Annotated in this window: 46 protein-coding genes and 3 pseudogenes (1 of these 49 running past the window's edge); 23 read left to right on the plus strand and 26 right to left on the minus strand. The window is 36.6% G+C overall.

Going from position 1 to position 57,671, the window contains the following annotated elements; all coding sequences use genetic code 11:
* A partial coding sequence (locus tag GGR08_RS08040; protein WP_210273929.1) for a hypothetical protein occupies positions 1-205 on the plus strand: 205 nt, incomplete at its 5' end.
* Between the two features lie 1,090 nt (positions 206-1,295).
* Here GGR08_RS08040 and GGR08_RS01460 read toward each other — a convergent pair.
* The 3 genes from GGR08_RS01460 to carB all read right to left on the minus strand — a co-directional run bounded on the left by GGR08_RS01460 (position 1,296) and on the right by carB (position 6,744).
* A complete protein-coding gene (locus tag GGR08_RS01460) occupies positions 1,296-2,498 on the minus strand; it encodes a pyridoxal phosphate-dependent aminotransferase (RefSeq protein ID WP_183193648.1) in 1,203 nt (400 codons plus the stop codon).
* Positions 2,499-2,804: 306 nt separating this feature from the next.
* Complete coding sequence (locus GGR08_RS01465; protein ID WP_019221439.1) at positions 2,805-3,014, minus strand: cold-shock protein; 210 nt, start codon at positions 3,012-3,014, stop codon at positions 2,805-2,807.
* A 244-nt stretch (positions 3,015-3,258) separates the two neighbouring features.
* Positions 3,259-6,744, minus strand: coding sequence for a carbamoyl-phosphate synthase large subunit (carB, locus tag GGR08_RS01470; RefSeq protein ID WP_183193649.1), 3,486 nt, complete (start codon positions 6,742-6,744; stop codon positions 3,259-3,261).
* Positions 6,745-7,382: 638 nt separating this feature from the next.
* Between carB and GGR08_RS01475 the strand changes: the two genes are divergently transcribed.
* The gene (locus tag GGR08_RS01475) at positions 7,383-7,928 is read left to right on the plus strand and encodes a methylated-DNA--[protein]-cysteine S-methyltransferase (protein ID WP_183193650.1); all 546 of its coding nucleotides are present in this window, start codon (positions 7,383-7,385) and stop codon (positions 7,926-7,928) included.
* Here the strand turns inward: GGR08_RS01475 and GGR08_RS01480 are convergent.
* The 9 genes from GGR08_RS01480 to thiC all read right to left on the minus strand — a co-directional run bounded on the left by GGR08_RS01480 (position 7,915) and on the right by thiC (position 19,553).
* Positions 7,915-10,236 carry a PAS domain-containing sensor histidine kinase gene (locus GGR08_RS01480; RefSeq protein ID WP_183193651.1) on the minus strand — a complete coding sequence of 774 codons (2,322 nt, stop codon included), beginning with the start codon at positions 10,234-10,236 and terminating at the stop codon, positions 7,915-7,917. The genes GGR08_RS01475 and GGR08_RS01480 overlap by 14 nt on opposite strands.
* Before the next feature lie 256 nt (positions 10,237-10,492).
* Complete coding sequence (pepN, locus tag GGR08_RS01485; RefSeq protein WP_183193652.1) at positions 10,493-13,120, minus strand: aminopeptidase N; 2,628 nt, start codon at positions 13,118-13,120, stop codon at positions 10,493-10,495.
* 73 nt (positions 13,121-13,193) lie between these two features.
* Positions 13,194-14,033: a uracil-DNA glycosylase gene (locus GGR08_RS01490; RefSeq protein ID WP_183193653.1), complete on the minus strand. Its 840-nt coding sequence runs from the start codon at positions 14,031-14,033 to the stop codon at positions 13,194-13,196.
* A gap of 428 nt (positions 14,034-14,461) precedes the next feature.
* Positions 14,462-15,220 (minus strand): hydroxymethylpyrimidine/phosphomethylpyrimidine kinase, encoded by a 759-nt coding sequence (locus tag GGR08_RS01495; protein WP_183193776.1) that lies wholly within the window; start codon positions 15,218-15,220, stop codon positions 14,462-14,464.
* Complete coding sequence (locus tag GGR08_RS01500; RefSeq protein WP_183193654.1) at positions 15,211-15,816, minus strand: thiamine phosphate synthase; 606 nt, start codon at positions 15,814-15,816, stop codon at positions 15,211-15,213. The genes GGR08_RS01495 and GGR08_RS01500 overlap by 10 nt, the downstream gene beginning before the upstream one ends.
* Positions 15,816-16,586, minus strand: a complete 771-nt coding sequence (locus GGR08_RS01505) for a thiazole synthase (RefSeq protein WP_183193655.1) — start codon at positions 16,584-16,586, stop codon at positions 15,816-15,818. The genes GGR08_RS01500 and GGR08_RS01505 overlap by 1 nt, the downstream gene beginning before the upstream one ends.
* A gap of 4 nt (positions 16,587-16,590) precedes the next feature.
* The gene (gene thiS, locus GGR08_RS01510) at positions 16,591-16,788 is read right to left on the minus strand and encodes a sulfur carrier protein ThiS (protein WP_183193656.1); all 198 of its coding nucleotides are present in this window, start codon (positions 16,786-16,788) and stop codon (positions 16,591-16,593) included.
* Positions 16,789-16,791: 3 nt separating this feature from the next.
* The gene (locus GGR08_RS01515) at positions 16,792-17,742 is read right to left on the minus strand and encodes an FAD-dependent oxidoreductase (protein ID WP_183193657.1); all 951 of its coding nucleotides are present in this window, start codon (positions 17,740-17,742) and stop codon (positions 16,792-16,794) included.
* On the minus strand, positions 17,739-19,553 hold the full coding sequence (thiC, locus tag GGR08_RS01520; protein ID WP_183193658.1) for a phosphomethylpyrimidine synthase ThiC: 1,815 nt from the start codon (positions 19,551-19,553) through the stop codon (positions 17,739-17,741). Before thiC ends, GGR08_RS01515 begins: the two co-directional genes overlap by 4 nt.
* A 1,502-nt stretch (positions 19,554-21,055) precedes the next feature.
* Between thiC and GGR08_RS01525 the strand changes: the two genes are divergently transcribed.
* Complete coding sequence (locus GGR08_RS01525; RefSeq protein ID WP_183193659.1) at positions 21,056-22,030, plus strand: phage tail protein; 975 nt, start codon at positions 21,056-21,058, stop codon at positions 22,028-22,030.
* A 946-nt stretch (positions 22,031-22,976) separates the two neighbouring features.
* Here the strand turns inward: GGR08_RS01525 and GGR08_RS01530 are convergent.
* The 5 genes from GGR08_RS01530 to GGR08_RS01550 all read right to left on the minus strand — a co-directional run bounded on the left by GGR08_RS01530 (position 22,977) and on the right by GGR08_RS01550 (position 29,255).
* Positions 22,977-23,783 carry a heme ABC transporter ATP-binding protein gene (locus GGR08_RS01530; RefSeq protein ID WP_183193660.1) on the minus strand — a complete coding sequence of 269 codons (807 nt, stop codon included), beginning with the start codon at positions 23,781-23,783 and terminating at the stop codon, positions 22,977-22,979.
* Positions 23,780-24,880 carry a FecCD family ABC transporter permease gene (locus GGR08_RS01535; protein WP_183193661.1) on the minus strand — a complete coding sequence of 367 codons (1,101 nt, stop codon included), beginning with the start codon at positions 24,878-24,880 and terminating at the stop codon, positions 23,780-23,782. The genes GGR08_RS01530 and GGR08_RS01535 overlap by 4 nt, the downstream gene beginning before the upstream one ends.
* A gap of 1 nt (position 24,881) precedes the next feature.
* On the minus strand, positions 24,882-25,769 hold the full coding sequence (locus GGR08_RS01540; protein ID WP_183193662.1) for a heme/hemin ABC transporter substrate-binding protein: 888 nt from the start codon (positions 25,767-25,769) through the stop codon (positions 24,882-24,884).
* 11 nt (positions 25,770-25,780) lie between these two features.
* Positions 25,781-26,824, minus strand: a complete 1,044-nt coding sequence (locus tag GGR08_RS01545; protein WP_183193663.1) for a hemin-degrading factor — start codon at positions 26,822-26,824, stop codon at positions 25,781-25,783.
* Positions 26,825-27,080: 256 nt separating this feature from the next.
* Complete coding sequence (locus tag GGR08_RS01550) at positions 27,081-29,255, minus strand: TonB-dependent hemoglobin/transferrin/lactoferrin family receptor (protein WP_183193664.1); 2,175 nt, start codon at positions 29,253-29,255, stop codon at positions 27,081-27,083.
* Between the two features lie 249 nt (positions 29,256-29,504).
* Between GGR08_RS01550 and GGR08_RS01555 the strand changes: the two genes are divergently transcribed.
* On the plus strand, positions 29,505-30,308 hold the full coding sequence (locus GGR08_RS01555; protein WP_183193665.1) for an energy transducer TonB family protein: 804 nt from the start codon (positions 29,505-29,507) through the stop codon (positions 30,306-30,308).
* A 684-nt stretch (positions 30,309-30,992) separates the two neighbouring features.
* Here GGR08_RS01555 and GGR08_RS01560 read toward each other — a convergent pair.
* Positions 30,993-33,080 carry a lytic transglycosylase domain-containing protein gene (locus GGR08_RS01560; RefSeq protein WP_183193666.1) on the minus strand — a complete coding sequence of 696 codons (2,088 nt, stop codon included), beginning with the start codon at positions 33,078-33,080 and terminating at the stop codon, positions 30,993-30,995.
* Between the two features lie 257 nt (positions 33,081-33,337).
* On the opposite strand from GGR08_RS01560, the gene dapA reads away from it, so the two are divergent.
* Positions 33,338-34,222, plus strand: coding sequence for a 4-hydroxy-tetrahydrodipicolinate synthase (gene dapA / locus GGR08_RS01565; protein ID WP_183193667.1), 885 nt, complete (start codon positions 33,338-33,340; stop codon positions 34,220-34,222).
* An 18-nt stretch (positions 34,223-34,240) separates the two neighbouring features.
* On the plus strand, positions 34,241-34,717 hold the full coding sequence (gene smpB, locus GGR08_RS01570) for an SsrA-binding protein SmpB (RefSeq protein ID WP_183193668.1): 477 nt from the start codon (positions 34,241-34,243) through the stop codon (positions 34,715-34,717).
* A gap of 48 nt (positions 34,718-34,765) precedes the next feature.
* Here the strand turns inward: smpB and GGR08_RS01575 are convergent, their stop codons facing one another.
* On the minus strand, positions 34,766-35,434 hold the full coding sequence (locus tag GGR08_RS01575) for a uracil-DNA glycosylase (RefSeq protein WP_183193777.1): 669 nt from the start codon (positions 35,432-35,434) through the stop codon (positions 34,766-34,768).
* A 568-nt stretch (positions 35,435-36,002) separates the two neighbouring features.
* Between GGR08_RS01575 and rpoZ the strand changes: the two genes are divergently transcribed.
* The 11 genes from rpoZ (at position 36,003) to panB (ending at position 45,414) form a co-directional block, all read left to right on the plus strand.
* Positions 36,003-36,401 carry a DNA-directed RNA polymerase subunit omega gene (gene rpoZ / locus GGR08_RS01580; RefSeq protein ID WP_183193669.1) on the plus strand — a complete coding sequence of 133 codons (399 nt, stop codon included), beginning with the start codon at positions 36,003-36,005 and terminating at the stop codon, positions 36,399-36,401.
* Positions 36,402-36,533: 132 nt separating this feature from the next.
* Positions 36,534-38,759: a RelA/SpoT family protein gene (locus GGR08_RS01585; RefSeq protein WP_183193670.1), complete on the plus strand. Its 2,226-nt coding sequence runs from the start codon at positions 36,534-36,536 to the stop codon at positions 38,757-38,759.
* Between the two features lie 17 nt (positions 38,760-38,776).
* Positions 38,777-39,355, plus strand: coding sequence for an orotate phosphoribosyltransferase (gene pyrE / locus GGR08_RS01590; RefSeq protein WP_183193671.1), 579 nt, complete (start codon positions 38,777-38,779; stop codon positions 39,353-39,355).
* Positions 39,356-39,449: 94 nt separating this feature from the next.
* The gene (locus tag GGR08_RS01595; RefSeq protein WP_183193672.1) at positions 39,450-40,022 is read left to right on the plus strand and encodes a DUF2062 domain-containing protein; all 573 of its coding nucleotides are present in this window, start codon (positions 39,450-39,452) and stop codon (positions 40,020-40,022) included.
* Between the two features lie 37 nt (positions 40,023-40,059).
* Positions 40,060-40,470, plus strand: a complete 411-nt coding sequence (gene acpS, locus GGR08_RS01600; RefSeq protein WP_183193673.1) for a holo-ACP synthase — start codon at positions 40,060-40,062, stop codon at positions 40,468-40,470.
* Between the two features lie 71 nt (positions 40,471-40,541).
* Positions 40,542-41,354: a signal peptidase I gene (lepB, locus tag GGR08_RS01605; protein WP_183193674.1), complete on the plus strand. Its 813-nt coding sequence runs from the start codon at positions 40,542-40,544 to the stop codon at positions 41,352-41,354.
* Complete coding sequence (rnc, locus tag GGR08_RS01610; protein WP_183193675.1) at positions 41,335-42,042, plus strand: ribonuclease III; 708 nt, start codon at positions 41,335-41,337, stop codon at positions 42,040-42,042. Before lepB ends, rnc begins: the two co-directional genes overlap by 20 nt.
* A complete protein-coding gene (gene era, locus GGR08_RS01615; RefSeq protein ID WP_183193676.1) occupies positions 42,035-42,940 on the plus strand; it encodes a GTPase Era in 906 nt (301 codons plus the stop codon). The genes rnc and era overlap by 8 nt, the downstream gene beginning before the upstream one ends.
* A gap of 25 nt (positions 42,941-42,965) precedes the next feature.
* Positions 42,966-43,697, plus strand: a complete 732-nt coding sequence (gene recO, locus GGR08_RS01620; protein ID WP_183193677.1) for a DNA repair protein RecO — start codon at positions 42,966-42,968, stop codon at positions 43,695-43,697.
* Positions 43,698-43,741: 44 nt separating this feature from the next.
* On the plus strand, positions 43,742-44,602 hold the full coding sequence (gene panC / locus GGR08_RS01625) for a pantoate--beta-alanine ligase (protein WP_183193678.1): 861 nt from the start codon (positions 43,742-43,744) through the stop codon (positions 44,600-44,602).
* Positions 44,599-45,414: a 3-methyl-2-oxobutanoate hydroxymethyltransferase gene (panB, locus tag GGR08_RS01630; protein ID WP_183193679.1), complete on the plus strand. Its 816-nt coding sequence runs from the start codon at positions 44,599-44,601 to the stop codon at positions 45,412-45,414. The genes panC and panB overlap by 4 nt, the downstream gene beginning before the upstream one ends.
* Before the next feature lie 361 nt (positions 45,415-45,775).
* On the opposite strand, the gene GGR08_RS01635 is transcribed toward panB, so the two are convergent.
* Positions 45,776-46,396, minus strand: a complete 621-nt coding sequence (locus GGR08_RS01635) for a YfbR-like 5'-deoxynucleotidase (protein WP_183193680.1) — start codon at positions 46,394-46,396, stop codon at positions 45,776-45,778.
* Complete coding sequence (ygfZ, locus tag GGR08_RS01640; RefSeq protein ID WP_183193681.1) at positions 46,389-47,261, minus strand: CAF17-like 4Fe-4S cluster assembly/insertion protein YgfZ; 873 nt, start codon at positions 47,259-47,261, stop codon at positions 46,389-46,391. The genes GGR08_RS01635 and ygfZ overlap by 8 nt, the downstream gene beginning before the upstream one ends.
* 64 nt (positions 47,262-47,325) lie before the next feature.
* On the opposite strand from ygfZ, the gene GGR08_RS01645 reads away from it, so the two are divergent.
* The gene (locus tag GGR08_RS01645; RefSeq protein ID WP_183193682.1) at positions 47,326-48,654 is read left to right on the plus strand and encodes a dihydroorotase; all 1,329 of its coding nucleotides are present in this window, start codon (positions 47,326-47,328) and stop codon (positions 48,652-48,654) included.
* A 412-nt stretch (positions 48,655-49,066) separates the two neighbouring features.
* On the opposite strand, the gene GGR08_RS01650 is transcribed toward GGR08_RS01645, so the two are convergent.
* A complete protein-coding gene (locus tag GGR08_RS01650) occupies positions 49,067-49,435 on the minus strand; it encodes a TIGR02301 family protein (protein ID WP_183193683.1) in 369 nt (122 codons plus the stop codon).
* A gap of 488 nt (positions 49,436-49,923) precedes the next feature.
* On the opposite strand from GGR08_RS01650, the gene cysS reads away from it, so the two are divergent.
* Complete coding sequence (gene cysS / locus GGR08_RS01655; RefSeq protein WP_183193684.1) at positions 49,924-51,426, plus strand: cysteine--tRNA ligase; 1,503 nt, start codon at positions 49,924-49,926, stop codon at positions 51,424-51,426.
* 40 nt (positions 51,427-51,466) lie between these two features.
* Here the strand turns inward: cysS and GGR08_RS08110 are convergent.
* Both GGR08_RS08110 and GGR08_RS01660 read right to left on the minus strand, forming a co-directional pair.
* Positions 51,467-51,748, minus strand: a pseudogene (locus tag GGR08_RS08110) (DUF421 domain-containing protein); the annotation flags it as partial.
* A pseudogene (locus tag GGR08_RS01660) lies at positions 51,742-52,061 on the minus strand (Arm DNA-binding domain-containing protein); the annotation flags it as partial. The pseudogenes GGR08_RS08110 and GGR08_RS01660, both read right to left, overlap by 7 nt.
* Before the next feature lie 161 nt (positions 52,062-52,222).
* Between GGR08_RS01660 and GGR08_RS01665 the strand changes: the two are divergent.
* The 4 genes and pseudogenes from GGR08_RS01665 to pssA form a co-directional block, all read left to right on the plus strand.
* Positions 52,223-52,589, plus strand: a pseudogene (locus GGR08_RS01665) (YetF domain-containing protein); the annotation flags it as partial.
* A 102-nt stretch (positions 52,590-52,691) separates the two neighbouring features.
* Positions 52,692-54,575, plus strand: coding sequence for an ABCB family ABC transporter ATP-binding protein/permease (locus tag GGR08_RS01670; protein WP_183193685.1), 1,884 nt, complete (start codon positions 52,692-52,694; stop codon positions 54,573-54,575).
* A 115-nt stretch (positions 54,576-54,690) separates the two neighbouring features.
* Positions 54,691-55,389, plus strand: coding sequence for a phosphatidylserine decarboxylase (locus tag GGR08_RS01675; protein WP_183193686.1), 699 nt, complete (start codon positions 54,691-54,693; stop codon positions 55,387-55,389).
* Positions 55,390-55,397: 8 nt separating this feature from the next.
* Complete coding sequence (gene pssA / locus GGR08_RS01680; RefSeq protein WP_183193687.1) at positions 55,398-56,237, plus strand: CDP-diacylglycerol--serine O-phosphatidyltransferase; 840 nt, start codon at positions 55,398-55,400, stop codon at positions 56,235-56,237.
* Between the two features lie 72 nt (positions 56,238-56,309).
* Here the strand turns inward: pssA and GGR08_RS01685 are convergent, their stop codons facing one another.
* Positions 56,310-57,059, minus strand: coding sequence for an SDR family NAD(P)-dependent oxidoreductase (locus tag GGR08_RS01685; protein ID WP_183193778.1), 750 nt, complete (start codon positions 57,057-57,059; stop codon positions 56,310-56,312).
* A 2-nt stretch (positions 57,060-57,061) separates the two neighbouring features.
* On the minus strand, positions 57,062-57,671 hold the end of the coding sequence (gene purF / locus GGR08_RS01690; RefSeq protein WP_183193779.1) for an amidophosphoribosyltransferase. 881 nt of this gene lie beyond the right edge of the window; the window shows 610 of its 1,491 coding nt (coding positions 882-1,491); the start codon falls outside the window, past its right edge; its stop codon occupies positions 57,062-57,064.

Consider the following 57,671-nt stretch of genomic DNA (forward strand, 5'->3'; position numbering starts at 1 on the left):
CTCGAGGCCATTTCTTGTAGCGACAGGAAAAAAACAACTTACGTTTAAACAAGGAACGCATATCTCTTTGAAAAAGGGAAATGAGCTGATTGTGAAATGGTTCGAGAGATCTTTAAGGATTTTGATTTTTTATAAATTGAGACTCTTTGGACAGCAGGTAGAGCAAAAAACACGCCCAAAAGAGCTATTGATTCGCAATAATTAAGAGGCATGTTTAAAATCCCATTCCCTTAATTTTATTTACGTATCCCTCACAGTGAAAAAGCTGTATAAATACAGTAAGTTTATTTGTACATAAAATTACCTGTTATCCATGAAGAATATATGATTTATTGTACACAGTTTTTTACATTTCTGAAGAAGCAAGGTTAGATATTATCATTGTTTGTCAGCTTTCAATAGTTACGTAGTTCTTCTATTTAGGAGAGAGGGTATTTTTCTCTTTTTTTGAATATTTTTGTTCACACATCAATTTTGCATATGATGTGTAAGAAAATGATCTTGATTAGTTTTAGATAAATAGATTTGAAATAAGGGAATCTTACGAGAAGAGGTAATTTAAGTCCAAAATCAAGGTTTCTCTTATATCATTTATTACGTGATATAAAATACGATATGATTTGTATTGTATTTTGAGAAAATAAAGAAATGCGAAATTTCAATTATTTCATTTCCGTAGGAGGATGAAAGATTTCAAAAAATTTTGGAGAAAATGTTTATATGATATAAATTCTGTTCGAGATGTTTTGGTTGATATTTCATATGATACAAGTGTTTCAAAACTGTAAAAAACAAGTAAATTTTTTATATATAAAGATATCGCTTTTCTATAAATCTTTTGTATTTGGAAAAACATTGATTATGCTTTAATTCAATTCACTGGGAGAATGTTTTTTCCTATAAATTGAAATAGAATATAAGTATAGTATTTGAATCTCATCTAAAATCTGTTTTTATCATACGTTTATAACAACATAGTGTAATTCTCCGTGCTTGTTTAATGAAGAGAGTAAACAAAAAAATTCTTAAATTCAGATTTTTTCTAGTAAAATTAAAATTTTTGTTTTCAGTATAGAAAACCAAAAAGGTTTTTCATCTCGCCTGAGAATAAAGCGATGCATTTTTTTGGTAGCTGAATTTATTTGATCTTTATCTGCGGCCTTTATTTTTATGTTGTGTCTATTGATGGCTATTTTTTTTGAGTCGATTGACTCGGTCCATGATACGGTTTCCGAATTTTCTCGGATGTACTGATATTAGATAAAAAACGATCACAAGCGATGATATTAAAACTTTTAGATTAAACTGTTACAAAAGCGCTGGATACGAAAGCAAGCTTCTTCAAGTAACTTTTCTGATGTTGCATAAGAGATACGAAAAGTTAATCCAAGTCCAAAAGAAGATCCTTGGACGACAGCAACAGATTCCGTTTCAAGAAGCGCTATGACAAAATCTTCATCATTTTTAATACATTGGCCGTTAGGTGTTTTTTTGCCAATAAGTCCTGTGCAAGAAGGATAAACATAAAAAGCACCTTCAGGCGTTGGACAGTGGATGCCAGGAGCTTGGTTTAGCATGGAAACAACAAGATCACGGCGTGCTTGAAAAATATTTTTATTTTTAGCGATAAAGTCTTGTGGCCCGTTGAGTGCTTCAACAGCAGCCCATTGTGAAATAACACTCGTGCCGGATGTTTGCTGACCTTGAATGGTATCCATAGCTTTAATTAGTTCTTGTGGGCCTCCTGCATAACCGATCCTCCAACCTGTCATCGCATAGGCTTTTGAAACACCATTCATTGTGAGTGTACGCTCATAAAGCGCTGGTTCTACTTGAGCTGGAGTAACAAAGGTAAAATCCTCATACGTAAGATGTTCATATATATCATCGGTGAGGATATATACATGAGGATATTTTACTAAAACATTGGTTAGTTTTTTTAGTTCATTATATGTATAAGCAGCACCTGATGGATTTGAAGGAGAGTTAAAGATAAACCATTTGGTTTTGGAGGTAATGGCAGCTTCGAGCTCTTGTGGTTGGAGTTTATAAGAAAATTCCGCTTTTGTTTCTAAAAAGACAGGTGTACCATCATTAAGTGCGACCATTTCTGGATAACTAACCCAGTAAGGAGATGGGATAATGACTTCATCTCCTTTATTCAAAGTTGCCATAAATGCATTAAAGAGAATTTGTTTTCCGCCAGTGCCAACAATAATTTGCTCTGGTTGATAAAGAAGGTTATTTTCTCTTTTAAATTTTGCAGAAATTGCTTGGCGTAATTCTGGAATTCCCGATATGGGTGGGTATTTTGTTTCTCCCCTTCGAATGGCTTCAATCGCTGCGTTTTTGATGTTATCTGGAGTATCAAAATCTGGTTCTCCAGCACTTAAAGCAATGACATTGCGTCCGAGTGCTTTTAAATGACGAGCTTTTTGGGAGACAGCAATTGTTGCAGAAGGTTTGATACGAGACAACTTGTTGGCAATAAAAGCCATAATTTTAAATCCTTATATTATATCGACAAATGATTATTTGCTTTAAAGATATTCTATAAGAGATTATATTGTATGCAATAAAAAAACTTCTAAAATACCTTTACTCAGTTTTTTTTGACATTTGTGCAATATAGTTTCCTCTTAGATTTTATGAAAGTTTTAGAAGAAAGATAGGGAGTGATAAATTGTGCAAAGGAAATAAGCAGTCTGTTGTTTTTACAAGGTAAATTATGATTTACACAAAATAAAAAAACCTTCGCCGTTACAGACGAAGATTTTTAAATAACATATTGCGGAATTTAAATTTTAAAGGGCTGCAAGGTTGCCAGCGGCAAATTTTCCTGAACGACGATCTTGAAGAACATCATAAGAAATTTTTTGCCCTTCATTAAGACTGCTTAGACCAGAACGTTCAACGGCGGAAATATGTACAAATACATCTGCACTACCATCACTAGGTTGAATGAATCCAAAACCTTTTGTTGTATTAAACCACTTAACTGTTCCTGTAGACATAGGAAACTCCTTAGAATATATAATTATATTGAGTATTGAATCCTTTATTCTTCAATACGGTTATAGATCGAAATCAGGTGGGGAAGTTTCGCCAAAAGTGCAGACCGCACAGGAAAGAAAGTCACGTAACCGAAAATTCGACAAGGCCCTTATAAAAGTTTTTAGCACAAAAAGCAAGCCTTAATCATTTTTTATATAAAGAAAAAATCAGAAAACAGTCTATATTTTTCTGAATAGAAAAAATTCAATTGAAATAACTTTGTAGTGAACGTACTTCAAGGCGCTTTTTTTTGAGTGCTTTAATTGCTTTTACGACGGCTTCAGCTCCAGCTATCGTTGTATAATAGGGGACATTTTGCATGAGAGCTGCATAACGTAATGATTTGGAGTCTGAGATGGCACTGGCAGTGCTGGTTGTATTAAAAATCAATTGAATTTGGCGATTACGAATAGCATCTTCAATATGAGGGTGCCCCTCCAAAACTTTGTTGATTTTTTTTGCTTCGATGTGATGGTCTATGAGAAATTTTTGTGTTCCACTTGTGGCGACAACAGAAAAGCCAAGCTCAGTTAAACGTTTTACAGAATTTAAGATGCGTTTTTTGTCTTCATCTCTTACAGAAACGAATAAAGTTCCCTCCTTAGGAAGTTTTACACCAGCTCCAAGTTGTGCTTTAGCAAAAGCAAGCGAAAATTCATAATCAAGACCCATAACCTCACCAGTAGAGCGCATTTCTGGACCAAGAAGTGTATCAACACCTGAAAAACGAGCAAAAGGAAACACTGCTTCCTTAACGGCAATATGTTGTTTTCCCGGCGAAGAAGGTAAGCCACCATAAGCTTGAAGCGCATCGTGAAGTGTTTCTCCTGCCATAATGCGTGCAGCCATTTTAGCAATAGGGCGACCTATCGTTTTTGCAACAAGTGGAACAGTACGTGAAGCACGGGGATTGACTTCTAAGACATAAATGGTGCCATCTTTAATGGCATATTGTACATTTATTAAGCCGCGAACATAAAGTGCTTGTGCTAATGCTTTGGTTTGGCGCTCTAATTCAGTGATTATTTTATTTGAGAGCGTATGGACTGGTAAAGAACATGCTGAATCACCAGAATGGATACCAGCTTCTTCGATATGTTCCATAATGCCAACAATTAGTGTTTCTTTTCCGTCTGATAAACAATCAACATCTACTTCAATTGCTTCTGTTAGGTAGGTGTCAAAGAGAAGCGGATTTTTATGAAGTAATATATTGATTTGTTCTATTTTGTCGTTGGGATAACGGGCTTTGATATCTTCTGAAATTAATTCAGGGACACTCTCAAGTAAATAATTTTGTAAGCTACGTTCATCACGAATAATTTGCATAGCACGTCCTCCTAAAACATAAGAGGGACGCACAACTAATGGGAAGCCTAGTTTAGATGCAATGAGACGTGCTTGTTCGATTGAGTGGGCAATACCATTTTGAGGTTGTGTTAAGTTAAGCTTAAATAGCAGTTTCTGAAAGCGATTTCTATCTTCTGCTAAATCGATGGCGTCAGGTGAAGTGCCTAGGATAGGGATATTGTGTTTTTCTAGAGTGTTTGCCAATTTTAATGGCGTTTGTCCACCAAATTGTACGATGGTTCCGACTAGTTCGCCCTTTTTTTGTTCTTCTTCTAAAATAGCGATAACATCTTCAGTTGTTAAAGATTCAAAGTAAAGGCGATCAGAGATATCATAGTCGGTTGAAACTGTTTCAGGATTGCAATTAATCATAATAGTTTCAAATCCTGCATCATGCAGTGCAAAAGCAGCGTGGCAGCAACAATAATCAAATTCAATACCTTGCCCAATGCGATTTGGTCCACCGCCTAAAATAGCAATTTTTTTACGGTTAGAAACGTATGCTTCCGAGTGTTCTACACCTGCAAAAGGAACTTCATATGTTGAATACATATAGGCTGTAGGAGAAGAAAATTCAGCAGCACAAGTGTCAATCCGCTTAAAGACGTGTTTAACATTCAGGGACTTGCGCAAAGCTGCAATGTCATCGGGATCTTGTCCGGTAAGGGTGGCTAATCGCGCATCTGAAAAGCCCATAGCTTTTAGCAGACGCAAGTTATCTGCGTCTTGGGGTAATCCATGGATGCAGATGCGTTGTTCCATTTCAATGATGGAGGCTATTTGTTCCAAAAACCACGGATCAATTTTGCTGATTTGGTGAATTTCAGTTAAAGGTAAGCCTGCACGCATGGCTTGAGCAATGTAGCGCAGACGATCAGGGCTTGGTATTGCAATTGCTGAGCGTATAGAATTTTTTTCATCACCTTCCGCATGTTCAGGAATTGCAATTTCATCAAGGCCAGTAAGCCCTGTTTCAAGTCCACGTAGTGCTTTTTGCAACGATTCTTGAAAAGTGCGTCCAATTGCCATAACTTCTCCTACAGATTTCATTGCGGTTGTGAGGATAGGTGATGAACCGGGAAATTTTTCGAAAGCAAAACGAGGAATTTTTGTCACAATATAATCAATAGAAGGCTCAAATGATGCAGGTGTTGCACCACCTGTGATTTCATTTTTTAATTCATCAAGTGTGTAACCAACAGCTAATTTAGCTGCTACTTTGGCAATGGGAAAACCTGTTGCTTTTGAGGCAAGTGCTGAAGAGCGAGAAACGCGCGGATTCATTTCAATAACAATGAGGCGTCCATTTTCAGGATTGACAGCAAATTGTACATTGGCCCCTCCCGTTTCGACACCAATTTCACGCAAAACAGCAATTGCAGCATTGCGCATACATTGATATTCTTTATCGGTTAAAGTAAGAGCAGGTGCTACGGTGATCGAATCACCCGTGTGAATCCCCATTGGATCAATATTTTCAATAGAACAAACAATGATACAGTTGTCGTTCTTATCACGAACAACTTCCATTTCATACTCTTTCCATCCTAAAACACTTTCTTCAATCAATACTTCTGTTGTAGGAGAAGCTTCAAGTCCGCGTTCAATAATTTCATAGAACTCAGAACGATTGTAAGCAATTCCACCACCAGTTCCACCAAGGGTGAATGAAGGGCGAATAATAGCTGGAAGCTTAACAACATCAAGAGCTTGAACTGCTTTTGCTGTTGCATGGGCGATATAATGTTGTTTTCGATCAGCTTCGGTATGTCGCCAGTTGCTCTCAAGTTCTTCGAGTGCTTTGTCAAGTGCAGCACCAGAAAGTTTTGCTTTAAGTTCAGCACGCATTTTCGCATGTTGTCGGCGATTTTCTTCTTTCAGTTCTGTTGCATTGGCTAACAGAGAGCGTGGCGTTTCCAACCCGATTTTTGCCATTGCTTTGCGGAATAAAGCACGGTCTTCTGCTTTGTCAATAGCATCGGCATTGGCTCCTATCATTTCAACGTTATAGCGGTCTAAAATACCCATACGTTTTAATGATAAAGCGGTGTTGAGAGCTGTTTGTCCTCCCATAGTAGGTAAAAGGGCATCGGGACGTTCATGTGCAATAATTTTAGCAACGATCTCAGGAGTAATGGGCTCTATATAAGTTGCATCAGCTAGATTTGGATCTGTCATAATCGTAGCAGGATTAGAGTTTATTAAAATAATTCGGTAACCTTCTTCTTTCAAGGCTTTACAGGCTTGTGTGCCTGAATAGTCAAATTCACATGCCTGACCAATGATAATAGGTCCTGCTCCGATAATAAGAATAGATTTTATATCTGTGCGTTTGGGCATGGTTTTTTCCTATGACAAATATCTGTATGCGATTGTGGTAGGCAAAATCTTTAAGGTTTTAGTTTACAGTTATTTTATAAGTTAAGTGATAAAGAAAGTAAGCATTAAAATACTTTTTCCATGCTTTTTTTCATAGAATTGAAGATAAATTTCTTTTTTGAGTTGAGCCATCTTATCAGTGTATCAAAAGTATGACATTTGATAAAAAATAATAGTGCTCTGAAAACTAGAATCTTCAAACGTGTTGTGGGGAATAAAGCATAAGCCATTATTTATGGTTTGATGGAGTGACGTCAAATAAAATAGGAAGTCTAGTTTTTTGTTCCGTAAAATACTGTTGTTTAGAGCAGCGATATAGGGCATGGAAATTTCACATTAGGACTTGTCGGTAAAGAGTTTATGAAATGAATGGGCAAGGGGGCATATTTGGCTCTGGTTGAAGTATTGGTTCTTTTGGCGAGAAAACAGTTAATCTATGTATGATCTCATTTTGTAAAATGGTGATAAGAGTATGTTTTATTACAATGCCTAAAGAGATAGTTTAAAATGATCTTGTTTGGTTACAAAATAGGGGTAAAATACTCTCTTTTTATTTATGTACGATGTTCAAAAATTTTTAAAGTATAAAGAAAGTTTAAATGCTGAACACTTCTCAAACAAGAATATTCTGTCTGAAAGATGTATCAATAGGAAAGCTTTTGGTGGCTAAGTCTCAAAAAGGGATTTGTCACATAGCATTAGGAGATACTACAGAGCAATTATTGCAGGAGTTCATGGTACGTTTTGGTGAGGCGCAACAAGTTGTGGGCGACAATATCTTTAAGCGAGAAGTCTCTCATATTATAGCCATGATAGAAACTCCTAAGTTGATAAAAAGATATAATTTTTCCTTAGATATAAATGGTACAGTTTTTCAACAACAAGTATGGACAGCATTATGTAATATAGCATGTGGTGAAACAATTTCATATGAGAGATTAGCATGCCGTATTGGTCTGCCAAATGCTTTTCGTGCCGTTGCTAATGCGTGTGCACGTAATGAATTAGCAGTTATTATTCCTTGTCATCGTGTTGTGTGTAAAAATGGTTTTATTTCAGGGTATCGTTGGGGAGCCAAACGGAAACAGGTTTTGCTACAACGAGAACAAGATGGAGAAATTAAAAACAAAGTTAACTTTGTGTAATAGGCATTATAATCGTTACTATTGTTCCTTTCATTTCTTTTGAAGTAATTTCAAGTTTCCCTTTGTGTAGTTCTAACAGAGAGCGTGAAATGGCTAATCCAAGACCTGAGCCCGTATGAGACTTAGTAAATTGATTTTCAACTTGTTCAAAAGGTTGACCAAGTTTTTTAATTGCTGATTGAGGAATACCAACACCTGTATCTGTAATTTTAAAAATAAGGTTATTTTTTTTCTTGAAAGCGCAGACATCAATATTCCCGCCAGAAGGGGTAAATTTAACTGCATTAGAGATGAGATTAAGAAAAATTTGTTTTATGGCACGACTATCAACTTCAGCATGAAGTTCTGGAGTAATGTTTGTTGTAACAGCAATATTTTTTTCTTGAGCTTGAGGCGTTAGTATGCGTACTGCTTCACTAATGATGGGCTCAAGATTGGTATGTTTACAATCAAGCGTAAATCTTCCAGCTTCGATTTTTGACATATCGAGGATATCATTGATAAGAGTTAAAAGATGGGTTCCTGAATTATAAATATCATGCATATATTCTTTATAGCGTTGTGAACCAAGAGGACCAAAAGTTGATTGCAACATAATATCTGAAAAGCCGAGAATAGCATTTAGTGGAGTGCGCAATTCATGGGACATATTAGCTAAAAATTCTGATTTAGCTTTATTAGCACTTTCAGCGCGTTCTTTTTCTGCTTTCAGACTTTTATTAAGTTTTTCAACTTCTGTTGCACGTTGTTGAGCACTTCCTCGCGTGCGTTTGAGTTCTTGAATAAAAGAAAAAAGACGTCTTTCGCTGTCTTCAAATCTTTCTTGTTGTTGTTTAAGTTCAGAAATGTCAGTACCAATACAAACCAGTCCTCCGTCTTGGGTTCGTCGTTCATTAATTTTAAGCCAACAACCATCTGCAGTTTGGCGAATACTTGTTAAGTTACCAGTGCCATCATCTTTAAGAGGATATTCACTGATAGCAGGGCGAGCCATGGCTTCGACGGTTGCACGTTGGATACCTGATTGTAGAATTTGTTTAGGAATAGCGGCATATTCGCAAAATTTGCTGTTCGACATAACTAAACGTCCTTCAGCATCCCATAAGACGAAAGATTCTGAAATGTTTTCAATCGCATCACGGATACGAAGGTCGGCTTGAGCTGTTTGTTCAGCTAATTGTTGCTGTTCACTAATGTCAAAAGAAATACCAACTAAATGAGGTTCTTCTTCTTCAGTAATTTCGGCGCGAAGTCGCATCCATACATAATGACCATCAGCATGACGCATAGGAACATTGATATCAATATGCTTTTTTTTGCCTGCCATTAATTCTTTAGCAAGATCAAAAAAATTGGTATCATTGGGATTGATAATGGCGCTAATTTGGGAAATTGAAAGCAATGCATCTTGAGGGAGATAGCCGAGCATTTCGTACATTGCTCGTGACCAATAGACGCGTCCACTTGCCATATTCCAATCCCATAGTCCACAACGTCCACGCATCATTGCCATATCAATACGATTTTGAATTTTTTCTGAAATAAGATCTGTCTTACGTGCCCGTAAAAGTTGATTATAATAAGCATAAAGAAGAGCAAGAATAATACTACTTGTTCCGATGAATAGAATTATATTAAGCGAAAAAAAATTGCGCCATTCCCTAGTGCTAGCTTGCATTTTTTCGCTAATGAATACGCCATATTGCCCATTTTCTGTTTGATGAAATGAAGCAAGAGCAGGGGTATCTGTGCCTATTGTAATTTTCGTAATTCCAACGTGTTGTCTAAGAGATTGTAAAGCAATACTGTCAGAGATAAAATCTTGCAAAGGTTTTCCTAAAGCGATCTCTGAACTAGATGAAGCTAAGATATTGCCTTTTTGATCAACGATGGCGATCAGAGTGCTAGGATTAATGAGATTTTTATTCTGTAAAGTAGTAAGGATATTTTGCAAATGACTGTGAGAAAGGGTGAAGATTTTTTCTTTCTGAGAAATGGCTAATAAGTCATGATCAATTGTGCTGGTAAGATGAGAGGCTAAAAGAATGATGGTAGAATGTGTACTTTTATCAATTGTACTACGCCAATCATAGATTGATAGAAAACGAATTGCTGCGAGTATAATAAGAAATGCTAAAATAACAAATGGCAGGGAGCGTCGTAACCAAGGTTCAATAAAGAGAAGCTTTTGATGGACAGAGCCAGAAAGAAGATAAATGCGCTTTGTCTGCATTTTATGACTTTGAGCGCTCGATTTTGAATCAGCATATATCTTTGTTGGCGCATTATATGCGTCCAATTTAGCCATCTCTCGTTCCTTTAATTCTGGAATAATGTGATTTAAAAACTGCTTCGATATTCATAGTAACCCCATAAAATGCAATGAATCAAAACAGGAGTCTTCTGTCCAGTCTTTTTTTTAAAAAAATAATTTTACTTTTATGAACTTGAAGATGAAAAGGAAAAATCCACTTTAAACATGACCTATAAATAGGCTGAAATTGTCTATTTATAGGTTTAATATCAAGTAACTTGTAGAATTTATTTTTAAAATATTTTTTGTTTCAGGTGAGTAGACGGTTGATAATATCAGAGATGTCGCTTGAGAGTTTTGGCGCAGCAGCAATCATTTTTAATTCAGTTTCAAGTTTTTTTTGTCGAATAGGTTCTAATTGTCGCCAAGAGCGCATCATTGTTAATAATCGTGAAGCAAGCTGTGGATTTTTTTTGTCAATTTCCAAAATGACTTGGCAAAGAAAATGATAAGACGCTCCATCCATCCTGTTAAAGCCCGTGAGATTGTTAGAGGCAAAAACACCGATTAGGGAACGTACACGATTAGGATTATCTTGTGAAAACAGCGGATGTTGCATAAGCTTTTGAACATTCTCGAGTGTTGATGTGCCAGCAACCATTGCTTGAATAGAAAACCATTTATCCATGACCAAAGGGTCATGCCGATAGCGGTTTTCAAAATCATTTAAGGCATTTTGTGCTTGCGCACTCTCATTAAAACGCTTCATGAGAATAGCGATACTCGCCATACGGTCAGTCATATTATTAGCTGTTGCATATTGTATCGCCGCACGATTTGGATTGGCTTCAGCAATGGAAAGATAATCCAATATGATATTCTTTAATGCTCGCTTTCCAGCTTGTGCAGTGTTTGGTGAATAGGGCTCTTGGGTTTGCATTTGTTCATAGAATTTTGTTAAGAGCTCTTGATGGGTTTGTGCAAGTGAAACTAAAAACTGATTGCGGACACAATGAATACGATCTGGGTCAATATTTTTACCGATTGTATGAGCAAGCTCAACTTCACTAGGTAAATTTAAACAAAAGGCACGAAATTCAGGCTCTAAGGTTTCATCTGTTATGATCGTTTCAATCAGCTTTAGCAAAGCAGAAGGGAGTGTTGCTTTTTCTTGTGTTTTATCTTGAATGCTTTGAATCAAAGCTTGCGTCATTAAATGATTAAGAGATTGCCAGCGATTGATGTGATTGTCATCATGTTGTGCAAGAAAAATAAGTTCGCTTTCATTGAATGGCGTGTGTAGAATGATTGGTGCTGAAAAGTCTTGCAGCAGTGATAAAACGGGTTTTTCACGCAGTCCCTTTAATGTAAACGTTTGGCTTTCCTTGGATAAAAGCATAACATCTGATTGAATATCTGTATCTGCTTCATAGGTGAGGTTTTCTCCTTTAGATCCTAACAAGCCAAATACGATAGGGATAAGCATGGGCTTTTTTGTATTTTGTTGTGGAGTTGCGGGAATATGTTGCTTTGTATGAATTGTTAAAACACCATCGCTATAATGACTATCGATTTCTACATTGGGTGTTCCTGCCTGTTCATACCATAGCATGAATTGGGAGAAGTCTTTACCAGACACTTCAGCAAAACAGGCAATAAAATCTTCAATTGTACAAGCTTGTCCATCATGACGTTGAAAATAAAGATCAGTGCCTTTACGAAAAAGAGTAGGACCTAAAATAGTCCGTATCATGCGAACAACTTCAGCACCTTTTTCATAAACAGTTGTTGTGTAAAAATTATTAATTTGGCTATATTGACGAGGACGCACAGGATGCGCAAGAGGTCCTGCATCTTCTGCAAATTGCGTTGCTTTTAATGCTTTTACATTTTCAATTCGCTGTAGGCTGCGTACATTTTGATCTGATGAAAATTCCTGATCACGATAAACAGTGAATCCTTCTTTTAAACAGAGTTGAAACCAATCGCGACAGGTAACACGATTACCGCTCCAATTATGGAAATATTCATGTGCAATGACACGTTCAACATTTCTATAATCTTGATCGGTTGCTGTTTCAGGATCTGCAAGAACATATTTATCATTAAAAATATTGAGTCCCTTATTTTCCATTGCTCCCATATTAAAGTCGGAAACAGCAACAATATTGAAAACATCAAGATCATATTCGCGCCCAAAACATTGTTCATCCCAACGCATAGAACGTTTAAGAGCATCCATTGCATAGGTTGCGCGTTTGGTTTTTCCTTTTTCTACATAGATACCAAGCTCGATACGTCGTCCAGATATAGTTGTAAAATGGTCTTCTAACTTATCAAGATCTCCACCTACTAAAGCAAAGAGATAAGATGGTTTGGGATAAGGATCTTCCCAAATGGCAAAATGGCGATTATTCTCTAAAGTTCCTGTTTCCACCAGATTACCATTTGAAAGCAAGATTGGGATTGTTTGGGTATCTGCTTCAATTTTCACTCTATAGGTAGAAAGAACATCTGGACGGTCGTAAAAATAAGTAATACGACGAAAACCTTCTGATTCGCATTGTGAGCAATAAACACCATTTGAAAGATAGAGCCCCATAAGTTGGCGGTTGCTTTCAGGATTTAGTTCCGTAACCAATTTCAATGTAAAAGGAGCCGTTGGTGGCGTTGGAATTTCTAAACGTGAAGGCGTCACTTTATAAGTGCTTGGGGCTAATATCTCATCATTAATAGAAACGGAAATTAAAGTAAGATCATCACCAGAAAGAACGAGAGGTGTTAATTCTTCTGTATCGTGACGGGGCTCAATAAACAATATGGCTGTAACATAGGTTTTTGTTGGTGCCAATTGGAAGGAAAGGTGTGTTTTAGGGATAGCGTAAGGAGTTGGTTGGTAGTCTTCCAAACGATAAATAGATGTTATTGGTTGTTTCATAGTTTTTTCCCATTAGTATTTTAAGAGTTAAAGAAGGGTGTTTTAATTTTAGAAGCAAGATAGGATTAAAGAATTACAAAAGGCTGTCGAGGCGATTTTTTACTTCTAAGAAGTCTATCCATGTAAGCTTCTTTTGACTAGGGGTTCTAAGAAGGTAAGCAGGGTGAAAAGTTGGCATAACAGGTATTTTTATATTATCTTCGCTTTCATAGATATGCCATTTCCCTCTTGTTCGGATAATCCCATTTTGAGATCCGGTAAGAAACTGTGCAGCAACGCCTCCCAGTGCTATAAGAACACGAGGACGTGCTAAAGAAATGTGCCGCTCAATAAAAGGGCGGCACAATGCCACTTCTCTTGGTGTTGGTGTACGATTTCCTGGTGGACGCCAAGGAATAGTGTTGGCAATGTAAACATTATTTCTTGTTAAACCAATTGATGCGAGAATTTTATTAAGTAACATCCCTGCTTTTCCCACAAAAGGAATTCCTTGTATATCCTCTTCTCGTCCTGGTGCTTCACCTATGAGCATTAGGGGGCTTCCTGCTGTTCCATCTGAAAAACAGGTATTTTTCGCTGTCAATTTTAGTGAACAGCCATTAAATGCAAGGAGGGCAGATTTTAATTCATCAAGTGTCTTTGCACTTTTTGCACTCTCTATAGCAGCGGATTCGTTGTGTATAGGATTAGAGTTATACAGTGGATGATTATCTAATTTTACGCTTGGAGATGTTTTGGCAGATGTTTGTTGATTACCAGAAATGTTAACAACAGGCGTTAATTTTCTCTCTGAACAAGCAGACTGCTTAAAACGATCAATAGGGAAGTCTGTCAGAACGGCATCCGCACCACTTTCTTTATAAAAGTTTAAGAGTTCTTCATAGGAAATTGAGTACGGCGTTTGATTTAACATTTTACTTTTTCTAATGATCCAGAGATTATAGATCAAACAAAATTATCCTTCAAGTTTTATAAACATATTTGTTCGTCGTTATTTTATAAAAATGATAACAACATTTTTTCCACAAAAAAGATAGATCGTATAGTATAGGCGTTTGTGATTATATACATTTTAAAATGGAAAAATCTTTTAAAGTACTATTTTAACTTTAAAAACAGATTGATCTCTTTATAGTAAAAGAACTTCTTACTGAACGCAAGTGATGTAAACAATAACATTTTTGAGCATTATAGTCTATATTTAATAATTTATGAAAGTAAATTTCATACTGTTTTATTTATAAATTTAAGTATAATTTTTTATTTTGTTAATAATTTTCTATTTAAATAATATTATTTATTATAATTAAAGAATAAATATTTTTTAAACATAATAAAACTTTAAATTTTTTTTTCACAATGGGTTAAAAGCAATGTGTGGATATATTCTTTTGCTTTTTTTACAGCTGAAATGAGAGGTTCATTTAATGCTAAATGCGCTGCAATAGCACTTGATAGAATGCAACCTGTTCCACGCATTGTTCCTTTTAAACGTGGAGTAGAAATATTGATGACTTCAATTTTGTCAATGAAGCTATCAATTGCAAGAGGCCCCTCCGCATGTCCGCCTTTTACTAAAATAGAGCGAGCTCCCAATGACAAAAGTTTTTTTGCTTGTTGTATTGCTTGCTTATCATTAGATGCCAATGGACTTTGGCTAAGAAGAGCGAGTTCGTTTCGATTTGGTGTTAAAAGAGTAATGTGTGGGAGAAGCCGATTGATCATAATTTCTATGACTTTTTCTGTTGTCAGTTTTCCTCCTGATGAGGCAACCAGGACGGGATCAAGAATAACTGGAATCTGAGGATAATCTTCGAGTACATGGCAAATTGCTGCTATAATTGCTTGATTTCCTGTCATACCAATTTTTATTGCGCTTACAGGATTAGATTCTAAGGCTATGCGCATTTGTGCGGCGATAAGTTTTTCATTCATGGGCACAATTTCAGTAACCTGATTATCATTTTGTACATTCACACATGTGATGGCCAAATTAGCTTTGATGTGAAAATATGTAGCTGTTTCTATATCACGAACAATGCCAGCACCTCCTGTTGGATCTGTGCCTGCAACAATGAGAATAGAAGGGATTAACGCCATGGTTGCGTTACCTTGATCCATTGTTGTATCCGCTCTTCAGGTTTTTTATGGAGAATAATGTCGGTTACAACAGCAGCGCTATTGGCTCCTATTTTCAAGACATCTATTGCACGCTCTGGTGTTAAACCACCGATGCAAACGAAAGGTAAAACACCAATTCGTTTTCTCCATTCTTTAATTTTTTCTAACCCTTGGGGATTCCAGTTCATTTTTTTTAAGATTGTTGGATAAATAGGACCAAGAGCGATATAGTCAGGATTAACAGAGAGCGCGATATCCAATTCATGTTCATCATGGGTACTAAGACCAAATCTTATACCATTTTTACGAATTGCAAGGAGATCAGCATTGCTTAAATCTTCTTGTCCAAGATGAATAAAATCGCATTTTTCATCGATTGCTAGGCTCCAATGATCATTAATAATTAATTGTACGCCCCATTTATCACATATGTTTTTTGCATGCTTAATATGTTGACTGATCATTTTAAGATCTTTGTCTTTCATACGCAATTGTATGAGTTTAACACCAAAAGGAATCAAACGTTCAATCCAATCAGCATTGTTAACAATGAGGTAAAATGGATCCAATTTCATCAAAATACGGCTTTACCAATAATGGGCGTTGAAGGGATTGCTACATTGCGGGCTTCAAGAATGCCTGCTTTATATCCCATCCGACCTGCTTGAATAGCTTTAGAAAACGCTTCAGCCATCAAAATAGGATCACCTGCTTTAGCAATTGCGGTATTAAGAAGGACCGCATCATAACCGAGTTCCATAGCAATAGCGGCATGGGATGGGCGTCCAATGCCAGCATCAACAATGAGGGTAACATCAGGAAGATAAGCACGGATGGAACGCAGTCCATCGGTATGATGAGGGCCTTTTGCTGATCCAATAGGTGCACACCAAGGCATAATGACACGGCAACCAACATCTAAGAGTTTTTCAGCAACAATGAGATCATCAGTTGTATAGGCAAAAATTTTGAAATCTTCACTGTTTAAAATTTTTGCGGCTTCAATTAAAGAAAAAACGTTTGGCTGTAAGGTATCTGAATTACCGATAATTTCGAGTTTAATCCAAGAGGTTTTAAAGAGATCACGAGCTAAATGAGCTGTCGTTACAGCTTCTTTAACAGTATAACAACCAGCGGTATTAGGAAGTATTGTTAGATCGAGTTCTTGAAGAAATTGCCAAAACTGCCCTCCTTGTTTTCCACCTGCACTTTCTCGACGTAATGAAGCGGTTACAATTTCTGTATTCGATTTGTGAATGGCATCACGAAGGACAACAGGAGAAGGATATTGCGCTGTACCTAACATAAGACGGGATGAGAATTTACGCCCATAAAGATTCAACATAATATTAACCTCCTTGCATTGGACTTAAAATTTCTACTTTATCTCCTTCATGCAAAATAAATTGGTCGCGTGCATCTACAGGAATAACTTCAGCATTAACAGCAGTCGCTAGCCAATCCCCTTCATATCCTAACTCCACAAGCAAGAGACTGAGAAAAGAGGTTTCCGTTTGAATTGTTTTACCATTAACAAATATTTGCATGTTTTATTCCAATGCTAATTTCATCGCTCGTTTTGCCATTTCTGGAGATAAGAGAAAGCCATGTCTATAAAATCCATTCACTGAAATATGATTACCATATTTGCATACGGAAGGGAAGTTATTCGGATAAGCTGGACGAACACCAACGCCGGATTCAACAATTTCTGCTTCGGAAAAAGCAGGATGTAATGTATAGGCAGCATTAAGCAATTCCATCATGGATCTTACAGAAATTGCACCACCAAAATCACTTTCAATCATTGTCGCTCCAATCATAAAAATATCATCTTGCCGCGGAACAATATAGAGTGGTATACGTGGATGGAGGAGACGAATTGGGCGGGAAATTTTAATATCTGTACTCCGCACGAGTAGCATTTCACCACGCACGCCCCGTAGATTTTTATCTTTTCCTAAATGTGCTATTCCTGTTGCATCAATGATTATATCAAAATTTGTTTCAGATATTTTGAGATCAACAAAATATACACCATTTTCTATCAGTTTTTCTTTTAAAGCGATAAGTGCTTTGCGGGGATCAAGGTGCGCTTCGCTTTCATAAAAAAGCGCACAATCAAAACGTTCTGCAAGATCTGGTTCAAGCTGAATTATTTCCGCATGGTTTATGGTTCTATGATTATGTGTGCGAAGTGAAAACCGTTCAAGTTCTCCTCTATCGCGTGTAGGAGCAACAACTAAAGTACCTTTTTGTGTAACAAGATCTGGAAATGTTTGGCGCCACCATTGTATAGCTTGGACACCAAGGTCTTCCACAATCTGTTCAGTATTTTCTTTTTCACAATAAGGAGCGAGCATCCCGCCTGCATACCAGCTGGATGACCCTATAGGAGAGTGGAGTGGAGCTGATACAGTAACACGAGCACCTTTTTGTTGTAACATAAAAGCAACGGTTAAACCAGCAATCCCAGCACCTTTGATAAGAATATTCTTCAACTATTTACTTTCTTTTTTTCAGTAGTATCAATATAAAGGTCATTATTTTCTTGATATTTTTCAGCCATAGCAGCCATACCTTCACTTTTTATTGCAGTATCACGAATATCATGGGAAATACGCATAGAACAGAATTTGGGTCCACACATGGAGCAAAAATGCACCAATTTATGAGCGTCTTTCGGCATTGTTTCATCATGAAAGGTACAAGCTGTTTCTGGATCAAGAGACAGGTTGAATTGATCATGCCATCTAAAGTCAAATCGTGCACGTGAAAGAGCATTATCGCGTAATTGTGCTCTAGGCAGACCTTTTGCAAGATCAGCAGCATGAGCGGCGATTTTATAAGTGATGACTCCAGTTTTGACATCATTTTTATCGGGAAGTCCTAAATGTTCTTTAGGTGTGACATAGCATAACATAGCGGTTCCAAACCATCCAATCATAGCAGCACCAATTGCTGATGTAATATGGTCATAACCAGGAGCGATATCAGTTGTAAGAGGTCCTAAAGTATAAAAAGGTGCTTCATGACAGAGATCTAATTGCTGCTCCATATTTTCTTTAATTTTGTGCATTGGGATATGTCCCGGTCCTTCAATCATAACCTGTACATTTTTTTCCCAAGCAATTTTTGTTAATTCTCCTAAAGTCTTAAGTTCAGAAAATTGTGCTTCATCATTGGCATCGGCAATAGAGCCAGGGCGTAAGCCATCTCCTAATGAAAGAGAAATATCATAGGTTTTTGCAATATCACAAATTTCATCAAAATGTTCATAGAGAAAACTTTCTTTGTGATGATGAAGACACCATTTTGCCATAATTGAACCGCCTCGTGAAACAATACCTGTTACACGATCAATGGTCAGAGGAATAAATGGTAATCTTAATCCGGCATGAATTGTGAAATAATCAACTCCTTGTTCTGCTTGTTCAATAAGAGTATCGCGAAAAATATCCCATGTTAAATTTTCAGCAACACCTTGTACTTTTTCAAGCGCTTGATAAAGAGGAACAGTTCCAATGGGTACAGGAGAATTCCGAATAATCCATTCACGAATATTGTGAATATTTTTTCCTGTCGAAAGATCCATGACTGTGTCTGCTCCCCAACGAATAGCCCAAATCATTTTATCAACTTCTTCCGCCATCGATGAAGTGACTGCTGAATTGCCAATATTGGCATTAATTTTAATACGAAAATTACGTCCAATAATCATTGGTTCACATTCTGGATGATTGATATTTTGGGGAATGATAGCTCGTCCATTTGCAATTTCATTACGAACGAATTCCGCTGTGTAAATTTCTGGTATTTTACCACCCACTATATCTGAGTGCGCTTTTTGTTGGCCTTTTATCGCTAACCCTTCATTTTCTCGTATAGTAACATATTCCATTTCGGCAGTAATAATACCTGCGCGTGCATACGCCATTTGCGTAATTGCTTTGCCACTTTTGGCTCGTAAAACAGGTCGTTTTTGTTCAAATACTGGTATAGGAGAGTTATCATAGATTAATCCATTATCTTCGGGTTTGATTAAACGTGCAGGATAAGGTTCAGTATCAGCGCGCTTGGAGAGCCAGGATGAGCCAATTGCGGGTAAACCTTTTGTAAGATCAATGATGGCATCTTTCTCGGTGTAGGGGCCAGAAGTATCGTAAACATTTAAAGGTTTTTCACCACTACCATCGGTCAATAAAATTTCACGCAATGGAACACGCACATCAGAAAAAAGAGGACTCTGATGATAAACTTTGCGTGAGGCGGGAAAGGAGCTGCAACTGATTGATGGAATATTTTTGGGCACAAACTTTTTCCTTCTAAACACATAGTTCAAAAATTAAAGTGTGATGTTAACGGGGATATATCCAAATGATCAATTCTGTACTTTTGAATGAAGAAATGCTTATAATAGTTTGTAGTAAGTTACCTTCAATAAAGCTTAAGAATTTTTTTGAAAAGCTTAATGCAATATCTTTGGAATAATAACTGCACTCCCCCATGTAAACACTTTATATTAGCATAAACATGATTGGCTTAAATACTGACATTGTCAATCACAAAGATATATTTTGAAATATTTTTGTGTGTTTTTTAATAATAAAAGAATGTATTATAAATTTGATGAATTATAATGGTGCTTATTTTATAAAATAGTAAAATTAAAAATAGATTATCAAGAAGAAAGTAGATCGTTTAGCGTTTTGATTTGGCTTTATTCTATATTGAATAATAATTCAGAATACTGTAAAATAATTCTCTTATTGTGCCTACTTTAAAAATCATTTCCTAATATGTCATATTTTGATCGTTCTATGCATTAAGGAGAACACTAATAATTGCAGGATGCTGTTTAGAATGATTTATTGTTCTTGCAAAAAAAATATACATAGAATAAAATATAATAATGGTGAGGGGTGAGCTAAGTGTATAAAGAGAGAAGTTGGTTACAGAGCGTTGGTTTTTTAAACTAACGATGTGTGTTTGTGAAAATTTTTAGAGTGCAAGGTTATGTTTCTTAAATATCTGTATGGAGATCGGATATAATCTTCAGATTTGGTGAAGGTTTGTGATATTTCTTTAAGTATTTAAATTGTTTCATTTACAGTTTAATTAAAGGATGAAGAAGTTATTATATTGAATATAATCTTTATGGCGTATTTAGGTTAAAAAGAAACTTTTTCCAAAAATATTAAGATCGATCTAGTAAAATAATTTCAGGAATAAATTAGATAAAATAGAACATTTTAAACTGTCTGTATATGAATAATATAATAAAGCATGCAAAGAATTTGAATCTAACTTTTAGAATTTTAATAAAAATGATAGTAAAAAGATAAAGAATCTTCATCTAAAACATATCGTATAAGATAGCAATGAGATAGGTTTAGGCTATTAAAAAAGAGAATTTTTTAAGTAGAAATTTTCTGTGTGGATAGCAGATTATTACATTCAATAATAGTTATATGAAATTCGTTATAAAGGGAATTTCAATCGGTGTTTTTAATACTTTGTCACGAAATACAAAATCTGCAATCATAACGATTAACAATAGAAAAGTAACAAAAAATATTAAGTAACCTCAGATAAGGTGGATCCGTTATCCATTAGAAGTGGAAACATTAAGGCTGATGTTATGAAAAATGGTTGATGAATTTAGGTTATTAAATTGGAGGGAGTGAAGACAGATAAAATGCGGGAATACGTATGGTGCAGTGATTATAATGTAGCCATAAACAGTGGCAGCATATTTTAGTGCACAGAATGAGAAATTGTTAGAAAAATTATGAAAATAATGGGGGATTTAGAATGTCTAATATTTACGATTGGTCATTAAAGGCTGATGAAAATGCTCATTCAGATAGTATCATTAATTGGGCAGAAGGTCAGCCGCCTAGTTCTGTTAATGATAGCGCGCGGGCGATGATGCAGCGTGTGCGTGAATATCTTGCAGATAGTGGAGGATCTATTGATACAAACTTTGTGGTAAATACGAGCGCTAAGACAACATTAATTACCTTAAAGACTGTTTCACCTATAAAGAAATACAACGATGATATCGTTATACGTTTTAAAGCTCGTGGCGTGAATATTGGCACGACGACAGTAACTGTGAATAATATAGGAGAAAAGCTTATCTATAAAGCCACTTATGCGGGGATTCTACCATTAGAAGGGGGAGAACTGCAAACAGGTGGCATTTATGAAATAGTATATAATAAGAGTGTTTTAATAAAAGAGCATGAGGGTTGGTATTTGTTAAATCCTACACCACCAAAGATAGAAAATTTTCCTGCTGGATTCATTGCAACATTTGCTACGCAAAATGTGCCACATGGTTGGCTTTTATGTGATGGTAAGACCTATAGGTGTGAAGATTATCCACAGTTATTCAAGGCAATAGGTGATCAATGGGGAAAAGAGAGTAGTGTAACTTTTAAAGTTCCTGATTTTAGAGGAATATTTTTACGCGGTTTTGATGCTGGTCGGGGTTTGGATAGAGGTAGAGAATTTGCAGATCTACAACAAGATAGCATAAAATCGCATACACATATTGGGAAAATTGAAACAGCAGGAGAACACACACACAAGTTTAAGTATCAAACAGTAGGGTTTGCAGTTGGTGATATTGGAAGATCATCGGATTATTATAGCTTTAATGAGACTCTGAGAGGGATAACAGATACTTCTGGTGCGCATACACACAAGGTGACTCTTTCTCAAACGGGGGAGGAAGAAACGCGTCCTGTTAATACGACCGTTGTTTATGCTATAAAATCATGAGTATGATTGGGTAATGAATAATCTAGATATCCTGATAATTTTGTTAACGCGGAGCAATTCCGCGTTATTTTTTATGTGTATGTGAAGAGAAAACCTAGACTGTTAAGATGATCCTTGGGGGAGGCAAAAAACAATTTAAAAATGATTGGAAGAGAGAGTTAAGAATATAAGTTATTCTAAAAAAGCACATCATATGATGATATGGAGAAAATGTGTAAAAATCATTCAAAATTTGCCGTTAAATAATGTAGAGATATGTTTTCTCATAAAGTATTTTGATGGAATAGAAGTGATAAAATTATTTAATCGGAGGTATGAGAAAGTATAATATTTATAATATGTTGTTGTGAAAAAACAGTTTCCCTTGGATGAGTTAATTTATCTCATAAAGGGATTTATTATCTTGTTGTTAATTTCTTTGCGTTACCGTGGTGTAGGTTTTATCTGTAAATGCTATACTCTTTGAGTACAAACGTTGTATGTTTGTGAAGAAACAGATAAACGTGATTATTATACCCTTTCGTTATTCCTATATGCTGCATTGTTTTTGTATTAAGGGATCTACAGAAATTATTATTCAATTCATTTGAAAGGATTTCATTGAATAGTTTAACTCTTTGGATGTACTAATAAACAATTTTTTATAGAGGGAGAAGAGTAAAAATATGATTATCTTTGATATTCTTATTGACTATAGAGGCAGATAAATGATCAATATGTATTTATCGATAAAAAGAGCTAAAGCAAAAATTATGTGTTATGAGAAAAGAACACTATTAAGCTATAAATAAATCTTTTATGGAGTGGAGAAAGGCAATAGATTTCTAACTGTACTTAGAAAGTATAAATAATACATATAATTATTATAGAAGAGGTATTTGTGTGTATTTGGGGGATTATTTTCATTTGGCTATGTACTTTAATTTCTCGATTAAAATCGATATGTTTAGGATCTAATTTCATAGGGGGATGCTGTTTGAGGAAGTATGAATGGAATGTCTTTTTTAGGTAATTCAGAAACATTTAAGGAACAATGATAAACATCGCGGAGATTTTTTGTTGTCAAAACATTAGTTGCATTTCCTTTGCAATAAATCTCTCCTTCTTTTAATAAGATCATGTTATCTGCATAATGTGCTGCGAGATTGAGATCATGAAGGACAGCAAGAACGCCACCACCAGAATGGGCAAATTGTTTAGCAATATCCATAACGATAAGTTGATGTTGAATATCGAGACTAGCAATAGGTTCATCTAATATCATCCAACGAGGAATTCCATTATAAATGGGTTTCCAGATTTGGCAAAGAACACGAGCAAGTTGTACTCTTGCTTGTTCTCCGCCTGATAATTGGTGATAATACAGGTTACCATAATCAGAAAGATCAACGCGCTCTAAAACTTTTTGGATAAGATTTTGCAGTTCAGCTTTGGCAATGGTAAATTGATTTACATAAAGGCCAAGCCGTACAACTTCATAGACTAAAAAGGGAAATACGAGCGTTGTTGATTGTGGCAGCACAGCGCGCATCTTTGCCATTTCATAAGTTTTTGTTTGGTGTATATCATATCCATTTAAGGTTATTTTCCCACTGTAAGGAATTTCCCCACTCAGTGCTTTGATAAAAGTACTTTTCCCTGAACCATTGGGACCGATAATAATGGTAAAAGCACCACTTTTAGCTTGAAAATTAATATGGTTAAGAATCTGCTTCTTTCCGCGCTGAACGCAGACATTTATTGCTTCAATCATGAAAAGTTTGTTCCTCGTTTGCATATAAGGATCCACAGGAAGAAGGGGGAACCAAAAAGTGCTGTTACGATTCCAATTGGCAATTCTGCAGGGGCAACAATTAAACGGGAAAATGTATCTGCAAAGATAAGTAATGCGGCTCCCAAGAGAGCAGAGTAAGGAATGAGATAGCGGTGATCAGGACCAATGATTTGACGTAAAATATGCGGAACAATAATACCAATAAAACCAATACCACCACTGACAGCAACAGCACTACCACACATAAGGGCAACAAGAGGAATAGCAATATTTTTAACTCGTTGAATATGGAAACCGATATGGCCTGCAACAGCCTCTCCGAGTGCAAGAGCATTAAGTGCACGTGATAAAAAAGGAGAGAAAAGAAGACCAATAAAGATGAAAGGGAGAACGAGCCATACTTTCAACCATGTAGCACCCGCAAGAGAGCCAAGATTCCAAAAAGTGATATCGCGTAGTTGTTGGTCATTTGCGATAAAAATCAATGTTCCGATAACTGCACTGCTTAATGCACCAAGAGCAATACCAGCAAGCAGCATGGTTGCAATAGAGGTAAAACTATGATGCGTTGCTATTATGTAGAGAACAATCGTTGATAAAAGTCCACCCAAAAAAGCGCCTATGATAACTTTGTAAGGCTCTAAAAAAGGTGCAAATGAAACAGGAAAGGCAAAACCTACAACGATTGCTAAAACAGCACCAAGACCTGCTCCTGCTGATACACCTACAATTCCAGGATCTGCAAGAGGATTACGGAAAAGCCCTTGCATCATGACACCAGAGACAGCTAAAGCTGCTCCGATCAGTAACCCTAGGATTACGCGAGGAAATCTTATTTCAATAAATATGAGATAATCACGCGTTTTACTACTTACAGAAAATTCTTGCGTAAACATGATATAAAGAAAATCAAAGAAAGAAGTATTTGAAGCACCATTTAAAAGTCCGCTTAAAATGCTAAAGATAAGGAATATTATTAAACCTAATAAGAATACTTTTCTTAAATGTTCGCGATTCATTTTTTTGGTTTTTTTTATTTCAGATGTATTATCGACCAATTTATCTGTTTTTGTCATTTTAGTTTGCGCCATAAAGTATATGAATAAGGTCTCTTGATGCGTCTGCCGTACGCGGACCAAATCCTAAAAGGTACATAGCGTCCATTTGTTTAATAGCCTGATTTTGGGCTGCAATTGTTGCTTGAATTGCGGGTATAGCTAAAAGTTTTTCAAGATTAATGGATTTTTCATTGTGTTTTATAAGCAAAATAACATCGGGATTTGCTTTCAATAATGCTTCGTTATTGAGAAGTTTATACCCTTTATAATCAGTAATGGCGTTGATACCACCTGAAAGTTTTATAATACCATCAGCCGCTGTATCTGTTCCGGATGCCATAACGCGCCCATTCTGTACAGAGAAAATAAAAAGGACACGCTTTGGTTTTGTTACTTTTGCCAGAAGAGCATCATTGTCTACAAAAGCACGGCTCACTTTTTGAATTAATTCAGCGGCTTGTGCTTCACGATGGATGGCTTTTCCAACAAGGCGAATTTTTTCTATTACACTTTCTCGAGAATAGTTTTCTGGTATGATTACGATAGGGATTGATGTCTTTTTAAGAATTTCAATTGTTGAAGGAGGCCCACTTCCTTCAACGAGTAGGATGCCTTCTGGAGCAAGAGATAGAACACCTTCAGGTGAAAGAGTACGCATATAGCCAAGCACAGGAAGTTTGAGAGCTTCTTTGGGATAAACACTTGTGCTATCACGGGCAACAAGCTGATTTTGAGCTCCTAATGCATAAACAATTTCTGTAAGAGAGCCACCAATAGAGACAATTCGTGCATTTTCAGAAAAACGCGTGGTAGGTTCAGCGATGAGTCGTTGAGAAAAGAAACTAAGAGAAAGCAGTATAAAAAAAAGAAGAAAACTTAGTTGCCTGCGTAAAAGAAGTGTAAGCATATTTTATCTTTCTAAGCGACGACTAATTCTTTATGTGGAGGAAGGGACTTCAATAAAGAACGCCAATCCTCGCGCTCTTTTTGACCTTCTTTGCGCATGCCGAAGAATTGAACAATCATTTCATCATTTTTATCGAAAACCTCAAGTGAACTGACATAACTATCACTGGTAGGTTTGCGAACATGCCACACACTATCAATCCCAGATGTGAGTAAATGAAGGTTAAACTCTGGATCAAGAACATTAAGCCAAAGTCCCATTTTCTTAATATTTTTTACGATCCCACTAAAAATTTGAATACATCCTTTATTACCAACGAAGCACATAATCGGTATTTCCCGTCGTGCAGCTTGGTTGAGCATCATTTCAATAGCTTCGACGTGTAATTCATTGGCAAATTCATTACCAACGTATTTTACAGCATGATGTCGACTAATCTTAAATTCAGAAATAATTTTTTGAAGTTGATGCACATCTGTCATTTTCCGCCAACAATTCCGAAATCTTTCAATATCTAATTCTGTTATGTCACACTGAACTGGGAGAGAAACAGGAAGAACATCAAGAACAGAAGATTGGTTTTCAAGAAGAAGATTTTCGACAAGTTTATCCCATTCTTCCATATTTGTCATATCTTTAGAATAGATTTTTAAAATAGCAACGCCATGTTGATCAAAAAATTGTAGGCTTTTTGCAGGTTTCCCAAGAAGGATGACATCATGTTCAAAACCAAATTTCCATTGTTTTGTAAAAATACGCAAATCAATTTTACCGAGTGTTATAGTAATATGTTGGTTTTGAATGATTTTTTCAAAACACCCTGTTATTTCATGAACAGCATGTTCATTGCGTGTTAATGCCATGACTGTTCCAAGTCGAGGAGCATTTTCCAATAGAGTAGCAACATCAGTTTGTAGTCTTTTTGCTTTTCCAATTGCACAATAGGCTGCAATAAGCTCTGCTTCAGATATACCAATAGAAACTGCAAAATCACGGTTTCGCATTTCTTTTTTTTCTTCACGCAAGCGAATAATCATTTCAGCTGTATGTGTCATGGATTTCACCTTATGTTACTGAACTCAAGAACTAATTTTTAAATTTTACAATTCCAAGGAAATAGAATGAACTCTTAAAGAGTTCATTCTATTACAAAATGTATCTCTACTCCCAATAGCAAAACAATCAAAAAACGATAAAATAGAAAGAATTTAAAATTCTCTATAAAATTTTTGTAATTTTAAAGATGCTGAAAATAGAAATACAAACGATTTATCCTTTATTAATATAATTTTTAATAGTTAAAAGAAATGATTAAAATTTTTGCACGAATGACATCTTAAAGTTACGACCAGGCTGACTATAATAATCCTTCGGTGTTGTACTATTCCCTGAGGGCAGATCCGATGCATTCCAATATTTTGTATTGAAAATATTATAAATACCAGCTCTTAGAATAGGTCCCGTTTCACCGAATGGTTTCCACCACCCTATCATATCAACGATATGGTAGCCTGGAATTTTTTGGTAGTCAGATCCTTCAGCTACGTTGTCACGTTTTGCTGCCAAAGTAAAAATAATATCACTTCCCCATACCTCTTTTGCATACCCTAATCCGATAACTGTTTTCAAAGGGGGGATAGAGTTAAGGTATTCATTTTTGTCAAGATCTTTGCCTTTTGAATAGGCAAGAGCAACATTGCTATGAAAACCATTTTTAAGATCTAAATGCGCTTTTGTTTCAAAACCAAAAATTCTCACTTGCGAACGATTCATATAATGTCGACGCGCAAATTTGAATTCTTCTGACGGACCTCTATCTTCAGTATCTATGAAATCTTTATATTGGTTGATAAAGGCATTGAAGAAACCACTGAAATTTTCATTTCCATAGCGTAGACCAACATCATACCCATTGCTTGTTTCTGGCTGAAGATCGGGATTGCCCTTCACGTAATACGCAGAAGGTTTGATATAAGAAACGTAAAGCTCTGAAATACGTGGTGCACGAAAAGCTTGTGCCCACTGAGCATAGAATGTTACTTGATCACGAATATCCCACTCCATACGCAATTTAGGAGAAAAGCGTGACCCATTTCTTTTCGGAGGAAACTTATCAGAAATTAGCGCTTTTTCATAGGAGGATGTTTTTTGAGGAACATATTTATACCAATCATACCGGACACCTGGCGTTATACGAAAACGATCATCAGCCAAACTAATTTCATCTTCAAAAACAAAACCCAAATTGTAACCATTTGTATCTGGTGAATCTGACCGATTAGCAGGAACAAAAAGACATCCTCGAGCGTATTCTTTTACATGACAATTATCTTTTCCTAACAAATAGTGATGAAATTTAGATGATGAAGCATTCGTCACAAATTTTAATGTATGGCTTACACTGCCAAAATTCACTTTTTTAAGAGAATCAGCATTGAAACCATAATTGGTATTATACAAGAAATTATCTCTCAAATAATCCCCTTTGGGTGCTGCAATACGAACACCAGTCATAACGTAATGATTTGATTGCCTTTGCCAATAAAATAATCCACGAAATGCATCAAGAACTGTGTCGCCATTACCATTATAATTATAAGAAAGAGAAAAGCGCTCACGAAGTTTCTTATCCCGTTCATAAACAGAACCTGGAGCATATCTTTTAGATGAATTTAATGAATGCGTGTTACTATTATGGCTAAAACGCTCTGCAGTAAAACCAAGTCGATGATTATCACTCAAATATTGATGAATTTTAAAAAGCAAATTATTTTTATCAAAATGAGAAGGGTTTTTACGCGTACGCTCTCCATATCCTTCGATTGTTCCCATGTTTTTGCGCTCATGGCCTTCTATATGAGATCCTTGAAAAAGCAAAAATGTTTGGTAATTTCGTACAGCAAAAGCTTGATTAATGCGCCAACTATTATCAACAGAATGATAACCACCTTTTATAAGGCTTCCCCAATTCTTTCCTTTGGCGATAAGGTCTTCAGGATTGAGGGTGCGCAACGCAATTATCCCCCCTAGTGCACCAGAACCATAAAGACTAGAATCTGATCCTTGAATAGTGTCGAACGTAGAAAGTGCATTGAAATCAAAAGTTGTATTTCCACCACCCCCACGCAATATATCATCAAACCATGGAAGAGAAATACCATCCATTGTTGTAAGAACACGATTCGCATCTAAGCCACGAATAACGAAACTATTATTTTCTGAGTTATAGGATACCGAAGGGTTAAGGCGACTAACGTCATAAACATCACTTATTTGTTTTTCATCAATATTCTTGTTGGTTTTACGATCAGTCAGAATAGTTATTGAATTAGTTTTCTCTATTTTTTTTCCTTTAATAAGGATTGGTTTAAGTTCAGTTACAACATCCTTCTCACTGTTTTGTGCAACAGCAAATGAAGGTATACAGACCGACAACGCACCTAAAATCATACAGCTTTTATGGATATTTTTTCGTCTTATTCGCATAACAAATTATAACCTTTTTTAACATCCCCTCTCTAAGCTTGAAGTTTTACATCTAAAAATACTTGATTTAACATTATCATAAAGTAGTCAACCAAGCGGAAATGATTTAAAAACTAAAATCACAGAGAAACCATATTAAACATGATAAAATCAGTCAAGAAAAAAGTTGCAATTTTAGAATTGCCTGTTCTAATAAGATAGAATACCAAAATATTGCACATTGCACTTAGAATATTGGCGGAAGAAACTATGGGCTTTGCAAATACCAGGCGGTTATTAATTCTTTGGATTGGTGCATTTATTGGTGCTCTTTTTTTGCATATAGCATTGGGAATACAGTTTTATTTTCAAAATTCCGGTGTAAGTAATGGTGGGCTCTCTTCGACGGTTATGCTCCCTCTTGCCCAAGAGGCTCTATATTTAGATGTTGGTATGGATTCGTCGAATCAGGATTGTGATCCAGATTTAGCAAATGTCAGCACAGAAGCAGAACTTTTGCAGCCAGATTTTGCAGAGCAAGAGCCGGAGATATTGGAAACAGTGGATGAAGTTCAACCAGAAGAGCACCAGCATACTGAAGAGTCTTTTCATACTGTAGAAAAAGATGATTTTACAGAAGAAACTTTAGAAGAAGCTCTTCCTCAAAAATTGGAAGATAAGTTTTTTGAAAAAAAAATAATACCGATACCAAAGGCAATTGTAAAACTGCCATCTGTAAAGGTTGTACGTTCATCTGCTGCCAAACAGGGTCTTAGGACAGCAGCACTTGAAGATATGTTGTTAATGGAGTGGTTAGCAAAGGTACAGTCGCAATTAGAAAGACAAAAAAACTATGTTGTAGGACAGCGTACCAGTTGGACTAAAGGAACGGTGAAGTTAGAATTTAGGGTGCATAAGCAAGGGAGTATTTTTTCTAGTCGTGTTGTTGCCTCTGCCGGAGATCCAGAACTTGATCGATTAGCTATGGTGGCACTTCAACGCATTGGTTCTTTTCCACCGCCACCACCATCAAAAGTAAATAAAATTATCAGAGTATCTTTAATATTTAGCTGATTTTTATGGGGCAGATATTCGGATGATATATTGATTTATAATGATTATTTATTATTTTATACTTTAAAGAAGAGTTTAGTTGTAGTTTATTCTAACTCTTTTTGACATTGAAGTAATCAAAATTTTTCGCTTGTTTTATGACAGAATTAGGGGGGGGAATGGATAAAAAACTTAATAAACAGTGAATACAATTCTTCCAAATACTCTAAATGAAAGGGTTGGTGCAAGATTAAAAGTGAGGAGATGATAGGGCTAGGGCTTTTATTAAGTGGAGTTAATGTGACGCAGATTTTTGGACTATTTGTGTCAGATTTTTTTAATTACTTTTCAAATATATCATTGTGAAATAGATTTATAAATATTAAAATAAAACAATAATATAAATAAGAAATACATCCCATTTTAGCTATTTGGGAGTTTCAGTCTTATATGATAGAAAAAATTCTTTCAAAATACGCTGTTGACAAGTTTTGAATATTGACTGATGAACGACAGTAAAAGTATTGAGCTATTCGTTTTATTCTTCTTATATTTATAACCTCTATGCTATTGTCGGTTATTGAATCAATTAAAATTGCTTGCATCTTACCAGTGGAAATGCTTAGGGATTCTATTTAGAAAGGAATACAAAATACTGTTCGATAATGTTTTCAAATGCTATTGGGAAGTTAAGGCATATTATTTTCATCGACCAGAAAGCAGATCGGTTTTTATATCTATTTTTCCAGTGAGCCTTGCTTTGTAGACACCATAATTTTCCATGACACGTATCACATAATTACGTGTTTCTGTATAAGGGATGCGCTCAATCCAATCAATGACTTTATCGAGAGGTAGCTTTCGAGGGTCGCCATAACGTTTTATCCATTCATTGACACGACGGGGACCCGCATTGTAGCCAATAAGCGTTAGTATATAGGATCCATTAAAACGTTCCAATTGTTCATTAAGGAAATGGGCGCCTAATGTCACATTATAATTCGCATCATTGGAGAATTTTTTAGGAGACCATGCGATTGAGTGTTTTTCTGCCAGTGCTTTTGCTGTTGTAGGAAGTAATTGGAGTATACCCTGTGCGCCTGCTTTTGATATGGCTTTTAGATTAAATTCACTTTCTTGGTGTGCAATGGCATAGAGAAGCGATTTTTCTTCTGCAGATATATTGGCAGAAGCTGGTATAGCTCCCAGAGGATGAGAAAGTGCTCCGACATTTTTCCCCTGAATAACAGCCATTTTTCCAATTTTGAGGCTGGTATAATAATCACCATTTTTTTCTGCCATAGCAGCAAGAAGAGCTAATTCACCGGGGCTTTCTATTTTTTTTCCTAGTTCTCTATAAAAAACTTTAGCAAGATTTTCATAGCCGGCAGCTTCAAGACGTTGAATTGCTTTGATAGCTTTTCGTGCACTAAAATGTTGTCGCTCAATATTTGTTGGGTTTGGAAAGAAAATTTTAAGCTTTTTTTGGTTGAGCCGTGCAGCGGCTAATTGTCCATAATAAGTTGCACCAAAATGAGCTGCGCGATGAAAGTAATATTGGGCATTTTTATATTCTCCTAGCGTTTCTGCTGTTCGTCCCATCCAGTAATATCCACGTGATGCAAAAAAAGGTAAAGAAGATAGTTGAGGAATGCGTGAAAAATGGTGCATTGCTAATTTAGGGTTATGAAGAAATCGTAATGCATACCATCCTGCATGAAATTCAGCATCGATTGCCAATATAGATGGCAGACCAGTGTGCATTGCAACAAGTTGATAAGCAATTGTTGGTTTATTTAAATCGAGCATTTCACGAGAAAGAGCGCGTTGTTCTTTCCACAATGAATGAGGGTTCATAAAACGGAATGCATCTTTTGATGTTTTTATCATGAGTGCTGCGGCTGCATCATATTGTTTTGTTCGACGAAGATGGCGCATTCGAGAAAACTGAAAGAGAGGATCTTTTTGCCATAACCTTTCTATAGCTTGCAATTTTTGTGTGGCACTGGGATCCTTTTGTTCAACGGCCAGAAAAGCATCAAAAAGAGATTGAGCATGAGCTAGTTTTGCAACGCGCGCTGCTGAATCGAAACGATGTATGTATAGCATACATTGCATGCGTTTTAAATGATCAATAGGTTTTAATGCATCACTTGCATTTTGAAGAACGAACATTTCTTCTTTTGCATTCAGTTGTGTTTTATGCCACCATGGTGCAATAATATGTTGGGCACGGGTGGTTTGTCCCGTTACGATAAGTGCTTTAGCGAAGAGAGCCATGCCTTGTGCTGTCCGTGGTGGGTTATGAGAAAATTTTTGGAGGATTGCATGTGGGACATTGGTTTCGTTAAGAAAAGCACGTTCAGCATTGTCTTGCATCGTTTCTTGACCGGGCCATCCTTTTAGCGTGTTGATTGCATTAAATATTTCAGAACTTGATAAATTAGCTTGGTTTGATATCCCCAGCGCCCATGTCAAAATATGACGATCAAGGCTATGGGTTTCCATTGAGTTACGAAGGCTTATTGTTTTTGCAATATTTTTGTTTGCTAGTGCATCTAGCCCAGCTTTCAATTTTTGGAGTGTAACAATATTGTGTGATGTTGGGTGTATCTGTTGAAGAGGTTTTTGAGCTTCTTTTTTTATGGAAAAGGGAGTAGGGCGTGCCAAAGGGATTGGCGTTTTCCCGTGCAAGAGGGGTGTTTGTGCATATGCACTTGAAAATAAAATTCTTATTGCCAGTATAAGTGCTGTAAAGGTTGATACAAAAATAGAGGCGGGAGATACACGCATAGAGAAAAGACCTTAAGACCTTGCTTTTTGTGAAAACTTTAAGAATTTATAGAACAGAAACATGAAAAACGCGTTAAGATAGACTGTTTGTTTTAAGGAAATGTGCAAAATTTAAGGAGGGACATGCTTATATTGTGGAAGCTTTTGTGAAATTCATCTTGCTTGAATGATAGAGCAAGATTATGCTCTATTTAAGATTTAAAAATTATAAAGGCGGTTATTAGAAAATAAAAGCGAATATTGTTAGGGAGTTTATCATGCTCAAGGGAGCTGTAACTGCTCTTATTACACCATTTGATAATAAGGGTGCAATTGATGAGAAGGCATTTTGTAATTTTATTGAATGGCAGATCATGCAAGGGATTAACGGTGTAAGCCCTGTTGGGACAACAGGTGAATCAGCAACTTTAAGTCATGAAGAACATAAGCGAATTATAGAATTGTGTGTTGAGCAGGTTGCAAAGCGTGTTCCTGTTGTTGCGGGCGCGGGATCAAATAGCACAAGTGAGGCTGTAGAGCTTGCACAATATGCAGAAAAGGCCGGGGCAGATGCAGTTTTGGTTGTCACTCCCTATTATAATAAGCCAAATCAGTCTGGTTTATACAAACATTTTTCTTCCATTGCCAAAGCTATTTCCATTCCGATTATAATTTATAATATCCCTGGTCGTTCTGTTATCGATATGGCAGTGGAAACTATGAGAGACCTTTATCAAGATTTTAAAAATATCGTTGGTGTTAAGGATGCGACGAGTAGAATTGAGCGCGTTAGTGAACAACGTGAAAAGTGTGGCAAGGATTTTGTACAGCTTTCCGGTGATGATTGTACTGCGTTAGGTTTTAATGCACATGGAGGTGTCGGGTGTATTTCGGTTTCCTCCAATGTTGCTCCCAAGCTTTGTGCTGAGCTTCAAGCTGCTTGTTTTCGTGGAGATTATAAAACAGCACAAGAATTAAATGATCGCCTAATGCCTCTCAATCGTGCTGTGTTTATTGAACCTAGCCCAGCAGGTATTAAATATGCTGCTGCAAAGTTAGGATTTTGTGGTGATACTGTGCGTTCTCCGATGGTTCCATTAGCAGAGACTACAAAGAAGGTTATTGATGCAGCTCTCCATTATGCTGGACTTTTAAACGCATAAAATGATTTTGACAAAGCTATGAATAAAAAAAAGAATGCTCCCATACGGAAAATAATTGTTGACAATCGTAAAGCGCGTTTTAATTTTGAAATTCTCGATAGTCTTGAGGCGGGTCTTGTTCTTCAGGGCGCGGAAGTAAAGTCTTTGCGTTCCAATCAGGCTAATATTGCTGAAAGTTATGCTAGTTTTGAAAATGGGGAATTGTGGTTAGTAAATAGCTATATTCCTGAATATACGCAGGCTAATCGTTTTAATCATAAACCGCGACGTTTGCGTAAGTTGTTAATTTCAAAACGTGAAATGGCCCGTTTTTTTAATGCGACGTTTCGTGAGGGGATGACACTTGTTCCTCTCAAGCTTTATTTTAATGAACGAGGACGCGTTAAGTTGGAGATTGCTCTAGCGCGTGGGAAAAAGCTTCATGATAAACGCGAAACGGAAAAAAAACGTGATTGGGGACGTGAAAAAGCAAGGCTTTTAAAAAGATATGGATGATGAGATACGGTTTGGATATCCGTTATTTATAGCTCTTCTAAAATGGTTTTAGCATTGATCTAAGTATGTTTTTGCTGCTTGAAAAATTTGGTGAAACATAGCGTCTGTTAAGCGACCAGTATTCGTATTATAACGAGAACAGTGATAGCTTGAAAAGATGCGTAATCTGCCGATGTTATTGACTTCTCCATGTCCAAAAGGGTGAGCTAAAACTTTTGCATTAAGGGCGCGTATCGTTGAATGGTGGGCAATGGTCCCCAAGGTAATCACAGCTTTAAGTTTGGGAAGATTTGTTAAAAGAGGCGAAAAGAAATAGCGGCACGTATTAATTTCTGTACCGGTCGGTTTATTTTCTGGTGGAACACAACGAACAGAGTTAACGATTGCTGCATCAATCAGTTCAAGATTATCATCTGCTCTTTCTTCAAAGGTTCCTTGAGCAAAACCAAATTTTTTTAAAGTAGAATAAAGTAAGTGTCCAGCATAATCACCAGTAAATGGACGTCCAGTTCGATTTGCTCCGCGTAGTCCAGGAGCAAGACCAACAATAAGAAGGCGTGTTGTGTTTGCCCCTTTATAGGGAAAGAATGGGCGTACCGGGGCGTTATACCAATTTGGTTCTTTCATACGCCAGCCGGCGATAAATTGATGAAGCCTAGGGCATAAATTGCAATTTTGAGGCGGTTCTGGGTAAAGCGATGTTAGTTGGCTATTCATGGTGTTAGGAGTCAATCGTTTTTTCTATTCGTTTGAGTCTTTTATGGAGTATATGATGGGTCATATTTTTATAAACAAGCTATAATAAATACAAATAAACTGTTTTTATAATAAAGTGTAATGTAAACTTATTGCTAACAATTATATAAGGAGAGGCGATCTTTCAGTAATTTATTCGATGGTTAAGAGTGCAATACATTTGTTGCTCAAAGAAAAATTCTGTCTTTAATAAAGATATCATCATAAAAATTGTGCAAGACTATTGTTATTGCAAAGGATTTTAAAGAGCTGCTGTTCCTTTGTAAAAGGAAAAAGATTCCAGAGAGATATTTTATTGAGCAATACCTTATTTGTTTGGCTCCAATCTATTGGAGTGCTTTTAAGATCAGGTTTGATAACCAGCATGAATGCGGTGTACATTTTTTATCAAGTTTCCAAGAGTTTTCTGAAACTTAAGTGCTTTAGGCAAAAAACATTAAAGCTTGTATTGTTTTTCTTGTGTTTTATTTTGATTATTGTATATAATCCTCTTATCCGCTATTGAATTTTATTTGGGAAAGAAGCATAAATGGCCCGCGTAACGGTAGAAGATTGTATTGATAAAGTTGATAACCGCTTTGAATTAGTGCTTTTAGCAGGTCATCGGGCGCGTCAGATTTCACAAGGGGCGCAAATTACGGTTGATCGTGATAATGATAAAAATCCAGTTGTTGCTTTGCGTGAAATAGCGGAAGAAACACTGTCTCCTGCTGATTTAAAGGAAGATCTTATTCATTCGTTGCAAAAGCATGTGGAAATAGATGAGCCAGAAATGGTAAATGAGTTTATTACCCATTTAGATGAATCTGAAAGCGTTCTTAGTACATCATCGCAAGAAGAAAGAACTTCATTTGATCATATGTCAGAAGAAGAGCTTTTAGCAGGTATTGAAGGTTTAATTGTTCCAGAAAAAAGTGATGATTATTAATTGCGGTGATTTATATTATAGGAGTGAATGTGCCTTGTCGTATAAGGAGCAGTTATTTTTCTCGTTTTTTATTAATAAAGTGTTCCTGTTCAATAAGGATTAGAGGTGTGAAAAAATAAAGGATATGCTCGAATGATGCGTCAGTATGAGCTTGTTGGGCGTGTTAAACGTTACAAGTCTGACGTAGATGAGGCTCTTTTAAACAAGGCATATGATTATGCAATGAGAAAGCATGCACATCAAAAGCGTGCTTCAGGTGATCTTTATTTTTCTCATCCTTTAGAGGTTGCTGCTATTTTGACAGATATGCGGTTGGATGAGGCAACGATTGCTGTTGCTCTTTTGCACGATACAATTGAGGATACAAGCGCTACACGAGCAGAAATTGATCAGCTTTTTGGATCTGAAATTGGGAAGTTGGTTGAAGGACTCACAAAACTTAATAAGCTTGATCTTGTATCAAAGAAAGCCGTACAGGCGGAAAATCTTCGTAAACTTCTTATTGCTATTTCTGATGATGTTCGTGTTCTTTTAGTTAAACTTGCTGACCGTCTTCATAATATGCGTACTCTTGGTGTTATGCATGATGATAAACGTCGACGTATTGCTGAGGAGACAATGGATATTTATGCTCCACTTGCTGGTCGCATGGGTATGCAGGATATGCGCGAGGAATTAGAGGATCTCTCTTTCTTTTATTTAAATCCAGAAGGTTATCGCACGATTACCAATCGACTTTCTGAGTTATTGAAACACAATCGTGATTTGCTTTTTACAATTGAAAATGAATTGACGAAACTTTTTTTTGAGCATGGCATTAAAGCAGATGTTAAAAGCCGTCAGAAAAAATCCTATTCGGTCTTTCGCAAAATGGAAAGTAAAGCGTTATCTTTTGAACAGTTATCGGATATTTTTGGATTTCGTGTGATTGTTGAAACAGTAAATGATTGTTATCGTGCTCTTGGTGTCATTCATACAACATGGCCGATGGTTCCTGGTCGTTTTAAAGATTATATTTCGATACCAAAGCAAAATGATTATCGTTCTATTCATACAACAATTGTAGGTCCTTCGAGACAACGCGTCGAATTACAAATTAGAACAGCGGCCATGGATGATATTGCTGAATATGGGGTTGCTGCTCATTCCATATATAAAGAGCACGGTTCCAATTATTCGGCTTCGAAGTTATCAAGCGAAACAAATGCTTATGCATGGTTGCGTCAAACGATACAATCTTTATCTGATGGAGATAATCCAGAAGAGTTTTTAGAACATACAAAACTTGAGCTTTTTCAAGACCAAGTTTTTTGTTTTACGCCGAAAGGTCGATTAATTGCTTTTCCTAAAGGAGCTACGCCTATTGATTTTGCTTATGCTGTCCATACAGACATCGGTGATTCTTGTGTGGGTGTGAAAATTAATGGTCGTATTATGCCTTTAATGACCAAATTAAAAAATGGTGATGAGGTTGATATTATTCGTTCACACGCTCAAATTCCGCCAGCTGCGTGGGAATTTCTTGTTGTGACAGGTAAAGCACGTTCAGCTATTCGACGAGCAAGTCGTGCAGCGGTACGTAAGCAATATTCGGGTTTAGGGTATCGGATTCTTGAGCGTTCATTTGAATATATGGGAAAACAATTTTCAAAAGATGTTCTGAAGAAAGTTTTATCACGTTTGGCACGTAAAGATGTGGAGGATGTATTGGCCGCTGTTGGGCGGGGTGAGCTGTTTTCCGCTGATGTGATTAAAGCGGTTTATCCTGATTATCAAGATCAACGTGTGGTACAAAAGTCGTCTTTTAAGCCTGGAGAAGAAGGTTGGTTTAATATTGAAAATGCTCAAGGTATGATTTTTAAAGTTCCAGAAAATGAAAAGGATGCAACGGTTGAGAATCATCAATCTAAAGCATTACCTATTCGAGGAACCCGTGGAGATATACCTGTGCGTTTTTCACCTGAAGGAGCTGTGCCTGGAGATCGGATTGTTGGGATTCTGCAGCCAGGGGCTGGGATTGTGATTTATCCAATACAGTCTTCAGCTTTGATGGCGTATGATGATCAGCCAGAACGATGGATTGATGTTCGATGGGATATTGATGCTCAAATGAATGAACGTTTTCCTGCACGGATGAATATTTTGGTTGTAAATAGCCCTGGTTCTTTGGCTGAAATTACGCAAATAATTTCTGCTAACGATGCCAATATCCAAAATTTGTCTTTTATCCGTATAGCATCAGATTTTACAGAAATTATGATGGATTTAGAAGTTTGGGATTTAAAACATTTAAATCGTATTTTTTCTCAATTAAAAGAGGCAGGTTCAGTGAGTACAGTACGGCGGGTTCATGGATAAAAAGGAAAGATTTTACAATGAATACACAAGATGTTATTGATATTTTTAAACAAGCAGATGCTATTCTAGAAGGGCATTTCATTTTAACATCAGGGCGTCATAGTGCGACTTATATGCAAAAGGCAAAAGTATTCATGCATGCTGGCTTGACGGAAAAGTTATGTCGTGAATTAGCGGAAAAAATCAAAAAATCTATCGATGGAAAGATTGATTATGTTGTTGGTCCCGCGATTGGCGGTCTTATTCCTTCATATGAGACTTCACGTCATCTTGGTGTTCCTTCTCTTTGGGTAGAACGTGTCAATGGAGTCTTTGAATTACGTCGTTTTGAAATTAAGAAGGGTGCACGGATTGTTATTGTTGAAGATATTGTGACAACGGGCCTTTCCATTCGTGAGACCGTTGAGGCGCTTGTGGCAGCAGGAGCAGAGGTATTGGCAAGTGCATGTATTCTTGATCGTTCTGGTGGTAAGGTCAATATTGGAGTTCCATTGATTGCGCTTGCTGAATATGAGATAGCTTCTTATGCTAGTGATGAACTTCCGGCAGCCCTTTCTGTTCTTCCAGTGATTAAACCAGGCAGTCGAAATATTTAATTGTCTTTCTATTTTTTTTTGTGCAAAAACTTAAAAAGATTAATTTGGATGATAAAGATTATTTCATCATCAAAAGGTGTGTATTGAGAGTCATATGCTTTTTCGTCGTCGAGAACCAATAGATTTTGTAACGCGTATTCGACTTTGGTTATGGCCGCGTCGTTCATTTTTTCGTTCATTTTGTTATATACATAAACGTATTTTGCGTATATCAGCGACGCCCCATGAAGTTGCATTAGGGGTTGCTATTGGCATTTTTTTAGCTTGTTCTCCTTTTTTTGGGCTGCATATTTTTTTGGCAATATTTTTTTCTTGGATTTTGCGCGCAAACTTTGCTGCCGCAATCATTGGGACGGTTTTTTCTAATCCACTTACATTTTTATTGATTGTCATGGCTGATTATAAAGTAGGCTATTTTTGTTTATCGTTTTTTAGCGATGTAAATGAGATTTCTATTTCTCAAATTCGTGCTCTGTTTAATGGTTTTACATTTTCAAATTTCTCTCTTCTTTTTAAAGGCGCATGGGATACAATTATGAGGCCTATGATTTTAGGTGGAACTCTTTTGGGTGTTGTTTTTGGTGGTTTATCTTATATAGGTGTTTATAGAGCGACGATTCGTTTTAAACAAAAACGATATCAAAAGGTTATAAAAAAAGGCGTTTGAAGAATTGTTCCTCGTAAGAAAGATTGGGTAATATCTTATGATTGTTGGTCTTGGAAATGATTTGGTTGATATACGACGTATTGAGAGAATGTTGGTTCGTTATGGTGAGCGTTTTATCCAACGTATTTTTACGGATGTTGAAAGAAATAGATCCGGAAATCTCAAAAAAAGTTCTTCTTCTTATGCAAAAAGATTTGCTGCTAAAGAAGCATGTGCAAAAGCCTTAGGAACTGGGATCGCTTATGGTATCAATTGGAAAGACATGGGGGTAGTTAATTTGCCGTCTGGTAAACCAATAATGCAATTAACAAATCGTGCGCAAGTGCAACTTCAAAAGTTATTACCTCCTCATTATGAGGCAGTTATTCATCTCAGCATAACGGATGATTTTCCTTGGGCGCAGGCATTTATTATTATCGAAGCATTTCCACGTGGAGAGATAGCGTGAGAGATTGTACTTTTGTTATTTGAATATTATGATGAAAAAAAGTTAGATCTGTGATGAGAAGGTAATTGGCGATGATCCTAGAAGATAAAGTGCATAAAAAAGAAAAAAAAGGTGGAATTATTGAATTGATTCGTGTTTTAATACAGGCTTTTCTTTTGGCAACGTTTATTCGGGCATTTTTTTTTCAGCCTTTTAGTATTCCTTCCGGTTCAATGCGTCCTACTTTATTAGTAGGGGATTATCTGTTTGTTTCTAAGTATGCATATGGGTATTCTCGTTTTTCTATCCCCTTTTCTCCTCCCATTTTTTATGGACGTATTTGGGCATCTCAACCTCAACGTGGAGATGTAGTCGTTTTTCGTTTACCGAGTGATCCGAAGATTGATTATATAAAGCGCGTTGTTGGGCTGCCAGGTGATCGTATCCAAGTTCGTCAAAGTGTTGTTTATATTAATGATAAGGCTGTTTCGCGTCACTTTATGGGGGAGATTGATAATTTGGATATAACAGAAGTTAACTACCCTGTTAAAGTTTATCGGGAGACAATGCCCAATGGTGTTAGCTATGATACGCTTGATTTAGCTTTTAACCCACAAATTGATGATACAAAAGTCTTTGAAGTTCCTCAAGGACATTATTTTGTGATGGGAGATAACCGCGATAATTCAGATGATAGTCGTTTAGCGGTAGGCTATGTTCCAGAAGAAAATCTTATTGGTCGCGCAGGTTTGATTTTCTTTTCTATCAGTAATGGTTCAAGTGGTTGGCAGATTTGGCGCTGGCCATTTGATGTACGGTGGAAGCGTTTGTTTTCTTTCATAAATACGGTTCATGATTTGCCGCTTAGCAAGCAAGGAAACAACGATGAAACGTCTAATGATTGATCAGCTTTTCAAGCTGACAGGGCATCGTTTTAAAGATGAAGAGAGACTAAAAAAGGCATTAACACACGCGAGTGTACAAGATTCGGAACAGGGGAATTATGAACGCCTAGAGTTTTTAGGTGATCGAGTTTTAGGACTTTTGATTGCAGAGATGCTGTATCAGCTTTTTCCTCAAGCAAGTGAAGGTGAATTATCAGTTCGTTTGAATCATCTGGTTAATGCGCAGACATGTGCTGATATCGCACGCGAAATGAGCTTGCCGGATATGATTCATGTTGGTTTTGAGATGAAAAATCTCGAGGGGCGTCGACTCGTTAATATGCATGCAGATGTCGTGGAAGCTCTGATTGCTGTGATATATCTCGATGGAGGATTGGAAGGCGTTCGCCCTTTTATTCAAAGATATTGGCAAAGTCGGGCAAAGGAAATGGATGCGGGTCGACGTGATGCCAAGACAGAATTACAAGAATGGGCGCATATCCAAGGAAATGTACAACCACGTTATCAGGTTATAAAGCGTTCAGGTCCAGATCACGATCCTATTTTTATAGTAGAGGTAAGTATTGAGGGGTTTGCTTCAGAGATTGGGCAGGGAAGTTCTAAAAGATATGCTGAAAGAATGGCAGCTGAAAAAATTTTAAGACGAGAGGGTGTATGGGAAACAGCAGGAAAAAATAATTATGAGTGATATTATGAAAACACGTTCTGGATTTGTTGTGCTTATTGGGATGCCTAATGCTGGTAAATCGACATTGGTTAATCAATTGGTTGGAACAAAGATTTCAATTGTAACGCATAAAGTACAAACAACACGCACTTTGATCCGCGGTATTGTCATTCATGATAATGTGCAAATTGTGTTGGTCGATACACCAGGTGTTTTTCGTCCCCATAAGCGGTTGGAACATGCCATGGTATCTGCTGCTTGGGGAGGTGCTAAGAGTGCTGATGTTCTGCTTGTTTTAATTGATGCTCAAAGTGGTCTTTCGGATGAAGTTTATATGATCTTAGATATTGCAAACAATATGAAACAGAAAAAAATTCTTGTTCTTAATAAGATTGATACAGTTGTTAAATCATCTCTTTTAATGTTAACCACTAAAATAAATGAACGTGTGAAGTTTGCGCAAACATTTATGATTTCTGCTCTGAACGGTTCTGGTTGCAAGGATTTACTTCATGCACTCAGTATGATGATGCAGGAAGGGCCGTGGTATTATCCGGAAGATCAGGTTTCAGATATGCCCATACGTCATCTTGCCGCTGAAATTACGCGTGAAAAGCTTTTTTTTCGTCTTCATGATGAACTGCCTTATTCCTCTACTGTTGAAACAGAAGGCTGGGAAGAGCGTTCAGATGGTTCCGTTAAAATTAATCAAGTTATTTATATCGAGCGTGAGAGTCAGAAGAAAATTATTTTAGGAGCAAAAGGCGATACAATTAAGGCAATTGGTCAAGCAGCACGCAAGGAACTCATGGAAGTTATGAAGAAAAAGGTTCATCTTTTTCTCTTTGTGAAAGTGCGCAATAATTGGGATACCGATCCAGAACGTTATCGCGAAATGGGATTGGATTTTTTAAAATAGGATTTTTAAAATTAATTAAAATCAAATGAAATGGAAAGAACAAGGTGTTATTCTTGGTACACGCCAATATGGTGAGACAAGTGTTATTCTTGAAATTATGACACGTGAACGTGGGCGTTATATGGGAGTGGTAAAAGGGGGGCGTTCGCGTCGGATGGTTGCTCTTCTTCAACCTGGCAATTTTGTTGAGGCTGAATGGTCGGCACGTTTAGAAGAACATTTGGGAATTTTTCGGCTTGAACCTCTTGACTTACATGCAGCACGATTAATCTGGTTACCAGAAGCACTTTATGCTTTGCAATTGTTAACTTTTCATTTACGACTTCTTCCTGAGCGTGATCCTCACCCTATTTTATATGATATTTTACACCTTTTTATGCAGAACTTTGATGAACCATTTGTAAATGCGGAGTTACTGGTACGTTTTGAAATGAGGCTTCTTGAAGAACTTGGTTTTGGTCTTGATTTATCTTGTTGTACTGTAACAGGTCGTCAAGAAAAGCTTCATTACGTATCGCCAAGGTCTGGACGGGCTGTTTGTGAAGAAGCTGGAGAACCTTGGAAAAAAAAACTTCTCATTCTACCACAGTTTCTTGTGCAAAGAGTGACTCGTCCTACTGATTTTAGTGACATAATAAATGGTTTTATATTAACTGGCTTTTTTCTTATGCGTTATGTTTGGGAGCCACGAGACATAAAGCAGCCGTCAGTGCGCATAAATTTAATACACTTGTTTAAGCACCGATTTGGTATGTAGGCATTAATTTATTGACCTAATAATTAAGTGAATAGAATGGGAAAATGAAAATTTTAAAGACAATTGCTGAAGTTAGACGATATACTTCAGAGGAGCGGCGTTTAGGTTTTTCGATAGGGCTTGTTCCAACAATGGGGGCATTACATGATGGTCATCTTGCATTAGTACAGTGTGCAAGGGCAATGTGTGATCGAGTTTTGGTGTCTATTTTTGTCAATCCAAAACAATTTGAGCCTCATGAAGATTTTGCTCAATATCCAAGAGATTTGAGGAATGATTGTGTTTTATTGAAAAAAGTGGATGTGGAATGTGTTTTTGCTCCTTCTGTAGAAGAAATGTGGCCTTTAGGAAATGATACAATTGTGGAGGTGGAAAAATTATCACGTATTTTAATAGGAAAGTTACGTCCGAGCCATTTTTGCGGTGTAACGAGTGTTGTTGCTAAGCTTTTTAATATTGTTCAGCCTGATAAGGCTTTTTTTGGGGAAAAGGACTTTCAACAAATTTTAATTATTCGGCGTATGGTTGCAGATTTAGCGTTTCCTGTTGAGATTATTGGAGTCCCTATTTTACGTGAAGCAGATGGTGTAGCATACTCTTCCCGCAATCAGTTTTTAACATTAGAAGATCGTAAAGCTGCCAAAATTATTCCTGAAAGTGGAAGAGCTGCTGAAAAGCTTTACCATGAAGGTGAACGGTCGGTTGATAAGTTGTGCAAAGCTGTTCATGATATTTTACAACAAGAAACGCGTGCAATCATTGAAGCAGTGGATTTACGAGATATGGAAAGTTTATGCATGGTTAAAGGAACATTGGATAAACCTGCAGTTTTACTCCTTACTGTCCGTTTTGGTAAGGTAAGACTTATTGATCAATATATATTGCAAGAGAAGGGCAGAAAATGAGTGTACAAAGAATCATCAAGCGTATAACATCTTCCGAAATACGTTCAAGAAAGGGACAACAGCCAATTGTTTCTTTAACAGCTTATCAAGCTTATACTGCGCGGATTGCTGATCCATATTGTGATATCCTTTTGGTTGGTGATAGTGTTGGTATGGTTGTGTATGGGTTTGAAACAACACTTCCTGTTAATTTAGATATGATGATTTTACATGGGAAAGCCGTGGTGCGTGGGTCTCGAAAAGCTCTTGTTGTTATTGATATGCCTTTTGGGTCTTATGAGGAAAGTCCAGAGCAAGCTTTTTTAAATGCAGCGCGTATCCTTGCACAAACAGGGTGTGGTGCAGTTAAGCTTGAAGGTGGTGTTTATATGGCGAAAACAATAGATTTTTTATGTAAACGCGGCATTCCAGTGATGGGACATATTGGTCTCACACCCCAGGCGATGAATTGTTTGGGTGGTTTTAAAATACAAGGACGCAAGGAGAGTGATTGGCAAAAAATTGAAGAAGATGGAGCAGCGATTGAAGAGGCAGGTGCTTTTGCTGTTGTTTTAGAAGGGATTGTCGAACCTTTAGCAGTGAAACTTACGAAAAAGCTTTCTATTCCTACGATTGGTATAGGTGCGTCCAATCAATGTGATGGACAAGTATTGGTTATGGAAGATATGTTAGGTTATGGTGCTCATGTGCCAAAATTTGTTCGCCGCTATGGAGACCTTGAACAAGTCATGGAAACTGCAATCAGAAATTATGCAGAGGATGTTATATCTCGTGCTTTTCCAGCGGATGCTGAAGTTTATAAATTAAAATAAACTTTCGGTTAAGATGAAAAGTTTGAAAAGGAAATATTTGTTATTTCGATATTAGGTGTACATTATTTCATATATTTTTTATGTAATTTGGATGATGTTTTTTCTATTGCTTTTATAAATTATTAGCGAATAAGTAAGAGTTTTTTGAGGTTTTTATTGAGAGTAAGTGTTAGAGAATTTTTGGTTTCAATGATATTTTTTAAGCTACAAATTATTAAGAGTAATAATTGTAGAAATGCAAATTTTATAAAATGCTGATAAAAAAGGCGTTTGCTTATTTTTGTATAAATACGCATGAGCTATGAACGGAAAAAGGTGATATATTTAGTTGTAATGACAAGAAATAAACAATGCTAGGAGCTTAATATGATCTTTGAGTATCCAAGTCATGAAAGCGAATTAAAAAATCTTTTTCAATTTGTTGTGTGGAATAGGGATGTAAGTTGAGGTTATTGGGTAAAATGTTATTAGGAGAACCAAAATAGCTCAGGGCTTCTTCTGTGTTAAATCCAGCAAGTGTGATCGCTTCATAATATGCTGCGATGCAGTCGGCCTGTTTGATTTTTTTTAAAAGTTTTTGAGAAAGATCAACAGAAAGAGAAAAGCGCATGTAGATAGCATCTTGAATACGTTTTTCGATGTATTCGTATTGTTTTCCTATGACAGCTTTAAAGGGTGAAATTATATCTCCGATGACATATTCCGGTGCATCATGAAGAAGAGCGTAAAGGCATTCCTCGCTTTGCGATTGGGGGAAAAGTTTTCGAAATATTTGTTCAACTAAAATTGAATGTTGTGCAACAGAATAAACATGTTCCCCTCGTGTTTGACCGTTCCAACGTGCTAGGCGGGCAAGTCCATGAGCAATATCTTCAATTTCAACATCCAAAGGAGAGGGGTTGAGAAGATCAAGTCTCCGTCCAGAAAGCATTCTTTGCCAAGCACGTGTTTCTCCATTTTTTAATAATTCAGCTTTAGCCATGAGTGTTTTCTATGGTATTTTCAGGAAAGGTGAAATTCATATTTTCAGCAATGCTTATGGTGATAGGAATATTTTTTACAGTAAAGGGAATGTTATGATCCATAGCATCTTTGACGTGATCAATGCGCATTAAAGCAAGAGCTTTATTTTCTACACATGTTCCCAAGTATCCGAGCACTTTTGTTCCCGCTTCAATGCTAGCTTGAGGGGTTAATTCACACTGCCCTTTTACAATCAAAATACGACGGCGTGCTGCACGGTGATGGTGCATTCGTGAAACGACTTCTTGTCCAATATAACACCCTTTGTTGAAGGCAAGTCCATTGATTTGATCGTAATTAATATCATGAGGAAAGACTTTTCCGATTTCATAATCTTGACCGCTTTCTGCAATTGCATAACGGATACGCAGGTGATTCCATATGTTATGATACTTTGAAGTCAAAAAAGGTGTTTTGCCGTAGATTCGTATTATTTTTTCTTTTGGTGGGAATCGCTTATCAACAAAACTTGAATTAAAATTCGAAGTGTCTGATTCATTATTCCAAAAAATTGTCACAAGTTCTTGTGATGGTTGTGTAATTTCTATTTTTTTACGCAGTTTATAGAGTAACAGACGCTTGTGGAGCGTATCGGCTAAAGGCATACTAATATCAATCAAATAACCATCTTCTTTTTTGCCAATCAGAAAATCAGCAAGGACCTTGCCTTGTGGAGATAAGAGGGCTCCAGGGAAAATTTCTTGTGGGCGGATTTTTCTTACATCTGTTGTGATTAGGGATTGCAGAAAATCTGTTGCTTCTTCGCCTGTAATTTGAATAATTTTACGATTTTTAAAGCAAATGGCATTTTGTTTTTCAATCATGGTTCTTGCCTTTCTGCTCAAAGTTACATAATCGATAAGTGAGCAATATGTAAGGATCATGGTTATGTTTAAAACATTTGATACAATTTTTAAAGGTGCAACACTTGTGAATCATGATGGAAGAAGTAAGCGTGATATTGGTGTTACAAATGGCTGCATTGCTGAAATTGGTGACCTTACATGTGCGTCAGCTGGTGAGGTGATTGATTGTACGGGGCTTCATATTTTGCCGGGTATTATTGATAGTCAAGTACATTTTCGTGAACCAGGCAATGAATATAAGGAGGATTTGGAAAGTGGCTCGTATTCCGCTGTGTTAGGGGGTGTTACAGCAGTTTTTGAAATGCCTAATACCAAACCATTGACAATATCAAAAGAAACATTAAGCGATAAGCTAAGACGCGGATTTCATCGAATGCATTGTGATTTTGCATTTTGGGTTGGAGGAACACGTGAAAATGCGCATGAATTGTCTGAATTAGAAAGACTTCCTGGTGTAGCTGGAGTGAAAGTCTTTATGGGGTCTTCTACGGGTGATCTTTTGGTCGATGATGACGAAAGTATACGCTTTATTTTGAAGAATACGCGCCGTCGTGCAGCTTTTCATTCTGAAGATGAGGCGAGGCTCAAAGAGCGTAAAATATTGCGTATTGAGGGGGATGCATCATCACATCCAATTTGGCGTGATGAAGTAACGGCATTAAAATGTACACAACGTTTGGTAAAAATTGCACATGAGACAAAAGCACGGATTCATATTTTACATCTTTCAACAGCAGAAGAAATTGATTTTCTAAAAAAACATAAGGATGTTGCAACAATTGAAGTGACACAACATCATTTGACTCTCACAGATGCTGATTATAAGTTGTTTGGTACATTAATTCAGATGAATCCACCTATTCGTGGGTTGCGTCACCGTGAAGCTCTTTGGTATGGTGTTCAGCAGGGGATTATTGATATTTTAGGCTCAGATCATGCTCCTCATACTCTTGAAGAAAAGCTTCGGTCTTATCCCTCTTCACCTTCAGGAATAACAGGTGTGCAAACAACAGCAGCAATTATGTTGACACATGTGAATGCAGGGAAAATATCTCTTGAGCGTTTCGTGGATCTTACTTCCCATGGCCCTAGTCGTATTTTTGGGATAAGTTGTAAAGGACGCCTTGCTGTGGGATATGATGCTGATTTAACCATTATTGATCTTAAGCGAGAAGAAACTATTACCAATAGTTTAATTGGTTCTCGTGCCGGTTGGACACCTTATGATGGGCAAAAGGTTAAAGGTTGGCCTGTTGGAACTATTGTACGAGGTATGCGTGTTATGTGGGAAGGTGAAGTTGTCACGCCTTCCCAAGGAGAGCCTGTTAAATTTGTAGAAACTTTGGTGTAAACAGTTTAAATTTTATAGATTTTAGTCTGTTGTGCTATAAAATACTATCTCTTAGAGTAGGAATATAAGGCGGATCAAGCTTTTTTAGCACATAAGCATTTTTGGGGTGCATATTGAATATGCGTAGGCTTGTTTTCAAATCTTGAGTGCATTTAGTTGAGTGAATCAAATGAAGAGGAAATCAAGAAGAATTTGTTTAACAAAAACCCAGATGATTTACAAACTAGCGTTAAGAGTAGGGAGGAAGCCAAAGAATGATTTTTTATGGGAAAAGCCACTCATAAGAATGAAAGCGTGTCAAGGCATTATTCTGCAAAGGTTTTTCTATTTTCAGAGTTGGTTGATTGTCATTTGTGAAGAGATTATCATTGATATTGCTAAAATGGAAGGAAATATTTTTTGTATGGATTAATTATTTATAACGCATGAGGAGGTTTTCGGATAAATTTCTTCCTTCATCAATGTATCTTTGATTGGCTTCAATTGCTGCTTGTGTACAATAAGGATAATTTTCTGAGAAAGCACGATACGCTTCATTAAACGCTTCATAAAAATAAGCACGTCTTTGTGGAATGGGATGTTCTGCTTCAATCAGGGCGTTCATGTAGTCATACCATTGGTTTGTTGGAGGTTTGCAAAGATTTTGGAGAGAATGGAGTGATCCCAAAATTTCCGCTAATCGGAGTAATTTTTTCTCATAAGGTGGGGATTGTTGCGCAAAAGTTGGCATTGAACTTGCAATAAATATTAAAATAAGGATGTTTATCAATCTAGAATGCATAGTTTTTATTTCTTTCCTTGAATAAAATCCTTTACAGATAAAATAATTGTGTCATGAGAACGATATCAAAAATAGAGTTATTGTTACATTTTTTCAATTATTGATTATAAAATGTAGGGCGTAGGAGACAGTAAGGAAACCATTATGGAATATTGAAAATACTGATAAAGTTTTTTGTGATAAAAAATTTAATATTAGCTTCTTACAGTCTATTTTTTATGTAAATTTATTAAATTTTATTGTCGTGCTCATAGAATTTTTTCTAAGCTCGTTTTGTTCAAGGAGGGAGAAGATCTCTCTCATAAAATGCTTTTATCCAATAAAATAGATTATCATTATGATAAATGATGGATATAGCCTCAATAATACAATGGAGAAGAAAAATTTATTAGAAGATAAAAGTTTTTAGCCTAAATCGTAGGATGCGATAATTTGAGGCATGATACATCTAAAAAGAGTGGCGCATAATATCATTTGTGGAGTCAGTGATGAAAGAGTTGCGATTTTATAATACGTTGACACGTAAAAAAGAAAATTTTACAGCAATAGATGCAACAAGAGTACGTCTTTATGTTTGTGGCCCGACAGTTTATGATTATGCGCATATAGGAAATGCCCGCTCTGTTATTGTTTTTGATATTTTATTTCGCTTATTGCGGCATGTTTATGGCCATGAGCATGTTCTCTATGTGCGTAATATTACAGATGTTGATGATAAAATTAATGCCCGAGCGGCTCGCGAGTATCCAAATTTGTCATTGAATGACGCTATTCGTCAATTAACAGAACGTACATATTCCCAGTTTCAACACGATACAATAGCCCTTGGTTGTCTATTGCCAACTAGCCAGCCGCGCGCAACCGAGCATTTAGAAGAGATGCGCTGTTTAATTGAAAGATTGCTTGAAAAAGGGTACGCTTATAAAGCGGAAAATCACATATTATTTTCTGTAAGTAGTATAAAAAAACCTCCTTATTATGGGGCATTTGCAAATCGTTCTGTAGATGAAATGAAGGCAGGGGCGCGTATCGATGTTGCTGCTTATAAAAGGGAGGAGATGGATTTTGTTTTATGGAAACCTTCGGTAGAAGGAGAACCAGGTTGGGAATCTCCGGCTGGAATTCCTGTTTTAGGTCGTCCAGGTTGGCATATTGAATGTTCTGCAATGTCAATGGCAAAGTTATTAGCACCGTACGGCGGTGGTTTAATCTGTGATGATCCAACCGCTAATATTTTTGATATCCATGGCGGTGGACTTGATTTAATTTTTCCTCATCATGAAAATGAGATTGCACAAAGTTGTTCAGCTTTTGGAACGGAGCGGATGGCTAATTTTTGGATGTATAATGGGTTTTTACAAGTTGAAGGAAAAAAGATGTCGAAAAGCTTTGGAAATTTCATAACCATTCGTTCCATTTTAGAGAATAATTTTTTTGAGTTTAATGGTGTTTTAACCGATAAAATGAAACAAAATTGGGCTGGTTTGTCTGTGCGTTTTTCGATGTTGCAAACGCATTATCGTGAACCATTAAATTGGACAACGCAGCGTTTGATGCAATCGAGCAGAGAGTTGTACCATTGGTATGAATTGCTCCGTAGCAAAAAGAGAGAAATGGAAAATAGTGAATCGACTGATAATACTTTAATTGATGCACTCAGTGATGATCTTAATACTCCAAAAGCATTGACTCTTTTGCGAAGATTTTATAAAAAGGGGAATGCGTTGGCTCTTGCAAATGGGATGAATTTGTTAGGATTGTTACGGCAAGAGTGGATTAAGGAAAGAGACTGTCCATTATTTATAAGAAAAACTTTTCTCGACTCAGAATTTATTGATCAGCGGATTGCTGAAAGAATGCGGCTTATCCATAATAAAGAGTGGGAAGCTGCGGATACAATTCGTGATGAGCTTGCAGCTGCGGGGATTCTTTTAAAAGATAGTAAGGATCCGCAGAGTGGTGAGCGTATAACCCTGTGGGAAATAAAATGACTCTAACTTTCTTCTTCTAGCAGCTCTCATAAAAAGGGGCATTCTGTCCTGCAATAAGACGACGAAAAAATTGAATAGCGCGCAGAAAAATTAAAAGATGCACTCAGGGTTTGCCAAATAAGTAAAACAGATAATAATTGAACGCTACTAATATTCTGATTATAGATAGCTTCTCCAACTAATACTTCATATAACAAAATTGCTAACTGAATCAATTGGTGTCATTTGATTAAGATTACCACGACCCATTGCTCTTATAAATAAAGGAAAGTAATAAGATCGACAACTAATTTTAGGCAACATACCTATAATAATATAAAATTCCATTATATTCTCCTTTAAATAATGGAGATTGCTTATTGCTTCACGCTTTTGTTTCTTTTGTTCTTTAATAGGGTCATGCCCCTTATGTAAAACAGAACGCCATTAGATTTGCACATTTACGGGCTTGTTTTAAAGAGACATCTCGCAATGCTCCTAAGCCTATTTCACGGCGGCGCTCATGAATGGTATAACAATAAAGCCATTGAACACCTCCATCTTTACGTTTGTGAAGAAGCAAGCCGGCACCATCATTATATACCAGCCCCCAATGTTGCGGCAGCCCTTGCATTAAGACGGTTCATAAGAATTATTTTCACTCCTTGCTTCTATGGTTTTTTAGCCACATACTCATCCTGCTTGTGATGTGCAAAGAAATGGTTTTGATTGATTCAAGATAAACAGCTTTGAAATGGGAGAACCTTACGATATTAAAGACTTTCATTCAATATGAATAACGATAAATCAATATATTGTAATTTTAGATGGAGTCTTTCAAATGGACATGACTTAGAGATCACTGTTAATGATCTCATTATAATGTCATGTCTTAAAGGTTGTCACTTACATGAATTAGCTTTTGTTTTTTTGGGAAACCAATGATGATTGCACAGTCATAAAAAAGGAAAAGGGTAAGAAATCGATGATTGTAGTAGAAAATGATGAAGTTCTTGATGACGCTCTTAAAGAAATTGGTAAAACGAAAAAGTGGTTTCAAGCAGAATCGAAAAAAGTACGTAAAGGTTGAAAATTTATTTGCAGCAGAGTGGTATGAGAATACGGATGCAAATAATAAATTGTATAATGGATTATTTCTTGTTCCTTTAAAAAAAACAGTTTAACTTCAGACAACGAGTAGAGATGATTTATTAGAAATGTCATGAAGAGATAAATCTAGATAATGACAGGAAAGCTGTTTGTGTGGATGTTAGAGTAAGAGCTTTATGAATCGCAGTGAAATGATAAAAACTGTATCATCAGATACAGGGAAGACTTTGCAAACACTTTGCAATTTATGGCCATATCTGTGGCCAATAGATCGGCATGATTTGAAAATGCGTGTGCTATGGGCAATATTTTATCTTGTTTTAGCCAAGCTCATTCTCATATCTGTGCCATATTTTTTTAAATATTCTATGAATGTGCTTGATTCAAGCTTTCAGTTTCCTGAAAAGTTTCCATCCAATTGGATTATTCCCATCATGCTCGTTTTAGCGTACAATATTGCACGTATTATGCAGGCTGGATTAAATCAATTACGTGATTCTCTTTTTGCCACTGTTGGGCAGTATGCTGTTCGTCAATTGGCTTATAAAATCTTTGTACATATTCATGAGTTATCTTTGCGATTTCATTTGGAACGCCGAACTGGTGGGCTTTCTCGCGTAATTGAGCGTGGTACAAAAGGAATTGAAGCTATTGTAAGATTTTCAATTCTCAATACAGTACCGACAGTTTTAGAATTTATATTAACGGCACTTGTATTTTACATAAGTTATGGGTGGAATTATTTTCTCATCGTCGTTGTAACAGTTGGATTATATACATTATTTACTATTAAGGCGAGTGATTGGCGGATTCGTATTCGGCAAAAAATGAATACAGCAGATACTGAGGCGAATACTCGTGCTGTTGATTCTCTTTTGAACTTTGAAACAGTTAAATATTTTGGCAATGAAACTCTAGAAGCCGATCGGTTTAATGCTTCTATGATATGTTATGAAAAAGCCGCAACAAAAATTTGGACATCGTTAAGCTGGCTTAATTTTGGTCAGGCTCTTATCTTTGGGATTGGAATGACGATCTTGATGCTGATGTCAGCGTATGAAGTTTTTTATAAGACACAAACTTTAGGAGATTTTGTTTTTATTAATGCGCTTTTAATGCAACTTTCTATTCCATTGAATTTTATTGGTTCAATTTATCGTGATATTCGACAAGGTTTAACGGATATTGAAGCAATGTTTGATCTTTTAGATGTTCAGAAAGAGATTGTTGATAAATCGGATGCCAAACCATTAGAGATAAGTGATGGAACCATTCGTTTTCATCAAGTAAAGTTTTCCTATGATTCAACACGTCAGATTCTTAGAGATATTAATTTTGAAGTTCCCGGAGGAAAAACAGTCGCTATTGTCGGTTCATCGGGTGCTGGTAAAACAACTATTTCTCGGTTACTTTTTCGGTTTTATGATGTTGATGCGGGATCTATAACAATTGACGGACAGGATATTCGTGATGTTACACAAAAAAGTTTGCGTGAAGCAATCGGTATGGTACCGCAAGATACAGTGTTATTTAATGATACAATTGCCTATAATATTTGCTATGGGCGCCCAAGTGCTACAGATGAAGAGATGCGTAAAGCTGCTGAAATGGCACAAATATCAAAATTTATTGAAATATTACCGGAGGGTTTTCAGTCTTTGGTAGGAGAGCGTGGTCTTAAATTATCTGGTGGTGAAAAGCAACGTGTGGCTATTGCACGGACACTTTTAAAAGCACCCCCACTTCTTATTCTAGATGAAGCAACAGCAGCTCTTGATACGGCAACAGAGCAGGAAATTCAACAAGCATTGGATATTGTAAGACGTGGGCGCACAACATTGATTATTGCTCACCGTCTTTCTACGGTTATCAATGCTGATGAAATTTTAGTTCTTAAAAGTGGTCGTATTATTGAAAATGGGACGCATACAGAACTTTTACGCAAGAAAGGTTTATATGCTTCAATGTGGAATAAGCAGCTTGAAGAATCACAAGGTGAAGAACAATTATGTAAAATGCGTGAAGAAGATGAGATGAGTGGTGTTAATCGTGAAAAATAAGTAGGGCAAAATGTAATCTATATCTTTATAATGAGCGATCGATTAAAGCCAAAAAGGCACAAGAGGAACAAAAACATTGGTTATTTGTTTAAATTTGCGATGAATAGGAAATTATATGAGTATGCTAAAATCTGTCCATAATAGCTTTGTACCGATTCATAAAGAAGGTTATCCCTTTATTGTAGCGTTTTTTATTATTTCGCTTATTCTTGGTTGGATATGGAGTCCGTTGTTTTGGTGTGGTCTTGTTCTCACTGTGTGGTGTATATATTTTTTCCGTGATCCAGATCGTGTGATCCCTTTGAATTCAAATTGGGTTATGTCACCTGCAGATGGGCGTGTTTCATGTGTAGAAGTATGTGTTCCACCTGAAGAATTAGGGTTAGGGAAAAATGAAATGATCCGTGTTTCCATTTTTATGGATGTTTTTTCATGCCATATCAACCGTATTCCTATAAGTGGTACAGTAGATTCTATCGTTTATCAGCCAGGGCAGTTTACCAATGCTGAGTTTGATAAAGCTAGTCAATTTAATGAACGTAATGGGGTAATAATTGATAGCAAACATGGTAAAATTGGTATTGTGCAAATAGCGGGGATGGTTGCTCGTCGAATTGTTTGTTGGTCAAAAGAAAATGATGCTGTTATCACTGGTGAGAGATTTGGATTGATTCGTTTTGGTTCGCGCCTTGATATTTATATACCAACTGAAATGAAATTGCGGGTTGCAGTTGGACAGACAGCAATTGCTGGAGAGACAGTTTTGGGGTCTTTTGATGATAAGAGTGCTACAACGGACTTCAGATACGATTAGGACACACAATGAAAAATTTTTCACCATTTTCTTCATTCAATCCGGAGGGACAGCATGATGACATTGCAAATCGTCGGCGTTCTCCTACATCAATGCGGTATGTCATTCCCAATATCATTACGGTTTTAGCAATTTGTGCAGGGATGAGCAGTATTCGTTTGGCTTTTGAGCAACGCTATGAAGCTGCTATTTTAATGGTGCTTTTGGCTGCAGTTTTAGATGGTGCTGATGGTCGTATTGCACGTTTAATAGATGGTAGTTCATCTTTTGGAGCCCAAATGGATTCTCTTGCTGATATTATAAATTTTGGTGTTACTCCTGCACTTATTGTTTATTCCTTTATTTTGAATCAAGCACATCACATTGGTTGGGTTGCAGCCCTTGTTTATTGTGTTGCTTGTTGTTTGCGATTAGCGCGTTTTAATGTGATGTTGGATAATACTAATATACCTAAGTGGCGGAAAAATTATTTTATTGGTGTCCCAGCACCAGCAGGAGCGTTATTACTCTTATTGCCTACGTATTTAGGCGCTCTTGGTTTGGTACCCAATTGGGGATGGGCATTATTTTTTAGTCTTTATACTGTAATTATTGCCTTTCTTTTGATTAGCCGTTTGCCAGTATGGAATGCAAAAACAATTGATCAAAATTTGAGGCGTGATATCGTTGTACCGTGCATGTTGGTCATTGTTATTTATGTCGGTTTTCTTGCAACTTATACATGGAAAACTTTATTGATTACAGCTATTAGCTATATGATTTTTCTCCCCTATAGTTTTATCGCTTATAATAAACGTGCTGCTTTAGAAGAGAAAAAGGTTGAGACTAGAGTTATCCAAGAATCATAAAAAGTCGCTTGTTTCTTTTGAGAAGAAAAGAAAAAAGAGAGAAGTTCAAGTTATTTAACTCTCAAATAATGATCAATCAGGTATATGATAATCTACAAACCGATTTTTGGGGACATTAAAGAGTTTTCCAGTTTCCTTTAAATTAGGTGATAGCAAATGCACTATCTTTTTTGCAACGTCTTGTGGTGAGGGAAGATTCTGTGGATCTTCATCAGGCATGGCTTTAGCGCGCATGGCAGTCTGTGTTGCACCAGGATTAACACAATTAACCTTAATGGAGGTTTGTTTGAGTTCTTCTGCCCAACAGCGGGCAATCATCTCTAAAGCAGCCTTAGAGGCTGCATAAGCTCCCCAGAAAGGGCGTGCAACGTGTGCAACACTTGAGGATAACAGGATAGCTCGTCCAGCTTCAGCTTCACGTAATAACGGCTCAACGGCTTTTAGTAGGCGCCATTGGCTGATAAGATTTATTTGAAAAACATCTTCAAATACCGTGTTTTCTATATGCGCTATTGGTGAGAGTGTTCCAAGAATTCCTGCATTTGCTACAATAATATCCAGTTTTTTCCACCGTTTGGCAATAGAGTTAACAAGAGCATCAATGTTTTCCACATGATGCAAGTCAAACGGAACGAGAGTTGCATGAGCACCTTTTTCTCGAATTTGATTATCTAATTCAGTAAGTCCACTGACTGTTCGTGCAAGAGCAATAATATCAGCACCACGTGTAGCGAGTTCGAGGGCTAAATAATAGCCAATCCCTCTTGATGCACCAGTAACAAGTGCAACATGCCCATGGAGACTAAAGTCGAATTTTGTCATCATTAATCTCTTGTTTTGAGAACAGATGATTGATGAATTTTGGAGAGATTTTCTTGATCAACCAGATGAGTAGGGTAATATCCAGTAAAATAATGATCAGTGAACTGTGGATCAGCGTTATTTCGTTTTTCTCCTGCTACCGCAAGATATAATCCATCCGTTGAAAGAAATTCTAATGAATCGGCTCCAATAAAATCGCACATAGATTTTAAATCTGGGTACTGATTTGCTAAAAGACTTTCAACTTTAGGTGTATCAATACCATAAAAGTCAGGATAGAAAATCATAGGGCTAGAAACGCGCATATGAATTTCTTTTGCTCCTGCATCGCGGAGCATTCGCACAATTTTAAGGGATGTTGTTCCACGTACAATAGAGTCATCAACTAGGATAACACGTTTTCCTTTAATTATAGGATGATTTGCAGAATGTTTTAACTTGACGCCAAAAGCGCGAATTTGTTGTGTCGGTTCGATAAAAGTACGTCCGACATAGTGATTACGAATAATACCAAGCTCGAAAGGAATTCCAATTTCTTGTGCATAGCCAATTGCGGCAGGTGTGCCTCCGTCAGGAACAGGAACTACAACATCCCCCTTACAGGGAGCTTCT

Source organism: Bartonella fuyuanensis, assembly GCF_014197255.1.
In the GTDB taxonomy this organism is placed as follows: Bacteria; Pseudomonadota; Alphaproteobacteria; order Rhizobiales; family Rhizobiaceae; genus Bartonella; species Bartonella fuyuanensis.

Bases quoted from the DNA above. Each gene is read 5' to 3' on its own strand.
- GGR08_RS01675 (WP_183193686.1), top strand. From the start codon at position 54,691: ATGAGTATGCTAAAATCTGTCCATAATAGCTTTGTACCGATTCATAAA.
- GGR08_RS01585 (WP_183193670.1), top strand. From the start codon at position 36,534: ATGATGCGTCAGTATGAGCTTGTTGGGCGTGTTAAACGTTACAAGTCT.
- GGR08_RS01540 (WP_183193662.1), bottom strand. From the start codon at position 25,769: ATGCTTACACTTCTTTTACGCAGGCAACTAAGTTTTCTTCTTTTTTTT.
- GGR08_RS01645 (WP_183193682.1), top strand. From the start codon at position 47,326: ATGTTTAAAACATTTGATACAATTTTTAAAGGTGCAACACTTGTGAAT.
- smpB (WP_183193668.1), top strand. From the start codon at position 34,241: ATGAATAAAAAAAAGAATGCTCCCATACGGAAAATAATTGTTGACAAT.
- cysS (WP_183193684.1), top strand. From the start codon at position 49,924: ATGAAAGAGTTGCGATTTTATAATACGTTGACACGTAAAAAAGAAAAT.
- GGR08_RS01460 (WP_183193648.1), bottom strand. From the start codon at position 2,498: ATGGCTTTTATTGCCAACAAGTTGTCTCGTATCAAACCTTCTGCAACA.
- rpoZ (WP_183193669.1), top strand. From the start codon at position 36,003: ATGGCCCGCGTAACGGTAGAAGATTGTATTGATAAAGTTGATAACCGC.
- GGR08_RS01550 (WP_183193664.1), bottom strand. From the start codon at position 29,255: ATGCGAATAAGACGAAAAAATATCCATAAAAGCTGTATGATTTTAGGT.
- GGR08_RS01475 (WP_183193650.1), top strand. From the start codon at position 7,383: ATGCTGAACACTTCTCAAACAAGAATATTCTGTCTGAAAGATGTATCA.
- GGR08_RS01495 (WP_183193776.1), bottom strand. From the start codon at position 15,220: ATGGCGTTAATCCCTTCTATTCTCATTGTTGCAGGCACAGATCCAACA.
- GGR08_RS01500 (WP_183193654.1), bottom strand. From the start codon at position 15,816: ATGAAATTGGATCCATTTTACCTCATTGTTAACAATGCTGATTGGATT.
- acpS (WP_183193673.1), top strand. From the start codon at position 40,060: ATGATTGTTGGTCTTGGAAATGATTTGGTTGATATACGACGTATTGAG.
- GGR08_RS01595 (WP_183193672.1), top strand. From the start codon at position 39,450: ATGCTTTTTCGTCGTCGAGAACCAATAGATTTTGTAACGCGTATTCGA.
- GGR08_RS01560 (WP_183193666.1), bottom strand. From the start codon at position 33,080: ATGCGTGTATCTCCCGCCTCTATTTTTGTATCAACCTTTACAGCACTT.
- GGR08_RS01650 (WP_183193683.1), bottom strand. From the start codon at position 49,435: ATGCATTCTAGATTGATAAACATCCTTATTTTAATATTTATTGCAAGT.
- GGR08_RS01530 (WP_183193660.1), bottom strand. From the start codon at position 23,783: ATGATTGAAGCAATAAATGTCTGCGTTCAGCGCGGAAAGAAGCAGATT.
- GGR08_RS01545 (WP_183193663.1), bottom strand. From the start codon at position 26,824: ATGACACATACAGCTGAAATGATTATTCGCTTGCGTGAAGAAAAAAAA.
- rnc (WP_183193675.1), top strand. From the start codon at position 41,335: ATGAAACGTCTAATGATTGATCAGCTTTTCAAGCTGACAGGGCATCGT.
- GGR08_RS01465 (WP_019221439.1), bottom strand. From the start codon at position 3,014: ATGTCTACAGGAACAGTTAAGTGGTTTAATACAACAAAAGGTTTTGGA.
- recO (WP_183193677.1), top strand. From the start codon at position 42,966: ATGAAATGGAAAGAACAAGGTGTTATTCTTGGTACACGCCAATATGGT.
- GGR08_RS01685 (WP_183193778.1), bottom strand. From the start codon at position 57,059: ATGACAAAATTCGACTTTAGTCTCCATGGGCATGTTGCACTTGTTACT.
- GGR08_RS01490 (WP_183193653.1), bottom strand. From the start codon at position 14,033: ATGTTAAATCAAACGCCGTACTCAATTTCCTATGAAGAACTCTTAAAC.
- pyrE (WP_183193671.1), top strand. From the start codon at position 38,777: ATGAATACACAAGATGTTATTGATATTTTTAAACAAGCAGATGCTATT.
- era (WP_183193676.1), top strand. From the start codon at position 42,035: ATGAGTGATATTATGAAAACACGTTCTGGATTTGTTGTGCTTATTGGG.
- pepN (WP_183193652.1), bottom strand. From the start codon at position 13,120: ATGAAACAACCAATAACATCTATTTATCGTTTGGAAGACTACCAACCA.
- panB (WP_183193679.1), top strand. From the start codon at position 44,599: ATGAGTGTACAAAGAATCATCAAGCGTATAACATCTTCCGAAATACGT.
- GGR08_RS01535 (WP_183193661.1), bottom strand. From the start codon at position 24,880: ATGACAAAAACAGATAAATTGGTCGATAATACATCTGAAATAAAAAAA.
- GGR08_RS01670 (WP_183193685.1), top strand. From the start codon at position 52,692: ATGAATCGCAGTGAAATGATAAAAACTGTATCATCAGATACAGGGAAG.
- GGR08_RS01480 (WP_183193651.1), bottom strand. From the start codon at position 10,236: ATGGCTAAATTGGACGCATATAATGCGCCAACAAAGATATATGCTGAT.
- GGR08_RS01525 (WP_183193659.1), top strand. From the start codon at position 21,056: ATGTCTAATATTTACGATTGGTCATTAAAGGCTGATGAAAATGCTCAT.
- GGR08_RS01505 (WP_183193655.1), bottom strand. From the start codon at position 16,586: ATGTTGAATCTTTATGGGCGTAAATTCTCATCCCGTCTTATGTTAGGT.
- GGR08_RS01635 (WP_183193680.1), bottom strand. From the start codon at position 46,396: ATGGCTAAAGCTGAATTATTAAAAAATGGAGAAACACGTGCTTGGCAA.
- ygfZ (WP_183193681.1), bottom strand. From the start codon at position 47,261: ATGATTGAAAAACAAAATGCCATTTGCTTTAAAAATCGTAAAATTATT.
- thiS (WP_183193656.1), bottom strand. From the start codon at position 16,788: ATGCAAATATTTGTTAATGGTAAAACAATTCAAACGGAAACCTCTTTT.
- carB (WP_183193649.1), bottom strand. From the start codon at position 6,744: ATGCCCAAACGCACAGATATAAAATCTATTCTTATTATCGGAGCAGGA.
- pssA (WP_183193687.1), top strand. From the start codon at position 55,398: ATGAAAAATTTTTCACCATTTTCTTCATTCAATCCGGAGGGACAGCAT.
- lepB (WP_183193674.1), top strand. From the start codon at position 40,542: ATGATCCTAGAAGATAAAGTGCATAAAAAAGAAAAAAAAGGTGGAATT.
- panC (WP_183193678.1), top strand. From the start codon at position 43,742: ATGAAAATTTTAAAGACAATTGCTGAAGTTAGACGATATACTTCAGAG.
- GGR08_RS01555 (WP_183193665.1), top strand. From the start codon at position 29,505: ATGGGCTTTGCAAATACCAGGCGGTTATTAATTCTTTGGATTGGTGCA.
- dapA (WP_183193667.1), top strand. From the start codon at position 33,338: ATGCTCAAGGGAGCTGTAACTGCTCTTATTACACCATTTGATAATAAG.
- GGR08_RS01575 (WP_183193777.1), bottom strand. From the start codon at position 35,434: ATGAATAGCCAACTAACATCGCTTTACCCAGAACCGCCTCAAAATTGC.